Below are 56709 nucleotides of genomic sequence, written 5' to 3'. Positions count from 1 at the left end.
GCACCCCACGCCGACCCCTACGGCGACGACCTCCACCTCGCCCTCTACGTCCTGTACGAACTCCACTACCAGGGCTTCGCCGACGTCGACGACGAGCGCGAGTGGGACCCGGCCCTGCTGTCCCTGCGCCGCACGCTCGAACAGCGCTTCCTCCAGGCCCTGCGGACCGACGCCACCCCGCCCGGTGACGCCGGGGAGACGCTCGCCGCGCTGCTGACCGAACCCGCCGGATACGACGACACGAGCGTCAGCCACCACCTCCAGCGCGACGGGGAGCTGTGGCAACTGCGGGAGTACGCCGCCCTGCGCTCCCTGTACCACCTCAAGGAGGCCGACCCGCACGCCTGGGTCATCCCCCGGCTGCACGGCCGCGCCAAGGCCGCCATGGTGGCCGTGGAGTTCGACGAGTTCGGCGCCGGACGGACCGAGGACATCCACGCGCGGCTCTTCGCCGACCTCATGACCGACCTCGACCTGGACACCTCCTACGGGCACTACAACGACGCGGCGCCCGCCGAAGCCCTCGCCGTCGTCAACCTGATGTCCCTGTTCGGGCTCCACCGGGCCCTGCGCGGCGCGCTGGTCGGGCACTTCGCCGCCGTGGAGGTCACCTCATCGCCCGGCTCCCGGCGGCTGGCCGCCGCACTGCGGCGCGTCGGCGCGGGCCCCGCGGCCGAGCGGTTCTACGACGAACACGTGGAGGCCGACGCCGTGCACGAGCAGGTGGTGCGCCGTGACGTCGTCGGGGGCCTGCTCGCCGCCGAACCGGAGCTGGACGCCGATGTCGCGTTCGGCGCGCACGCCACCGGTTTCGTCGAGGACCGTCTGGCGGCCCGCATCCTGAGCGCCTGGCGGGCCGGGCGCAGCGCACTGCGCGTCCCCCTGCCGTTCCTGCCCCGGCCGCCCGGCAGCTGACCCGGTCGTTACGGCCGTAGCAACGTCTTGATCATTCCGTCCTCCTTGGCCTGGAACATCCGGTACGCCCTCGGCCCTTCTTCCAGCGGCATGTGGTGCGTGGCGAAGTCGTCCACGCCGAGGGGGTCGTCGTCGGTGAGCAGCGGCAGGATGTCGCCCACCCAGTGCTTGACGTTGGCCTGGCCCATGCGCAACTGGATCTGCTTGTCGAACATGGTCAGGAGCGGCAGGGGATCCGCGGCCCCGCCGTAGACGCCGCTGAGCGAGATGGTGCCGCCCCGGCGCACGATGTCGATCGCGGCGTAGAGGGCGTTGAGCCGGTCCACGCCGACCCGCTCCATCAGCTTCTCCGCGAGCGCGTCGGGCAGCAGGCCCACGCCCCACTGCGCGGCCTTGGCCACCGGCGCCCCGTGCGCCTCCATGCCCACCGCGTCGATCACGGCGTCCGTGCCCCGCCCCTGCGTCCGGTCCCGGACGGCGTCGCCGATGTCCTTACCGTGCCGCCGCAGGTCCAGGGCCTTGACCCCGTCGCGGTTCGCCCTGCTCAGCCGGTCCGGCACGAGGTCGACACCGATGACCAGGCTCGCGCCCCGGTGCAGCGCGATCCGGGCCGCCATGGCCCCGATCGGCCCGAGCCCCAGGACGGTCAGGGTGCCGCCGGGCGGGATGTTCGCGTACTCGACGGCCTGCCACGCGGTGGGCAGCACGTCGGAGAGGTAGACGTACCGGTCGTCGGGCGGGCCGTGCGGGACCTTGATCGGCAGCGTGTTGCCGAACGGGACCCGCAGGAACTCGGCCTGGCCGCCGGGGACCTGGCCGTACAGCTTGGTGTACCCGAACAGCGCGGCACCCGTCCCGCGCTCCTTGACCTGCGTCGTCTCGCACTGGGAGTGCAGCCCGATGCCACACATGTAGCAGTGCCCGCAGCTGACGTTGAAGGGCACGACGACGCGGTCACCGACCGCCAGCTCCGTCACGTCGGGGCCCACCTCCTCGACGATGCCCATCGGCTCGTGCCCCAGGATGTCCCCGGGGTCGAGGTAGGGCCCGAGGACCTCGTACAGATGCAGGTCGGAGCCGCAGATGCCGCTGGACGTCGTCCGTACGACGATGTCGGTCGGCTCCTTGATCGCGGGGTCGGGAACGGTGTCGACGCGCACGTCGCGCTTGCCGTGCCAGGTCAGTGCTCGCATCGCTATCTCCTGTCAGCGGCTCACGGTGTCGAGCCGCACGCCCCCGGGTCTCCCCGTGCGCGGCCGCCATGCGCGTGGCGGGCCGCGGATCACCGGTGGTTCGACGAGGGCTCTCCCGGCCGCCGCCCGTTCAGTGCGCTCAGCACCTTGTCGGGGGTCAGCGGCAGCTCGCGCAGGCGCACGCCCGTGGCGTGGTGCACCGCGTTGCCGACGGCGGCGGCGGTGCCCACGATGCCGATCTCGCCGACGCCCTTGCTGCCCATCGGGTTGAGGTGCGGGTCGTTCTCGTCGAGCCAATGCGCCTCGACATCGGGCACGTCGGCGTGCGCGGGCACGTGGTACGAGGCCAGGTCGGCCTCGGTGTAGTCCCCGAAGGCGGCGTCCATCGTGCTGTGCTCGGTCAGGGCCATGCCCAGGCCCATGACCATGCCGCCGACGAACTGGGAGCGGGCGGTGCGGGCGTTGAGGACCCGCCCCGCCGCGTACACGCCGAGCAGCCTGCGCACGCGGACCTCGCCCGTGACGGTGTCGACGCCCACCTCCGCGAAGTGCGCTCCGAACGCGTGGCGCGCGTACGGGCTGTCCGCGTCGGCCCGGCCCGCGGTGTCCGCGCCGGCGCTGAGGCCTTCCTCAGGCAGCGGCCCGGTGTGACCGGCGAGGCGGGCCGCCAGCTCGGCGCACGCCTCGTGCACGGCCCAGCCCCACGAGGCAGTCCCGGACGAGCCGCCCGCCAGCGGAGCGTCCGGCAGGTCGCTGCGGCCCACCTCCGTGCGGACCCGGTCCAGCGGCACGCCGAGGGCGTCGGCCGCCACCTGGGCGAGCACGGTACGGGCCCCGGTGCCGATGTCGGTCGCGTTGACCCGCACCACGAAGCTGCCGTCGGGCAGCGCCCGGGCCTGCGCGGTGGACGGCGACACGAGCACCGGATACGTGGCCGACGCCACGCCCGTACCGATCAGGAGCGGACCTTCGGCGCGGGAACCCGGCCGCGGATCGCGTGCGGACCAGTCGAACCGCCGGGCTCCCTCGCGCAGACAGTCGACGACATGCCTACTGCTGAACGGCTTCCCGCTGTCCGGCTCGCGCTCCGGCTCGTTCACGGCCCTCAACTCGACCGGATCCACGCCGAGTTCACCCGCCAGCTCGTCCATCGCGGACTCCAGGGCGTACATCCCCGGCGCCTCACCCGGTGCCCGCATCCACGAAGGGCTGGGAACGTCGAGACGTACCACGCGGTGGACCGTGAGGTGATGGGGCGCCCCGTACATCACGCGCGCGGGCACCGCCGCCTGCTCCACGAACTCCTTGATCCGCGAGGTGTGCGTGGTGATTTCGTGCGACAGGGAGGCCAGCCGTCCGTCGGCCGCCGCGCTCAGCCGCAGCCGGTGCACCGTGGGCGCCCGATGACCGACCACGGCGGCCAAGTGGCGGCGGGGCAGAGAGACCGTGACGGGGCGCCCCGTCACGCGGGCGGCCATCACGGCGAGCACCACGTCGGGCCGCGGGGTCCCCTTGGACCCGAAGCCGCCGCCGACGTGCTCGGCCACCACCGTGATGCGGTCCTTGGGCACCTCGAACAGCGCGCCGAGCGTGTCACGCACCGTCGTACCGCCCTGGCTTGAGCAGTACACCGTCAACTGCCCCCGGTCCCAGTGCGCCGTGCTGGCGTGCGGCTCCATGGGGTGGTTGTGCAGGGGCGGCACCCGGTACACCACATCCACGCGGGCCGCGGCGTCACCGCTCTCCGCGCGGCCGTGCGCACGCCGGCCGGGATGCCCGCCGTTGGCGTTCTCCGGCTCGTACGCCTCGGGGTGCTCCGCCGTCAGCGTGACGTCGTGGTCCTCGGCGGCGTACTCGACGCGCACGGCCGCGGCGGCGGCACGCGCCGTCTCCAAAGTGTCCGCCACGACGAGGGCGACGAACCAGCCCCGGTGCGGCACCTTCGGGTCCTGGAGGACGGCCAGGATCGGATCCTCGGCCTCGGCGATCCGCGGGGCGTTGTCGTGCGTCAGCACGGCGAGCACACCGGGCAGCTCCAGCGCGCCCTTGGCGTCGACGGCCACGACCCGGCCCCGGGCGACGGTGGCGGGCACGGGCCAGGCGTGCGCACGCCCTGGGAGGGGGTACTCGGCGGCGTAACGGGCGCCGCCGGTGACCTTGAGGTGCCCTTCGCGACGCTCGACGGAAGCGCCGAGGGCGGTGCCGGGGGCGGCCATGGAGTCCTCCTGTTCCTCCGGTGACATACGGGCCTTCAGTGACGTACGGGCTTTCGAGCGGGTCAGACCCCGGCGAGCCGGGTCAGGACGTCGACGGCGAGGTTGCGGGCCAGCGGCACCTTGTAGGCGTTGTCGCGCAGCGGCCGGGCCGCGGCCAGCTCCAGGTCGACGGCCCTGGCGAACGCGGCCGCCGTGGCGGGCCCGCCACGCAGTGCCCGCTCGGCCCGCTCCGCCCGCCAGGGCCGGTGGGCCAGCGCCCCGAAGGCGATCCCCACCTGGTCCACTTCACCCTCCCGCACGCGCAGCGCCACCGCCACGGACGCCAGAGCGAACGCGTACGAGGCCCGGTCGCGGGCCTTGCGGTAGGCCGACGGCAGCCCCGCCGTAGCGGCGGGCAGCAGCACGGACGTGACCAGCTCACCGGGGCGGATCACCGTGTCCTGCTCCGGCTGCTGCCCGGGCAGCCGATGGAACTCCGCCACCGGCACACCACGCACCCCGTCCCCGCCGCACAACTCGACCCGCGCGTCCAGAGCGGCGAGGGCCACCGCCATGTCCGAGGGGTGCGTCGCGACGCACTGCTCGCTGTGCCCCAGCACGGCGTGGTCCCGGTGCACACCGTCAAGGGCCCCGCACCCGCTGCCCGGCACCCTCTTGTTGCAGGGCTTGGACACGTCCTGGAAGTACGGGCACCGCGTCCGCTGCAACAGGTTGCCGCCCGTCGTCGCCGCGTTGCGCAACTGCCCCGAGGCCCCGGCGAGCAGCGCCTGCGACAGCGCGGGGTAGCGGTCGCGGACCAGCGGATGGGCCGCCAGGTCGCTGTTGCGCACGGCCGCGCCCACGCGCACCGAACCGTCGGCCAGTTCCTCCACCTCGTTCAGGGGCAGGCGGCTGACGTCGACCAGGACGGAGGGCTGCTCCACGCCCAGCTTCATCAGGTCGACCAGGTTGGTGCCGCCGCCGAGGTAGCGGGCTCCGGGGTGGGCCGCGAAGGCGCGCGTGGCTTCCTCGACGCTCGCCGCCCGTACGTAGTCGAAGGGCTTCACCGGACCACGTCCGCCACGGCCTCGACGATGCGGGGGTAGGCGCCGCAGCGGCACAGGTTGCCGCTCATCCGCTCGCGGATCTCCGCGGCGGTCAGCGCGACGGGCCGCCCCGGTGGCTCGGCGGCCGCGGTGACGTGGGAGGGGTGACCGGCCTCCGCCTCGGCCAGAGCGCCGACCGCCGAGCAGATCTGCCCCGGTGTGCAGTACCCGCACTGGAAGGCGTCACGGTCGAGGAAGGCCCGCTGCATCGGGTGCGGCTGCTCGTCCTCACCCACGAGCCCTTCGACGGTCGTCACCGCGCAGCCGTCCAGGGCCACCGCGAGGGAGAGGCAGCTGTTGACGCGACGCCCGTCGACCAGGACCGTGCAGGCGCCGCACTGGCCGTGATCGCAGCCCTTCTTGGCGCCGATGAGGTCCAGGTCCTCCCGCAGCACGTCCAGCAGCACCCGCCGGTGGTCGACGTCGAGCGTGTGCGCGACGCCGTTGACAACCAGGGTCGTAGGGGAGCGGGGGACCCCCGACGGCGCCCTGTCCGCGCTGCTCGTCGTGCCCCTGCCCGCCGCATTGTCGTGCTTGCCGCCGCTCATGGGGTGAGGACCTTCCGGTCGGATCGTCGTATCGTGCAGACCGCGTGCCCAAGCTGCCACACCTGACACGCCCCGGCACTCCGGGCGGCGCCAGGGGAGGGGCCGCCAGGCCGCGCCGACGGCGCCCGAGCGGTTGACCGCCGCCCTGTCCGACGAACTCTTCTCTAAAACGATCGTTCTATCCAGCGGGCTGATAGATGGTCGGCGGTGGGGCGTGAGGCGAGACGCGTCCTCGTGGGAAATGCGATCAAACAAGCGCGTTCGGTGAGATCGAGGTGAAGAGATCGGGGCGAATGAGAGATCGGCGTATGCCCCGGACCGGAACGCGGCGATTGTCGACTGCTGGACGCCTGAGCGATTCTGTCGGACCGACAGCGGCCCGGAGATTGAGCGGAATCCCGGCTCCACATCATCAGGATTGCCGCTAGCGGTCTCCGCATTCCTCTGAGATGATCCCCAAATGGATTGGGGGGTAGAGAAGTTGTATGCGGACGAACACGCCCGACGTCAGCGTGCCGAACTCGGCAAGCGCGCCGATCGGCCGGTGTGGGCGTCAGTGGATAACCGACCTTGAGAAGCCCGGTGGCCGGTAGTCCACCCCTCATCGGCGAACCCCTTTACGAAAGGCACAACCATGGCACAGCGCGTTGAAATCAAGCTGATTGACGACCTGGACGGCAAGACGGCCGACGAGACCGTGACGTTCGGCCTGGACGGCAAGGCGTACGAGATCGACCTCAGCACCAAGAACGCGGACAAGCTGCGCGGACTCCTCGAGCCGTACCTGAAAGGCGGGCGCAAGACCGGCGGCGGCCGCGGTGTGAAGCAGACCGTGAGCAAGGGCAAGGCCGGCGGCCAGGACACCGCCAAGATGCGCGCCTGGGCGAAGGAGAACGGCTTCGAGGTCAATGACCGCGGCCGCGTCCCGGCGAACATCCGCGAAGCCTATGAGAAGGCCGTCGCCTGACCTCACCGCTGGGAGAGCGCGGATGGGGAGGCCGCCGCGCACGGGGGAGCGGTCTCCCGCACCACGCGGCGGCCGCGCAACCCTCTCAAGGGCGCATCGGTTGGATGACCGATGTGCGCGGGAGGGCGGCACGGCCATAGTCCACAGGAGATCGTTCGCGGGCGCTCGCAGCGCGCCCGGTACTCGAAAGGACCCTCTGTGGACACGTATGCGGACCTGGTGTTTACCGGCGGCCAGGTGGTCACGGTCGATGCGGAGTTCTCCATCGCCTCGGCCCTGGCCGTGACCGGCGGGGTCATCAGCGCCGTCGGCGATCAGGACGCCGTCGCGCCGTTCATCGGACCCGACACCCGCGTCGTCGACCTGCGCGGGGCGACGCTGCTTCCCGGAATCAACGATTCCCATCTGCACGGCTGCGCCTTCGGCATGGCCACGCCGCCGCTCTCCCTCGACCTCGGCCACCCCGCCGTGTCGTCGCTCACGGACGTCGCCGAGTCGGTCCGCGAGGCCGTCGGGCGGACGCCCGACGGACAGTGGATCACAGGGCACGGCTGGGACCCCGGCTTCCTCGACGAATGCGTCGCCGACCCGGCGCGGACGCCCTCGCGGCACGACCTCGACGCCGTGAGCCCGGACCACCCCGTCGTCCTGTACTCCTTCTCCGGCCACGCCACCTGGGTCAACACCAAGGCCCTTGAGCTGATCGGGATCGACAAGGACACCGTCGCCCCGCCCGGCGGAGCCATCGTCACCGACGACGCGGGGGAGCCGACCGGGCTGCTCCACGAGGGCGCCCAGGCCCTGATCCAGAACGCGCTGCCGCCGCTCAGCCGCCAGGAGCGGGCCGAGGCGATCCGGTCCAACCTCGCCGCCCTCGCCGAGCTGGGCATCACCAGCTACACCGAACCGGGGCTCGGCCCCGGCGGCGACGGCATCATGCGCGGCGCGCTCGGTTCGCAGACCCTCGACGTCTACCGGCAACTCCTCGCCGACGGCGAACTGACCGCCCGCGTGGGCGTCCTGCTGCTGCCCACCGGCATGGCGAGCACCGCCGAGGAGTTCGCCCGCACCCTCACCGCCATCGGCGACCTCGGCGACGCCGACCCGCGCCGCCTCGCGATCCACGGCGTCAAGGTCTTCGCCGACGGCGTCGTCCCCAACAAGACGTCCTGGATGCACGAGCCGTACGTCGGCGGCGGCTGCGGCTCCCTGTGCGTCAGCGGCGCCGACGACACCGAGCGGACCGCCGAGATCGACGCCATCATCCGCCACGCCCACGTCGCAGGACACCAGCTGGGCATCCACGTCACCGGCGACCGGGCCTGCGACACCGTCGCGGACGCCTTCGCCGCGGCCATGGCCGAACACCCGCGGTCCGACGCCCGCCACTACATCATCCACGGCGACTTCCTCACCGCGCACAGCATGAAGGTCCTTGCCGCGCACGACTTCGGCGTCAACATGAACCCCACCATCAAGTGGACCGTCGCCGACATGGAGGAGGACTTCGTCGGCACCGAGCGGGCCGCGTACGCCTGGCCCTACCGCGACGCCATCGACGCGGGGGTGCGCGTGGCGAGCGGATCCGACGCCCCCGTCACGCACCCGGACTGGCGCCAGGGCGTCGCGACCATGGTGCTGCGCGAATCGAAGGCCGCGGGCCGCGTCAGCGGCCCCGAGCAGCGCATCGGCCTGGCCGAGGCGATCCGTACGTACACGATCAACGCGGCCTGGCAGGACTTCGCCGACGACTGGAAGGGCTCCCTGGAGCCGGGCAAGGCCGCCGACCTGTGCGTGCTCGACGGGGACCTGCTGGCCGCCGACCCCCACGACATCCCGGCGATGCCGGTCGTCCTCACCGTCGTGGACGGGCAGGTCGTGCACGACACCCTTCGCGTTTGACGTATTCCAGGCACATGATCATCCTTGGGGGATGGCAGCGCGGCGGAGCACGACGGACATCCTGGACGCGGCCGTCCACGTCCGTGAGGCCGCGCGGAGCGCCACGAGCGGCGCGAGCGGCCTCGGCCCGGTCCTGACGGCGCTGTCCGACGTGGTGGAGTACGACCACGCGTCCCTGGCGCGGTGGGATCCGCTGCTCCGGCGCCACACCACCCTGGCCGGGAGCTACCCGGACGACGCCACGGCCTACATCGAGAACCACCTCCACCGGGACCCGGTGTTCCCCGTGCTCCGCAGCCCGGAGCGGGGCGGCCTCTGGCTCAGGGACGTCCCCGGGCAGCTCCTGGCGGCGTCCCCCGGCTTCCAGGAGGTGCTGTCCCCCCTCGGCATCGAGGACGGGGTGGCCCAGTGCCTGTTCGCCGCCGACGGCCGGTACGTCGGCATGCTGAACGTCAGTACGCGCCGGCCGCGGCGCGCGCCCGACCCGGCGCGCGCCGTGGTCACCCTGCTCACCGAGTCCCTGGCCGCGGCCGTCGCCCCCCAGGCGGACCCGCCGCCCGAGAAGGCACCCGCGCCCGGTGAGCGGCCGGGGGGTCTCTCGCCCCGCGAACTCCAGGTGCTCGCCGAGCTGACCACGGGCCGCACCAACCGGGAGATCGCCGAACGGCTCTACGTCACGCCGCGCACCGTGGGCACCCACATCGAGCACATCCTGGCCAAGCTCGACCTCCCCAACCGCGCGGCCGCCGCGGCCCGCGCGGCGGCGTGGGGCATCGAGCCCTCGTCCTGAGCGGTGGGCCGGGCGGCGCGCGGATCACGTACTCCCGGAGTCAGGAAGCCGGTACGGGACCGCCGGGCCGGAAACGCTCAACGCCGACGATGTGCCGGACCTTGGTGGGGCGCACGATCACCGCGACCCGCTCCTCGCCGGGCATGAGCCACTCGAAGCGTTCGCTGCCCAGGTACTTGCGGGCCAGCCGGTCCATCATCGCGTGGGCCTGCTCGCCCTCGACGAAGCGGTCCACCACGCCGCTGATCTGGACGCGGTCGAAGGGGTCGGCGGCATCCGCGTGCGAGAGGTAGACGCGGGGGTCGCGGCGCAGGTTCTCTTCCTTGACCCTGCCCACCGAGGTGTTGAACATCAGCTCGCCCTCTCCTTCCAGGTCCACCCACATCGGGCTGACCTGCGGTGCTCCGTCGGCGAACACGGTGCCGACGTACCAGATGTTGGGGGCTTGCAGGCGGGCGCGCACGGAGTCGTCGAACGTCGCAGTCATCAGGGGAGGCTACCAACCATGATCGCCGGGGCGGCTCGCCGGGGCCCGCCAGCCGACAGGACCAGTGCTTCAACGGCAGCGTGGAGTGCGGCCCATCAAGTGGGAGCCCGACGCCGTCGAAGGACCCAAAGGCCTCAAGAGCTGTAGTGGGAAATCGGGCGGCCAGAGGCCTGTATCGCCGTCGGCCGATGGTTGCCCTTTCCACGGGAGTACGGCACAAAAGCCCGCCGCAACGCTCGTGCCCCGCTGATGCAACCGACGCATCCGTACCGTGGAGGGCACGCGGCACATTGACCGCCGGGACTCCACGGTGTTCGCTCGCCTCCGGTGCGCTTGGCCATGGCCCATCGCCGCGGGGGCCGACGACCGGGGCGCCCGGCGCGAGGGCGTGGCCTTCTCCGGCGACCGCTCATACGGACCGGGACGGAACTCGTACGGACCGGGACGGAAAAGGACGAGGGAAAAGCGCACACCGGATATCCCCCTGCCTGAGCACGCCCGGCCCCGCACCCGTAGCCCGCCGTCGACACAGGAGGAACCGGATGCCCGTTCATCAGCGCGTGACGGCCGCCAGCGCCGCGCTCACCGCTCTCTGCGCCTTCGCCGTGCTGTCCCCGCCGGGCGCCTCCGCCGCTCCCGTCGCCGCGCCGCACACCGAGCGGCTGAGCGTCGGCCCGACGGGCGCCCAGGGCAACGCGGCCTCCACCAACCCCGCCCTCAGCGCCGACGGCCGCTACGTCGCCTTCGTCTCGGCCTCCCGGAACCTGGTCGCGAACGACACCAACGGCACGCCCGACGCCTTCGTCCGCGACCTGCGCACGGGCAGGACGGAGCGCGTCAGCGTCAAGAGCGACGGGAAGCCGAGCCACGGCGTCGTACGGGACGTCTCGATCAGCCCCGACGGCCGGTACGTGGTCTTCACCTCCACCGCCGACGATCTCGTCCGCGGCGATCCCAACGACCTCGACGACGTCTTCCTGCACGACCGCCGCACCGGCAGGACCGAACGGATCAGCCCCACGGGCGCGACGTACGACGGGCTGCGCCGCCCGCTGACGTACGACCCCGCGGTGAGCGGCGACGGCCGCTACGTCGCGTACGCCTCGGGCGCCGAGGACCTCGTGGCGGGCGACGCCAACCAGCGGGACGACGTCTTCCTCCACGACCGCAAGAAGAAGACGACGGAGCTGGCACAGCTGGGGAACGACGGCAAGCACGGCGAAGGCGACGCGTTCGCCCCCGCCTTCGCGGACGACCAGGGCGGCCGGTACCTCGCCTTCACCTCCAACGCCTCCGGTCTGACCGACGTGGAGGACCACTCCTCCGCGACGGACATCTTCCTGCGCGACCGCGAGCGGCGCACCACGGAACTCATCACCGTCCCGCACGGCTACAACCGCAAGACCCCGTCCTGGGACGCCGCCCTCAGCGGCGACGCCCGCTACGTGGCGTTCACCTCGGCGTCCGGCGTGCTCCGCCCCGAGGGACCGGCGCCGACGAGTCAGCACAACGTCTTCCTGTACGACCGTGAGTCCCAGCGCATGCGCCTCGTCAGCGCCGCCCCGGACGGCACACCGGCCGACGGGAACAGCGGCGACGTCTCCCTGAGCCGCGACGGCCGCTACGCGGCGTTCACCTCCGCCGCCTCCAACCTCGACCCCGACCACGACGGCGACAGCAGCGCGGACGTCTTCCTGAAGGACATGCGGACCGGAGAAGTACGCATCGTCAGCGTCGACGGCGACCTGGGACACGAGGACACGAAGCCAGGGCCGCGCACCGGCGTCAGCGAGGACGGCGGCGCCGTGGTGTTCGACTCCCCGGCCGGAAACCTCGTCCCCGACGACACCAACAGCGCCGCCGACGTCTTCCTGCGCCACATGCGCTGACTGCACCACATGCGCTGAGCGAGCCGTATGCGCGGAGCGAGCCATATGCGCTGAAGGCGCCGCATGCGCTGGACGCGAGCGCATCCGCCGGAGCGGATTGCGTGATTGTCGTACTTATGAATCCTGGGTGTGCCCGGTCTTCGGGAACGCCGCTGACGGGTACGCATACTCGGGCCAGGGTCATATGCGACGGAGAGGCGACCACTTTCCCGGAGCCCGGGCCCGTGAACAGGGCCCGAGCCAAGCGCTCTTCAGGTGTTCCAGACGGAATCGAACCGAGGGGTCTCGTCTGTGTTTCGCTGCTGCGCTCGGCGGCTGACCGCCACCCTCTTTCTGGTCCTGGTGGCGGTCACGTGCACGTATTTCCTCGCCGCGCTGAGCCTGGACCCGCGATCCACCTACGTCGACCGCAACCCGCCGCCGCCCCCGGCGGAGATCGAGGCCGCGCTCAACGCCTACAACCTCAACCCCGAAACGCCCGTCCTCGCGCGGTTCGCGCGCTGGGCGCGGGGAGTCGCCCACGGAGACCTGGGCCGCACGGTGTCCGGCGCGCACGTGAGCCCGGAGTTCCTGCGCCGCGCCGCGACCAGCGTCCGGCTCGTGCTGGCCGCCACCCTGATCGGTTCGGTCGGCGGGATCCTGCTGGGCGCCTGGAGCGCCACCCTGCGAAAGCGCCGGGGCGACCGTGCCCTGACCCTGGCGTCCTTCGCCGTCCTCGCCACCCCGGTCTTCGTCATCGCGCTCGTCCTCCAGCTCGGGGCGAGGAGCGTCAACGACGCGGTGGGACACACCGTCTTCGAGTACACCGGTGAGTACGCGCCGGAGGCCACGGGCACGTGGGACAGGCTGATCAGCAGAGGCCAGCACCTCGTCCTGCCGGCCCTCACGCTGATCGTTCTCCAAGTCGCGCTGTTCAGCGTGTACCAGCGCAACACGATGCTCGACGTGCTGCACGAGGATTTCGTGCGCACCGCACGGGCCAAAGGCCTCTCCCGGCGCACGGCACTGCGCAGGCACGCGCTGCCGGTGGCGGTCCTGCCGCTGCTTCCGCTGCTGACGTACAACGCGGTGTTGATGTTCACCGGAGCCATCTTCGTCGAGAAGATCTTCGGGTGGCACGGCATGGGTGAATGGCTCGTCGACTCCGTCCTCGCCCAGGACGTCAACGCCGTGGCGGCGGTCGGGCTCTTCAGCGCCGCCCTGGTCCTCGTCGCGGGCCTGATCGCCGACGCCCTGCACCTCGCTCTCGACCCGAGGAGCAGGGTCCCGTGAGCGCGCTCCCCGACCCCGGCGCCCTGCTGACGACGGCCCAGGACGGCCGCCCCGGCCCCAGGAGCACGCATCGCCGCGGTGTGCGGGCCCTGAGGGCGGTGAGGCATCACCCGGCGGCACTCGCCGGGGCGGCGGTCCTCGCCACGCTCACCGTACTGGCGTACTGCGCGCCCTTGTTCCACCCCTGGAGCTACAGCGATCTCGATCCCCTGGCGCTGCGCCGGCCCCCGGGCGGCAGCCACCCGTTCGGCACGGACGGGGCGGGAGCGGACCTCTTCGCCCTGGTGCTGCGCGGCACACAGAGGTCCCTGGTCGTCGGCTTGCTCACCGCGATCCTGTGTACGACGCTCGCGGTCGTCATCGGGGCCGTCGCGGGCTATGCCGAGGGCCGGACGGACCGCGCGGCTCTCGGGTGCATCCATCTCTTCCTCGTGCTGCCCGGGTTCCTGTTGGTCGCCGCCCTTTCGCCGGTCATCGACGACACCACCTGGCTGCTGCTGGTGGTGTTCCTGGCGGCGTTCGGCTGGATGATCACCGGGCGGACGGTACGCACCAGCACGCGCGCGCTGAAGCGGCGCGACTTCGTGCGGGCGGCCCGATACCTCGGTGTGCCCGGCCGGACGGTGATCCGCCGGCATGTGATTCCCTCCCTGGCCTCCTACCTCATCATCGACGCGACGCTCCAGTTCGGGTCCGCCGTGGTCGCCGAGGCAGGCCTCGCCTATCTGGGCTTCGGCGTGCATCCCCCGGAGGTGTCGCTCGGCGCGCTCGTCGCCACGGGGACGCCGGACGCGATGGCGTATCCCTGGCTCTTCTGCTTCCCCGCGGGGTGTCTGCTGCTGTTGTGCCTGTCGTTGTTCCTGATCGGTGACGGCCTGCGGGACGCGCTCGACCCGCGCTCCGCGCCGACGCGCGACCCGCGCTCCGCGCCGACGCGCGACCCGCACGACGCGACGGAGCCCGCCGCGCCCGCCACCGACGCGTCACCCGGGGCGTACGTGACGGGCTCACGGGTGCCACCGGTCCTGGAGGTCCGGGATCTGCGGGTCTCCCTGCCGAGCCACGGCGGACCGGTGCACGTGGTGCGGGGGGTGTCCTTCCACGTACGCCCCGGAGAAGTGCTGGCCATCGTCGGTGAATCCGGAGCCGGGAAGTCGGTCACGGCGGCGGCCGTCCTCGGTCTCCTCCCGGAGCGGGCCGAGGTCCGCGGGTCCGTGCGACTGCGCGGGCAAGAACTCCTGACCCTCGACGAGGCCGGTCTCTGCCGCGTCCGCGGCAAAGAACTGTCCATCGTCTTCCAGGACTCGCTCTCCTCGCTGACCCCGGTGTACTCCGTCGGGCGCCAGATCATGGAGGCCTTGCGGGTGCATCAGCGGCTGTCCAAGGCGGCCGCGCGACGGCGGGCGGTCCAGCTCCTGGACCGGGTGGGCCTGCGCGACCCCGCCCGGCGGATCGACGCCTACCCGCACGAGCTGTCCGGCGGCATGCGTCAGCGCGTGGCCCTCGCGATGGCCGTCGCCAACGACCCCGCGGTCATCGTGGCCGACGAACCCACGACCGCGCTGGACACGACGGCCCAGGCCCAGATCCTGGACCTGATCGCGAAGGCCCGTACGACCACGGGAGCGGCCGTCGTGATCATCACGCACGACCTGGCGGTGGTCGCGGGCCTGGCCGACCGCATCCACGTCATGTACGCGGGCCGCTTCGTCGAGGAAGGCGCCGTGGACGAGGTCTACGAACGGCCTCGGATGCCGTACACGATCGGCCTGCTCGGCGCGGTGCCCCGCCTCGAGGCCGGCCGGCGCACCCTGACCCCGATCGAGGGACGACCGCCGGACCCGCTGCGCCTGCCCCAGGGCTGTCCCTTCGCGCCGCGCTGTCCGTGGGCCGTCGAGGCCTGTCACGAGGAGGAGCCCGTCCTGGAGATCCGGAACGGCGTCGGGCATCCGACCGCGTGCCTGCGCGGCGACGAGATCGGGCCGGCGCACGAGAGCGCACAACAGCGGGAAACGGACGGCTCGCAGACCCCGGGGGTGCCCGCGCAGCGGCCCGTGGTCCTGCGGATGGACGGGGTGGTGCACCACTACCCGGCCCGCCGGTCCACGCTGGGGTGGTCCAGGACGGACCGGGTACGGGCCGTGGACGGCGTCAGCCTGACCATCAGGGAAGGGGAGACCCTCGCCCTCGTCGGCGAATCGGGCAGCGGGAAGACCACGCTGCTGAGGCAGGTCGTGGAGCCCTCGCCGCACCGGCGGCACTCGGCCGGCACCGTGCGCGTGGCCGGGGAGGACGTCCGCCGCGCGACGCCCGGCCTGCGGCAACGGCTGAGCCGTCAGGTGCAGATGGTGTTCCAGGACCCCATCGCGTCCCTGGACCCGCGCATGACCGTCGAGGGCATCCTCACCGAGCCGCTGCTCGCGCACGGCTGGACGCGCGAGGCGAGCGCCCGCAGGGTCGCCCGCCTGCTCGACCTCGTCGGCCTCGGCGCGGAGCATCACGGCCGCTTCCCCGCACAGCTCTCGGGAGGCCAGGCCCAACGGGTCGGCATCGCGAGGGCGCTGGCCCTGCGGCCCAAGCTGCTGCTGCTCGACGAGCCCGTCTCGGCGCTCGACGTCTCCGCGCAGGCCACCGTGCTGAACCTGCTGCGCGAGCTGCGTGCGGAGCTGGGCCTCAGCTGCCTCCTGGTCACCCACGACCTGGCCGTCGCCGGGTACCTCGCGGACCGCGTCGCGGTCATGCACCTCGGGCGCGTCGTCGAGGCCGGGGCCATCGGCACGGTCCTCGCCCGGCCGTGCCATCCGTACACGCAGGTCCTGCTGTCGGCGGTGCCGCGGCCCGAGCCGAGTCTTGAGCGGGCCAGGGCCCGCCTTCCGCTGGTGGACGAGCCGCGGGAGCCGGTCGACCTCCGCGTCGGGTGCCGCTTCCGCCCGCGCTGCCCCCGCCATACGGACCTGTCGGCCGAGCAGCGGCGACGCTGCGAGACCGAGGACCCGATGCCGTCGGCCCAGGGAGGGGACCACACCGCGGCATGTCACTTCGCCGGCCCTCGCCAGGAACCCCCGTGAGGACCGCCCGGAGCAGCCCGCTCCAGCAACGGACCAGCCGGCCTGGAGGGGTGGAAATCGATAGTCACGCTCACAGGAGGCGGCCCTATGCGCCCTTCTCGTACGGTGGTCACGTCGCTGGTCGTGACCACCGCTTGCGCCTCACTCGTCAACGCCTGCTCGGCACACGAGGACAAGCCCGCGTCGGCAGGACCGGCCGCGAGCCAGGTCAACCCCGTCGACCGCGCCGACCTGAGGAAGGGAGGCGTGCTCGACTGGCCGGTGACCGTCATCCAGGAGAACCTCAACGTCCGCCATCTCGACGGCGGACACATGGACACACGCCGCATCGTCGAGTCGATGATGCCCGTCATCATGAAGAGCGACGACCGAGGCCGCGTGACACCGGATCCCGACTACCTCGTCTCCGCCCGGTCCCGCACGAAGGCCGGACGACAGCAAGTCACCTACCGCATCAACGACAAGGCGCGGTGGACCGACGGGTCCCCGATCACCTACCGGGACTTCGTGGCGAGCTGGCGGGCGCAGAACGGCAGGGACGCCGCCTTCCACGCGACCACGCACACCGGCTACGAGCTGATGGCCGAGGTGTCGAGGGGACCAGGCGGGGACCGGGAGGTCGTGGTCGACTTCGCCAAGCCCTTCGGGGAGTGGCGCTCGCTGTTCACCCCTCTGTATCCGGCATCTGTCATCCGTACGGCCAAGGGCTTCAACGACGGATTCAGGGGCGGGGCGAAGGTCACGGCGGGGCCGTTCAAGTTCGCGCGCCGTGACGAGAGCGCGAAGACACTGACCGTGGTGCGCGACGCCCAGTGGTGGGGGGACGCCCCTCTGCTGGACAGGATCGTGTTCCGCGCGCTCGACCCGAGCGCCCACGCCGGGGCCTTCGGCAACGGGGAAGTCGACTTCTTCGACGTCGGCGCGAGGGCCGCCGCGTACCGGTCCGCCCAGGCCACGCCCCACGCGCAGATCCTGAGGGCCGGATCGTCGAGGCATCACCAGTTGACGATGAACGGAGAAAGCCCGGTCCTGCGGGACGCCCGCGTCCGCAGAGCGCTGGCCCAGGCCATCGACCGCCGCAGGATCGCCCATGTCGCACTCCAGGGCGTCGAGTGGAAGGCCCGGCCGCTCGGCAACCACTTCCTCCTTCCCCAGCAGGACGGCTACCGGGACAACGCGGGCCGGGTCGGCACCTACGATCTCCCGGCCGCCCGCGCGGCACTCGACTCGGCGGGCTGGCGCCTCGACGGCAAGTTCCGGGAGAAGGGCGGACGGAAGCTCGAGCTGGACTACCTGGCCATGAGCGACGACGCCGAGACACAGAACGAAGGACGGGTCATCCAGGCCATGCTCCGTGAAGCGGGAGTCCGGCTGAAGCTCACGTTCGTCCCGGAGAACGTCCTCTTCGAGCGCTACGTCATCCCGGGAAACTTCGACCTCGTGACCGTCAGCTGGAACAGGAGGCCCTTCCCGGTATCGGTCAGCCGCAGTACCTACGTGAAGCCCAAAGGCAAGGACATCCAGTTGAACTTCTCGCGGACCGGGACGTCACGGATCGACGCACTGCTCGACGAGGCGGCGAGCGAGACGGACAAGCGGAAGGCCCTGGAGGTCGTCAACCGGGCCGACCGCTTGATCTGGCAGGAAGCGGCGGACATCCCCCTGTACCAGGAACCGGGCATCGTCGCGTCGAAGCGGACACTCGCCAACCTGGGAGCCCAGGGCTTCGCCTCCGTCACCTACCAGGACATCGGCTTCACCAAGTGAAAGGCGCGGCCCGTCAGTAGAGCCCTTCGAGGACGTCGCGGAACCGCGCGTGCACGACGTGCCGCGCGACCTTCATCGAGATGGTCAACTCGCCTTCCTCCAAGGACAGGTCACGCTCCAGCGTCAGGAACGCCTGGGCTCGAAAGTATTCCTGGAGCGACGCGTTCGCGCGGGTGAGCGTCCGTGCGAGTTCCCCCAGCAGCACCGGCTCCCGGACCAGTCGCGCGATGTCGGTGGGCAGGCTCCGGTCGGCCGCCCACCTCCGGGCGTATCGCTCATTGAGCGTCAGGAGGACCACGAGATGCGGTTTCCCCTCCCCGTAGGCGACCGCATGGGAGATCAGTGGATGCCTGCGCAACGCGCTCTCGACGGGATGCGGTGTCACCGCCACGCCGTGGGAGAGCTGGATCAGTTCCTTCTTGCGTCCGGTGAGCGTCAGATAGCCGTCCGCGTCGATGCTGCCGAGGTCCCCGGTGTGCAGCCAGCCGTCGCGCACCGTCCCGAATTCGTCCTCGTGGTAACCCCAGTAGCCACGGAACACGTTGGCCCCCCGGATCAGGATCTCCCCGTCGGGAGCCGTGGTGACCTCGACACCGGGCAGGGGCCTGCCCACCGTGCCCAGGCGGTAGTCCTCAGGGGTGTTGGTGGTGGCCGCCGCCGCTGTCTCCGTCATTCCGTAGCACTCGACGATGGGCACCCCGCAGCCCAGGAAGAAGGAGAGGACCTCCTGGGGCACCGGCGCGCCCGATACCGTCACCCTGCGCAGCGCGCCCCCGAAGTGCCCGCGGACCTTGGCGAACAGGGACGCCTCCGTCACGTCGAACCACTCCTTGAGGCGGGGCGGCAAGCTCTCCCCGCGGCTGAGGCGCTCACGCGCGTCCAGACCGGCCCGGGCCGCCTCCAGGACCAGGGACGCGTCCGCCTCGGTCCAGGAGGCGAGGATCGAGCTGTGGATCTGCTCCAGGGCCAGGGGGACGAGCGGCAGGATCTGGGGCCGGGCGGCGCGGATCTCGTCCACCAGGTCGTCGTCGGGGCCGCCGCGGCGGAAGGCGAGCGTGTACCGGGACCACCAGGCCAGGACCTGCATCAGCAGGGCGATGGTGTGCGGCCCGGTCACGACGAAGATCGTCCCGTTGGTGTGGTCCTCGGCCGCTTCGGGGCGGGGCGGCGGCTTCGGGTGCGCCCGCAGGACGCTGACGTAGTTGCCGTGGCTGAGGGCGCAGCCCTTCTTGGGGCCCGTGGTGCCCGAGGTGTAGATGATGGCCAGCAGGTCCTCCGCCCGCACCGCGTCCGCTCGCCGGGTCAGCTCCGCCGCGCCGACGCCGGCCCGTCCTCTGGCCCGCAGCTCGTCCAGGCCCAGCGTGTGCGCGGGGCGCCCCACCGGGTGCGGGGTCTTCGCCGGGACGTCCATCAGCACGGCGTGACGCAGCAGCGGCAGTCGGTGCCAGGCGGCCTCCACCTTCGCCAGCTGCGCCGCGTCCTCGCACACCACCACCCGGGCGCCGCAGTCACCGAGTACGTGGACGATCTCGTCGGGAACCGTCGAGGGGAGAAGGGACACCACGACGAGCCCCGACGCCGCGGCCGCCAGGAGCGTGGTGGTCCACTCCGGTCGCAGCCCGCTGAGCACCGCTACGCGATCGCCCGGCGCGAGCCCCAGCGCGAGCAGGCCACGTGCCGTGCCCTCGCTCAGGTCCCAGGCCTCGGCGTACGTCATGTGGTGCTGGTCGCCCGCGGGGCCGCGCCAGCGCAGCGCCGCCGCCGACGGCCACAGCTCCGCGTTCCGGCGTGCCAGGTGAGCCAGCGTCTCGCCGGGGTCGGCCGGATCCTCGCGGCCGCCGTCCTGGGCGATCTGCCCGTACGCGGGGGCCGGCGTGGTGCCGTCGACGTTCATACCGCTCCTTCGTCCAGGTCGGCGTGGAGCAGATAGCCCCGCTGCCGCAGCGTCGTGATGATCAGACCGAGGGGGGCGAGCCTGCGGCGCGTGCGCAGGATCCGGACGTCCAGGGCGTTGCGCCGGCCGATCTCGTCGTCGGGCCACACGCGTGCCGCGAGGGCTTCCCGGCTGACCAGCGCCCCGTAGGACTCGACGAGCGGTCGTGCGATCTCCGCCTCGCCCGCGGCCAGCGGCATGTGCCGTCCGGCGAAGCGCAGTACGTTCTCCATGTCGATCACCGGCTTGCGCAGCGAGGCCCTGGCCCGCAAGGTGTCGCAGCGCGCCCGCAGTTCTCTCTCGTCGACAGGCAGCCGTGCCCAGTCCTCCAGCGGATCCACGGTCGCCGGGGGCTGCTCCCCGGGGAGCACCAGGAGGAGCCGGGGCGCCTTGCGCAGGCGCAGCTCGTGGACCACGGCGGCCTGCTCCGGCCAGCGCAGCGTGGGGATGCCGCCCGTGGTGTGGTGGATGCTTCGGCGCCCTGTGGCGGCGGGAGGCGTGGTCTGCGCCCTGGGCCCGGGCGGGCCCGCCGGACGGCCGGGCCGAGGGGGGAGAGGGGGGAGCGGTGGGGGAGTGCCGATCATGTATGCGTCTTCCTGTGGCGCTGGGGACGTGTGCTCTGGGGAGGCCGATCCACCCGGCCGGCGTCCAGGGGAAGCCGGGCATCGCGGCGCCTGCGCGTCGCCGTCCTCGGCGACTTCAACTGGCCTCAGGAGCCGAGGCGGTCGAGCAGGAACCAGGTCCTGGTCCCCTGCGGCGTCCGGGCGCAGCCCCACGCGGAGGCCAACGCCTCCACGAGGAGCAGGCCGCGGCCGTTCTCCGCGAGCGCGTCCACGGGGGAGTCGGCGACCGCGGGGATGCCCTTGCGCCCCGCGTCATCGACGGTGACGACGAGCGATTCGCCCCCTTGCCGGATGCTCACCTCGACCGTCTCCTCGGCCTGGGGGCCCGCCTCCGCGTGCTGGACGGCATTGGACAGCAGCTCGCAGAACAGCAGTTCCACGGTGTCCACGTGCTCGCCCCACCCCCACTCGACCAGGGAGCGGCGCACCCGGTGACGGGCGCCGGGGACGGCACTGGCGGCAGCCGGCAGCCTGAGCCGCAGGGCACGGAAACCCGCCGCCCGAGGGGCTTCCCGGTCCGGCTGGGCGCACCGGACGTTTGCTTCCGGAGGGGCGGCCGGCGGTGGCTCCACGCCGTGCGGACGCCCGGCCTGCCCGTTCTCGGACCGGGTGCCCCGCACGGGCCTGGTCTCCAGTGCCACGATGCCGACGTTGTCGATGAGGGGAATCATCTCTGTCTCCTCGGTTCCGCTGTGCGGAGCTGTGAGGTCTCGCGCCTGTCGACACCCACAGGACCGCGCGGATAGATGCGCGTTCAATACGGGGCACCACCTATTGCGTGGTGGAACGCACGGAGGGGGGAACGTACGTAGGGGGGTGCGCCCCTGCGCCGGCCCGCCGGGTCGGCCGGGTGCTCGGGGCGCGACAATCCGCCCCCGCCAAGGCCTCGTGCGCCCCCGCCGACGGGTCGCGCTCACCGGGGCGAACTCTCTAAGCTGGACGTCTGACGGGAGTTCGGGTACGCCCCGTTCACACCTTGCAGAGGACGAGAACCGGTGACTCAGTCGGTGACTTCCGCGGACCTCTCCGGCATGCGGAGAGACGGCTTCACTCTGGTCGGCCGCCAGCGAGAGCTGGACGACCTCGTCGCCTCCCTGCGGAGCCTGCCGTCGGTCGTGATGGTCGAGGGAGAGTCCGGCTCCGGCAAATCACGCCTGGTGCGCGAGGCGGAAGTGCTGCTCACGGCCGATGGGACGCACGTGGCGACAGGCCTGTGCTACCCGCTGCGTGAGCCGTTCCCGTACGGCCCCGTCCTCCAGGCCGTCGGCATGGCGGCCGAGCACCTTCCGCCGGACTGCCTGTTGCCCCCCGAAGCCGCGACTCTGGCCACCTACCTGTCGGCTCTGGCCCCCCGTCTCGACGACTCGCGGCAGCCGAGCGCGGCGATGCCCGAGCGGCTCCGGCTCGTCCAGGGCATCCGAGCCGTCCTGCGGGCGGTCGAGCCCGTGGTGCTGGTCATCGAGGACATGCACTGGGCGGACGAGGCCACGCGCGAACTGCTGTTCCTCATCGCCCGGGAACCCCCCGGCGGCCTTGGCCTCGTCCTGACCTACCGCGCGGAGGACCTCCCGCCCACCGAGCCCGTCCTCGGCAACGCGTACCGCAGGCCGATCGGTGTCTCCGGCGGCGAGATCCGGCTCCAGCCGCTCAGCGCGCAAGAGGTCACGGCTCTGGCGTCGGACGTCGTGGGGCGTGTGGCGGGCCACGCCCTCGGGCGGGTCCTCCACCGGCGCAGCGCCGGGCTCCCCTTGGTGGTGGAGGAGGACCTTCTCACGCTCCTGGACCGCCGCAAGAGGAGCGCCCCCCAAGGGCTCGAACAGGAGGTGGAGCTGCTCGGCCGGTCGCCGGCGCCGCGCTCCTTGAGGGAAGCCGTCCACGAGCGCCTCGCCGAGCTGCCCGAGCCCGCCGCCCGCCTCGTGGAGGCGGCCGCGGTCCTCGCCGTCCCCGCCGGTCAGGACGTCCTGGCGGAGGTGGCGGGACTGGCGGCCCAGCAGTCCACGACCGCCCTCATCCAAGCCCTGCACCGATCGCTCCTGCACGAGTCGGAACCCGCCCAGTACGCCTTCCGCCACGTGCTCGCGCAACAAGCCGTGTACGGGGACCTCCCAGGGCCGAGACGCCTGGACCTGCACAAGCGGGCGCACACCGTGCTGCGGGCACAGCGGCGGCCCGCGCTGGTCCAGATCGCCCACCACAGCAGAGCGCTGGGGGACAAGCAGACGTGGCTGCGCGAGGCGGAGGCGGCGGCCCGCGAAGCCGTCACCGTGGGGGACGACGGCATCGCGTCCCAGCTCCTCCACGGAATCCTCGACGAGGAGGGAGTACGACCGGAAGTGCGGTCACGCGCCGCCCTCGCCCTCTCCGACATCGCGCACAAGTTCACGCGCTTCGCACACCATCTGGCCATCATGCGGCGGCTCGTGGACGACTCCACGCTCCCCGTCCAGACCCGCGGCCGAGTGCGGCTCACGCTCGCCCAGGTCCTCCTGAACCAGGCGGGCGACGTGACTTCCTCGTACCGAGAGCTGATGAAGGCGGTGGAGGAGCTGGCGCCGTGGCCCCCTCTCGCCGCGTCCGGCATGCTCAGCGCGGTCTTCTACGAGCGCACGCTGACACCCGCCGAGATCGATCTGTGGGTGGACCGCGCCGAAGAGGCCCTCCGGGGCTGCGTGGACGAGTTCCGCCTGGCCGAAGTCGACAAGGCGAAGTTGTTCCTGATGTCGAAGAGGGGCGACGCGAGCCTCTGGGAGCGGGTCGATGCCCTCCCGCGTCACTCCCCCCATCCCGAGACGCGAAGGCAGCAGCTCATCGCCCTGTACAACGTCGGAGCGCACGCGCTGAACCGAGGAGAGGACGCGCGTGCGGCCGAGGTGCTGCACGAGGTCGCGCGGCTGACGGCCGACGGCGTCAACCCCTCCCTGGAGTGCTTCGCCCGGACTCAGTTGTTGCGGTGCGACTGGTTGGCCGGGGCGTGGTCCGGCATCGAGGAGCGCTTCGACGAACTGAACGCCATGTGCCCCGACATGAACGTCGCACGGCGGGAACAGGCCCTCATCTGCGGCAGCATGGCGGTCTGCAAGGGGCAGTGGAGCACGGCCCTTGAGCACTTGGACTTCGCTCGACGTGCCGGTCGGCGCATCGGCGGGGCCATGTGCCTCGTGCATGCCGCGGCGGCGACCGCCGAACTCCATCTCGCCCGCGAGGAACCGGACAAGGCGTGGGAAGCGCTCGGTCCGGCGGTCCGGCTGCTCCGGTCCGCGGCCATTTGGTACCGGACCCTGGGCGCGGTCCAGGCCGCGGTCCGTGCCGGCCTGGCGACCGGCCACCGCACGGAAGCGCAGGACCTGGTGGACGAAGCGCTGGCGGCGCGGGGAAGCTACTTCGCGCCGGCGGCGGACGCCGAACTCCACGTCGCTCGTGGCCTGTTGGAGCAGGCCACCGACCCCGCCACCGCGGCCCAGCGGTTCCAGCAGGCCCGCGACCTGTGGCGAGCCATCGGCCGGCCCTACCCGGCGGCCCGGGCGGCCGAACTCCTCGCCGGGTGCCACGCCGGCCCGGAGGCCCGCCTTGACCCCGGCTCCCTCGACGAACCGCTGGACACCTACAGCAGGCTGGGAGCCACCGCTGACCTCGCCCGCTGTCGGCACGCCTTGCGGCAGGCGGGCGCGAAACGCCCTGCCACACCCGGGCGGCGTGGCTATGGGGAAGACCTCTCGCCCCGGGAGGCCGAGGTGGCCCGCCTGCTCGCCGAAGGCGCCAGCAATCGCGACATCGCGCAGGCGCTCTGCCTCTCGGTGCGCACGGTCGAGCACCATGTGGCCCGGACCCTGAAGAAGCTCCGGGTGGACCACCGCGCCGAGGTGTCCGGAGTCCTCGACGCGCAGGCCGGTGACAGCTCGTCTCGCTGAGCGTGGCGACGGCCCTCGCGGGCTGCGGGGGCGGTGGCGCGGACATGCGTCGGCCTCTGCCGGAGTGGTTCTCCGGCAGAGGCCGTGGTCCGAGCTGGTGTCGGCTATCCCCGGGCGCGGATCCGCTTGGCGTGCCACTCGCCGTTGACGTACGAGGCCTCCACCAGGGCGTAGACGCCGACGCGCATGGGGCCGTAGTACTCGGCGCCGTACCGGAGGCTGAAGCGCATCGTCCCCTTCGACGTGGCCAGTTCGAGGTAGTCGTCCTTGAAGGCGGTGATCTTGCCGAAGAACTGCGTGATCGCGGCCGGGGCGCGTACGACCTGCGTGGGCCGGTGGTCCGCGGGAGCCGCCTGCGCCGTCGACGCGAACGTCCCCACGGTGCCGATCAGCCCGATGACGACGGACGCCAGGGTGACCAAAAAGTTTCGGGACCTGCTCATATCGCACTCCTCGATGCCGGTGCCGGTTACCCCAAAAGGAAAAAAGAATGGGGGAGCCGGGCGGTGATCTGACACCCCGAACCATATCTGTGAGGCCTGCGGGGGAATGGGTTTGTTTCGCTCTTCTTGCGGCGGCCGGGCCGGGATTTATCGAGGCTTCTCGCCGTGCCACGAGAAACGCCCGGGAATCCGCTTCTGCGGATTCCCGGGCGAGTGGGCGACGGCGCCCTGACTACCAGGTGACGATCACCTTGGCGGTGTGGACACCGCCTTCGACGGTGGCCGTGACGCCGGCCTGGGCGCCGACCTTCAGGTGGCCGATCCAGTACGCGTCACCGGTGAGCAGCACGGTCACGACCGTCCCGCCCGTGGCGACCTTGACGTGGTCGTCCGCCACGGCCGTGAGCTTGCCCTGGAAGTGCACGTACTGACTCCGGGCCGAGGCGCCGGCTCGCGCGGAGGGCGCCGGCTCGGCCGCCTGCGCGGTACCCGCGACCGCGACGCCCACCGCGCCCACCAGGGCGGTGGAGCAGAGAATACGGGCGATATTACTGGAGACGTTGAACATGGATGTCCTTCTTTCCGAACGAATAGGGGCGGGGCGAGAGGGATTTCCCTTTCGGCCCTCGGTCAGGTTAATTGCTTTCCGGAGGGCGCGGAATTTCCTTTCCTTTTCCTTGCGGTCTCGCGGTACGTTCCCCCGCCCGCGAGGGAAAGCCGTCGGCTGAGCACACAGCACAGCAGGAGAACACCGATGGGAAGCACCATCGCGGCGCGCCAGGCGCTGACGAACGTCTGCTGGGAGACGGTGTCGATGTAGTCGGCGAAGGCGCCGGCCTCCCGCGGGGACAGGCCCGCGGGAGCCTGCGGCCGCGCGAGGCTATCGCCGGACGGACGCAGCAGGGAATCGGCGAAAGGACCGCGCAGCCGGGAGGGCAACCCCTCCCCGGCGGCCCTGGCGTGCGCCGGCAGTTCGGCGGAGAGACGCATGCGCAGGAGGGACCCGACGGCGACCCCGCCCAGGACGCCGCCGATCTGCCGTGCCGTGTTGAGCACCCCCGACGCGCCGGACGCCAGGGACGGAGGGACGCTCTGAAAGGCGATGGCCGTCACGGGGGCGAGGGTGCAGCCGATGCCCGCGTCGGCGATCAGCATCGGCGGGAGCAGCTGCCACGCGCTCATGCCCGGGCGGACACACACGACGATGAGGACAAGCCCCGCCGCGTAGACGAGGACACCGACGGTGAGCAGCCGGGCCGTGCGCGCGCCCTGGCTCCACCTGCCCACCACGACGGCGACGACACCGACGGCGAGAGCGGACGGGGCGGTGATCATCGCGGCGGCGAGTGGGTCGTTGCCCAGGATGTTCTGGAGGTAGAGCAACAGCGGCAGCGCGGTGCCGACCACCGCGAAGTGAACCCCCGCCCCGACGACCGCCACCCGCACGAAGGAGCCCTGGCGATACAGGGCTCGCGGCACCAAGGGCTCCCCACGCGCGCGCCGTTGCTGCGCGACGAGACACCCCAGCAGCGCAACGCCGGCGCCCACCCAGGCCCAGGAGACCACCGACGCCGTACCGCCGGGCCGGCCGTACTCCAACAGCCCGTAACAGAAGGCTGCCAGACCACCCGTCACCAAGAGCGTGCCCGCGACGTCCCAGCGGTGCGGGACCCGCGGGCGGTGATCCGGCACGACCACCACCGCGAGGACGAAGGCGACGCAACCGATCGGCACATGCGCCAGGAAGATCCACTCCCAGCCCCCAAGGGCGATCAGGACCCCGCCCGCCAGCGGCCCCGCCACGGCGGAAAGGCCGATCACGCCGCCCCAGACGCCGAACGCCGCGCCTTGCAGCCCGGGTGGGAACAGGACGGTGATGAACGCGCTGGTCTGAGGCGTCAGCAGCGCCGCACCCACGCCCTGGACCACGCGCAGGGCGATCAACTCCCGGATGTCGCCGCACAGGCCGCACCCGCCGGCCGCGACCGTGAAGACCGCGAGCCCTGCCAGGTACAGACGCTTGGGGCCGAAGCGGTCCCCGAGCCGCCCTCCGGTGATCAGCAGGGCCGCGTAGGTGAGGACGTAGGCGTTCACCACCCACAGCGCCTCACCGAGGCCGGCGTCGAACTCACCGATCATGACGGGGACGGCGGCGTTGACCATCGTCGTATCCATGACGATCGCGAAGAAGCCGGTGCACAGCACCGCGAGGATCGGCCACGGTCGGCGAGGGGGCGCAGGGGGCATGAGGGCGACGGCCCTTCCATGAGAGCGGTACTGCCGGGAAAGGGGCTAGCGGGCGGTGTAGCCGCCGTCGACGACGAGTTCGGCGCCCGTGACGTAGGAGGCCGCGGGCGACGCCAGGAAACCGACCGCGGCCGCGACCTCCTCCGGGCGGGCGGCGCGGCCCAGCGGTGTCGCGTCGATGGCCCGCCGCACGAACCGTGCCGGGGCGGCGCCGGTCATGGAGGTGGCGACCATGCCGGGGTAGACGGCGTTCACCCGGATCCCGCTGGGCGCGAGTTCGACGGCCGCGGCGGTCGTCATGGAGCGCACGGCGCCCTTGGCCGCGTGGTAGGCGAACGAGGCACCGGAGCCCACCAGTGCGTACACCGAGGCGATGTTGACGATCGCGCCACCGCCTGCGGAGCGCATGCACGGGGCGACGGCCTTCATGCCGAGGAACGTTCCGCGCTGGCAGACGCGGACCACGCGGGTCCACTCCTGCTCGCTCGTGGCCTCCAGCGGCTGATGCCCCAGCACCCCGGCGTTGTTGACCAGGACGGTCAGACGGCCGAAGCGGCGGCGGGCGAGGCGGGTCGCCCGGGCCCACGCCTCGGGCTCGGTGATGTCGAGCGCGCATCCCAGCGCGCGGCCGGGGCCGCCCGAGCCGTTGAGGACGGCCGCGGCCCGCTGGCAGGCCTCACCGTCCAGGTCGGTCACCAGCACTCCCATGCCGCGCGCGAGGAAGTGCTCGGTGACGCCCCGGCCGATACCGCCGAGGGCGCCCGTGACCAGGGCCACCTGGCTGCCCGCGGTCACCACGCGCCGGCCTCGGCGCCCGGCAGCCAGGCGAGTGCCGCTGCGTGCCCCCCGGCGTGCGTCAAGGAGACGCGGGGGCGGGGCAGGCCCTTGCCCCGCAGGAGGTGCCCGGGGGCGCCGCCGAGCCGGACCGTGGGTCCGGCGCCGGGCAGCCGGAGCACTTCGACCGCCCGGCAGAGCACGGGATCGGCCGGCAGGCCCAGGAGCGACGCGACGGCGATCTTCGCGGCTTTTCGCGCCGCGAGGTGCTCGTGCGCACGGTGGAAGCCGCGGCAGAAGGAGATCTCTTCGGCGGTGAGCCACTCGTGCCAGCACGCGGCGTCCGCGCCCGGAATCCGCGCCGGCTCGAGAAGGACGAGCGCGGATGCCGCCATCAGCGCACCGCCGTGTCGGCTGCGGCCACCGGGCCGGCGTACGGCGTAAGGACGAGGGAGGCGTACGTGCCACCCCAGTTGGCGGCCGTCACCAGACAGGCCCTGCCCGCGTCGGCGGACGCCTGGAGAAACGCGTTCACAGGCCCGGGCGCCGACGTCGCGGAGACGCCTGGGCTCCAGCCACTGCGGACGGTCTCGACGGCGCAGACCGCGGACATCAGCGGGGTGGTGCTGTGCACATGCCCGACGTACGGGCTGAGATTGCTCAGCCGCACCTGTCCGGGGTGCCACACCCGGGTCAGGGCGGCGACCTCGGCGGTGTCGATGGCGGCGGTGCCCCGCGCGTCCCCGTAGACGGTGCCGATGTCGTCCGCCGCCATCCCGGCGTGATCGAGGGCGCGGGTGAAGCTCTCGGCCCAGGACACACCCGAGGGGTCGTTCCCGGCGACGCGGTAGGCGTCGGAGGTCACCGCGTGGCCCTTGACCTCGGCGAGGATCGTCGCGCCGCGGCCCAGGGCGTGTTCGAGGGACTCCACGACCAGCGCGGCACCGCCCGCGCCGAGCACGGTGCCGCCGGTCGGCGCGGCGTAGGGCCGAAGGGTGTCGGCGGAGAGCAGGCCCAGGCGGTCGAAGCCCTGGTGGAGCAGCGGGGTCAGTTCGTCCGCGCCGACCGCGAGCATGGCGTCGGCCTCTCCCCGCCGTACGAGGTCGGCGGCGTAGGCCAGGCCGCTGAGGCCGGAGACGCAGCCCGTGGCCAGGGTGGAAAGGGGGCCCCGGATCTGGAGGGCGAGGCAGGCGTGACCGGCCGCCGCGTTCATCACCGAGTTGGGGAAGAGCCGGGGGTTGACCCGGTGCGGGCCCACGGTGCCGATGGTCTCGCTGAGCTGGGCGACCGTCTGCATGGGCCCGCTGAAGGTGCCGAAGACCATGCCGACGCGTTCGGCGTTCGCCTTCGTGATCCGCAGACCGGCGTCGCGCACGGCGAGACGGCTGGCGGCGAGGGTGAGCAGGCCGATCTGGTCGAGGCGCCGCGCGTAGGCCGGGTCCACGTGACGTCGGCATTCGGCGCTGTCGACCTCCGCGGCCCGGCGGGTGCGGGACAGGGACACATCGGTCAGGTGGGCGGCCCCGATGGCACTGGTGCCCACGCGCAGCGCGTCGAGGAAGGCCTGCCGGCCGCTGCCCAGCGCGGTGACGGGCCCCGCGCCGGTGATGACCACCCGGTGGTCGGGGCGGTCCGCGGGCGGCACCGGGCGCCGGCCCAGGACGAGGGAGCAGTTGTTGCCGCCGAAGGCGAAGGAGTTGGAGACGACGACGTCCAGGGCCTGCGGACGGGCGTGGTTGGCGACGACGTCGCGGGGGACGCCGTCCGGCTCCGCGACATTGACGGTGGGGGGCAGGACCCCGTCGCGCAGGGCCAGGACACAGGTGGCGGCCTCCATGGCGCCCGCGGCCCCGAGCATGTGCCCCACCTGGGACTTGGTGCTGCTCATGGGGACGGGGGGCGCGGGCGCGAAGAGGTCCGCCACCGCCTTGGTCTCGGCCTTGTCGTTGGTGGGGGTGCCCGTCCCGTGGCCGTTGACGTAGTCGACGTCCGCTGGTGTGAGCGAGGCCTGGGCGAGGCTGCGGCGCATGGCCCGGTAGGCGCCGTTGCCGGCCGGGTCGGGGGCCGTGGCGTGATAGGCGTCGCTGGTCGTGGCGTAGCCGAGGACGTAGCCGAGGGTAGGGGCACGGCGGTCCCGGGCGAGGGAGTCCGCCTCCAGGACGAGGAAGGCGGCCCCCTCGCCGAGACTCGTGCCGGTACTGCGCGAGTAGGGCGCGCAGGGTTCGGTGTCCAGGGCGTTGAGGCTGTCGAAGCCGGCGAGGGAGAGGATGTCGAGCACGTCGACACCACCGGCGATCATGACGTCCGCGCGGCCCTCCCGGATGGCGTCCACCGCGTACCCGATCGAGTTGGACCCGGCCGCGCAGGCGTTGGAGAGCACCACCTTGGGGCCGCGGAGCTGGAAGGCCACGCTGATCGCGTCCGCCGAGGTGTACAGCGGGTAGCTCGTCAGGCGGTGGCGCCTGCCCGCCGCGGGGCCGCCCTTGAGGATGTCCCAGTGGAACCGCTCCCCGTGCTCAAGGCCCCCGACGGAGGTGCCGACCGCCACACCCACGCGGTACGGGTCGTACGCGGTCAGGTTCAGGCGCGCGCTCGTGACGGCCTCCTGCACGGAGGCCAGCGCGAGGCGCGTCGCGCGGTCGGGCCGCATGCCGAGGTGCCGCACGCGCGCGGGCACGGACCGCACCTCGCCCGCGTAACGGCAGCTGAGGGTGGAGACGTCGAGGCGCTCGGTCTTGCCGATGCCGCCCGCGCCGCTCCGGACGGCCTGCCAGACCTGCTCGGCGCCCGTGCCGAGCGCGCAGCTGATGCCGATTCCGGTGACGGCGACACTCTCCGGGCGCCGGGTGCTGAGGCTCATGGTTCCTCCTGTTCGCTGCGTCGCGCCGCAGCCGCTGCCGTGTCGGGGAGCCGGATGCTGACGGGCTCAGTCGAGGGGGACGCCGAGGCTGGTCGCCGTCAGGAAGGGCGCGGAGACGGTGCGCACCACCGCGCCGGTCCCGCCCAGGCCGAACTCCTGGCCCGAGGCGGCCACGGCGTGGTCGACGGCGGCGGTGCCGATGAACCGGCCGAGCTGGGGGGACCACACGCAGTGCGTCACGAGGCCCACTTCGGCGTCCGCGACCGTGACGGGGGTGCCTCGGCCGGGCGCCGCGTCCAGGCCTCGTTCCGCGGTCCAGCACACCGGCGAGCGGTGCTCGTGCGGGTGCCTCTCGTCGAGGGCGGCGCGACCCACGTGGTCCTGGCCGGGGTCGAGCATCCACTGGAGGCCCACGTCGAAGGGGGTCACGGGGCCGCCGGTGTGCTCGTTCTCGTGGCTGGCGAAGCGGACCTCCATGCGGCAGACGTCGACCGCTGCCCTGCCGCACTCCACCGCGCCCTGCGCGACCAGCTCGGCGCGCAAGGACGCCGCGTGGCCGGAGGGGACGTAGAACTTGTAGCCGTACTCGCCGGTGACACCGGTCCGCGAGAGGGTCATCGGGCCGCCGGCCCACTCGACGCCGACGCAACTGCGGTAGGACAGCGAGGCGATGGGGAAGTCGAGATACGCCTGCGCGATTTTGAACGAGGAGGGGCCTTCGACGCCGAGCACCGTGAGCTGCGAGCTGACGTCCTCAAGCGTGACACCGGGGCGGCCGGCGGCGGTCGCCAGCAGCTGGGCGGTGGCGGCGGCGGCCTGGTCCGGCCAGATCTCCAGGAGGTACTCGGTGCCGTGGCAGTGGACGAGCACCTCGGCGACGATCGTGCCGTCCTCGCGGAGCAGCAGCGACGAGGTGCTCTGGCCTTCGAGGAGGAAGTCGACGTTGCGCGTCCCGACCTGCCCCAGGTAGGCCCCCGCCTCGGGGCCGGTGACGGTCAGCAGGCCCGCGCCGTCGTAGTCGACGAGGCCCACGCCCTGGCGCAGGGCCGTGTACTCCTCGTCGGTGGTGGTGCGGTGAGTGGACATGGTTCGTCTCCAAGGGTGGCTCGGTGGAAGCTGTCAGTACGCAGATGGGGCGGGGCGGGGCGAGGGGAGGTCGCCCCGGCGCCTCCGGGCCCCCGTTCCCGGTGACCTTGCGGTCTCAGGGGGCGAGTTCGCTGACGGCCAGACGCGCGGTCATCACCAGGTCACGGCCCACCGCCGCCTGGCCCGTGACCGAGATCAGGCCGCCCAGCCGGGGGCCGCTGCGCACGCGTACGGTCACCTGGTCGCCGGGGAGGACGGGCTTGAGGAACTTGGCCTGACGGATTTCGGCGAGGTAGCCGACCCGGTCGGCGACGTCCGCCACGAGGTCGCCCGTGGCCGAGCGCGCGGCGGCGCTGCCGTAGACGACCGCGGCGAGTTGGGCCACGCACTCGACCAGGAGGACGCCCGGGTAGAGCATGCGGCCGGGGAAGTGACCTGCCAGGACGGCGTCGGAGGCGGTGACGTTCTTGACGGCCTCCGCGCTGCTGCCGGGTTCGAGGGCCGTGACGCGGTCCAGCAGGAAGAAGGGGTGGCGGTGCGGCAGCAGCCGGGCGATGTCGTCGGCGCCGAGCACCGCTCCGCCGGGCGGCAGGGGGAGGGGGGCGGTCATGCGCGCGCGCCCTCGATGTGGTCGACAAGGCGGTTCAGCGACAACAGGCTGTGGGTGTCGTCGTCGGTGACGGTCACGCCGAAGGTGTCCTCCACGGCCATGGCCAGTTCGAGGGTGTCGATGGAGTCGAGTTCCAGGCCGCGGCCGAACAGCGGCTGGTCGTCTCCGATGGAGCGCGGGTCGACGTTCAGGGCGAGCCGTTCGACCAGCAAGGCCTTCACTTGTGCGCACAGCTCCTGCCGGGCGGCTGCCCGGCAGGTCGCCTCGTCGAGTGTCATCACCATGGTGTTCTCCCTGGGTGGAGGGCGGATGGAGGTCGTCGTGAGAAGGAGGGAAGTCGTCGCGAGACGGAAGGGAGCGCCCGCGAAGGGGAGGGGAGTGGCCGCGAGGCGGGTGGGCGGGGGCGTCGGCGCTAGCAGATGAGGCCGCCGTCGACGACGAGGGAGGACCCGGTCACGTAGGCGGCCGCGTCGCCGAGCAGGAACCGCACGGCGGACGCGACCTCCTGGGGCTGCCCGATGCGGCCGAGCGGGACGTGCCGCAGGCTGTCCGCGAGGCGCCCCGAAGGGACCTGCCGGGTCATCGATGTGTCGATGAAGCCGGGTACGACGCAGTTCACGCGGACGCCGTAGGGGCCGAGTTCCTTGGCGAGCGCCTGCGTCAGGGCCACACTCCCGGCCTTGGCCGCCGCGTAGTTGGCCTGGCCCACCGGGGGGCGTACGGCACTCGTCGAACTCACCGTGACGATGGACCCGGTGCGGCGTCGCGCCATGAGGCGGGCCGCGGCGCGCGTACACAGGAACGCGCCCGTGAGGTTGGTGTCGATGACCTTGCGCCACTTGGCCTCGCCCATCATGAGGGCGTAGCCGTCCTGGGTGATGCCGGCGTTGTTGACGAAGGCGTCGAGACGACCGTGGTCACTTCTGATGGAACGGAACATGTCCTCGACGGCGGCTCCGTCCGCGACGTCGGCCTGCACCAGCCGGGCCCCGGGGTCGATCGCCTGGACCTGGGCGAGGGCCTCACGGGCCTGGTCGGGCTTCCCGCGGTGATTCATGAGCACCGTGGCGCCGCCGCGGGCCAGTTCGAGGGCCACGGCCAGGCCGATGCCGCGGGTGGCTCCGGTGACCAGGGCGACGCGTCCTTGAAGATCGCTCACGTCACTGTTCCTTGTTCGAAGGATCCGAAGGGTTCGAAGGATCCGAAGGGTTCGAAGGGTTCGAAGGGGGATGCGACGCGGCGGAGACTCGCCGGGCCGGGTGGCTCGGGAGCGCGCCGCAGCGCCTCCGCGGTCGTCAGGTGCTGTGCCGTGCGGGCCATCTCGCGGGCGAGGCCGCGCAGCACGCGGCCGGGCCCCGCTTCCACATAGGTGTCCACGCCGCACGCGGCCAGGGAGCGCATGGCGTCACGCCAGCGCACCGGGGAGATGACTTGCGCCAGCAGGTCCTGGCGGTAGGCCTCGATGTCGGTGACGCGCAGACCGGTGGTGCTGGAGACGAAGGGGATGGCCGGTGGGGCGAGCGTGACCTCGGAAAGGTGCTCGGTGAGACGTCGGTGCGCGCTGTTCATCAGCGGCGAGTGGTACGCGCCACCGACGGGCAGCAGTCGGGCCCGCAGGGCTCCGGCGGCACGCGCGGCGGCGACGACGTCCTCGATCGCCGCGCGGCTTCCGGCCACCACGGTCTGGCGCGGCGAGTTCCAGTTGGCCACGACCGCGACCTCGTCGTCGACCGAGGCGGCGCGGCACAGCTTCCGCACCGCCTGCGGCGTGAGGCCGACGATCGCGGCCATGGCGCCCCGGCGCGTGCCGGCCGCCTCCGCCATCGCCCTGCCCCGATGGGAGACCAGGGAAAGGGCGGTGTCCTGATCGAGGCACCCGCACGCCACCAGCGCCGTGTACTCGCCCAAGCTGTGGCCGGCGACCACATCGGGCTCCCAGCCCTGGCCGCGCAGCTGCGCGAGGGCGGCGAGGGACCAGGTCAGCACGAGTACTTGGGCCACTTCGGGGTCGGCGAGCGCCGCGGCGTCGGCGCGCTTCATCAGGTCCCGCACCGGCAGCCCGGTGACGTCCTCGGCCCGGTCGGCCAGGGCGTCGGCAGCGGGCCCCCACCGCTCCATCTCGTAGCCCATGCCGGGGAATTGGCTTCCCTGTCCGGGAAAGACGAAGGCCACGGCCGGACTCATGGGCGGGGCCCCGCGTCCTGAGCCGCCGCCCACGCGAGAGCCATGCCGGACGCCAGGGGTGATGACGCCCCGACGACGTCGAGCCGCTCGGCCCGGGCCCAGTCGCCGAGGGGCCCGCTGAGCCGTACGTTCCAGGGCTGCTCGGTGAGGCCGCCGGTGGGGATCTCTACGTGGATGTCGGCGAGGCGCGCCTTCGCCGGAAGGCCTCCGGCCGCCTTGACGACGCTCTCCTTCACGCCGAAGAGGTGGCCGAGGATGTCCACGAAGGTGCGGTCCGCGGTGGCGAGTTCCCGTGCGGCGCGCCTTTCCTCCGGCGTGAAGTACCGCTGGGCCAGCCCTTCCCCGCAGCGCGCCAGGGCAAGCTCCCAGCGGCGCAGGTCCACCAGGTCCACGCCTGCGGAATGGAGAGGCGCCGGGGTGCTCCCGACTTCCTGAGGAATTCTCATGGACTGGTCTCCGCCCGTTCGGAAGGGAGGTGAGTTCGGAAAAGCGGCCGATTCGCTTACCTGAAAGAGGCCGGTCCGCCTACGGAAATAAGGCCGATCCACGTACAGAGAAGCAGCCGATCCGTGTACGGAAAGGGACCCCGTTTCTCCGGGAATTCAGCCGGACGGCAGGAAACTAAAGTCGGCAACAATCGCTTGTCAATGGAGGCGCAATATTCCCGTCAGGCCTCAGGGGTCCGGAGAGCAGCCGCTGAAAGATTCGCGCAATTGATGAAAGGCGGGAGAAACATTCGAGGGCCGCGGCCTCCTCCTGCGGTTGTCTGGTGACGGACGGCGCGGCGCCGACGGCCGCGGCGCGGCCCCGAGGGCGAGGAGCGCCATGGGGAGGGGTCGCGGAGAGGCGTCTCAGGCACGCGCCTCAGACCTCAGGCACGGCACCCCCGCAGGCGCGCCCCCCCGGCAGGTCCGCCCTGAGGCGCGCGCCGCAGAGAAGCCGCTCGGAGAGGATCGAGGAGACCATGCCACGTCTCGTGCAGTCGGCCACCAACATCATGCGTGACGTCAGCGTGGAGGCCACAGCTCGTGTCCGCTGGGGCGAGTGCGACCTTCAGGGGCACGCCTACTACGCCAGTTACATTCCCTGGTTCGACCTGGGGCGCGAGAAGTTCGCCCTGGACGTGGGCGCCGACTACCGCAAATACCAGATCGCGACCACCGATCTGCACGTCCGCTACCACCAGCCGGCCAAGTACCTCGACGAGCTGGTGATCAGGACATGGGCGGCAGCGCCCGGCACCCTCACCTATTACTACGAGATCTACCGGAAGCAAGGTGGTCGGCTCGTCGCCGAGGCACGCACCGTCCATGCGTTCGTCGACGCGGAGCGCGGTGTCCTGACCAAAATCCCCGACGACATGCATCACGCCTTCGTGGAATTCCTGGAGGCCCACCGAAGGCGGAAGAGGACCCCGCTCCCGAAGGAGGGGGCGGACGCGCTCCCTGCGTCCGGACAGGAAATCGCGATGGTTTCGCCCCGACAGTCTGGAGAGACGTCATGAAGGACGGTGCGCTGGACCGCCTGCGCGGACAGCTGCTCGGCGAGGTGGTGGGTCCACGGGACGCCGCTTACGACGACGTCCGCCGGGTCTACAACGCGATGATCGACAAGCGCCCCGCGGTCATCGCCCGGTGCCTGGGAACCGCGGACGTCGTCGCGGCGGTGCGCTTCGCCCGCGAGGAGGGGCTGCTGATCGCCGTGCGGGGCGGCGGACACAGCGTCGCCGGGCACGCGATGTGCGACGACGGGCTGGTCATCGACCTGTCCCTCATGCGGGGCGTGCACGTCGACCCCGTGCGCCGCACCGTGCGCGTGCAGGGCGGGGCACTCCTCGGGGACGTGGACCGGGAGACGCAGCTGCACGGCCTGGCCGTTCCGACGGGGCAGATGTCCGAGACAGGCATCGCCGGCCTGACCCTGAACGGCGGCGTGGGCATGATGCTCCACAAGTACGGGCTGACCTGCGACAACCTCCTGTCCGCCGACCTGGTCACCGTGGACGGCGGCCTGGTGACCGCCCGCGCCGACAGCCATGAGGAACTCTTCTGGGCGCTGCGCGGCGGCGGGGGCAACTTCGGCGTGGTCACGTCCTTCGAGTTCCAGGCACACCCGGTCGGGCCGATGATGCTGGCCGGCTTCCTCGCCCACCCTGTGGAACGCGCGGAGGAGGTCCTCGCGTTCCTGCGGGACTTCAGCGCCACGAGCCCCGCGCACCTCAGCGCCGACGCGCTGTTCATCCACGCCCCCGAGGCGGACTTCGTGCCCGAGGAGTTCCAGGGCGTGCCCATGGTGACCCTGTTCGTCCGCTACTTCGGCCCCATGGCGGACGCCTGGCAGACCGTGCAGCCCCTGCGGGACTTCGGCAGCCCGCTGTACGACAGCATCGGCCCGATGCCCCTGGTCGCGGTGCAGTCGATGCTCGACACCTTCACCCCGGCGGGCAACCAGCACTACTGGACCAGTGAGTTCCTGCCCGCCCTGGGCGCGGAGGAGATCGCGGCCGTCGCGGCCATCGGCGGCGATATGCCGTCGTCACTCACCACCATCAACGTCCACCCCTTCGACACGGCGGCCACGGACGTCCCCGCGGACGCCACCGCGTTCGCTCATCGCGAGGACAGCTGGCTGATCCATGTGATCTGTCAGTGGAAGGACCCCGCCGAATCGGACCGCTGCCGAGCCTGGGTCAAGAAGGCGAGTTCCCATCTCAAGGCCTTCGGCCACGGGAACACCTACCTCAACACCACGTCCGACGACGACGAGACCGACCGCGTCCGCGCCTTCTGGGACGACACCCGCCTCGCCCGTCTCGCCCGGGTCAAGGCGACGTACGACCCGGAGAACGTGCTGCGGTTCAACCACAACATCACCCCAGCACCCCGACGGGCCCCGCGGTGAACCGCTCCCGCCGTGTGCACGTGGTGATCGTCGGAGCTGGGATCAGCGGCCTCGGCCTGGGCATGGCCCTCAAGCGGGCGGGCCACCACGACTTCACGATCCTGGAGCGGGCCGACGACATCGGCGGGGTGTGGCGCGACAACACCTACCCCGGCGCCGCCTGCGACATCCCGGCCCCGCTGTACTCCTACTCGTTCGCGCCGTACGCCTGGTCGCAGCGCTACGCGGGCCAGCAGGAGATTCTCGGATATCTGCGCCGGTGCGCGGACGACCACCGGCTGCGCGGCCACCTGCGCCTGGGGACGGAGGTCCGCTCGGCCCACTTCGACGAGCACACGCGACGCTGGCGGCTGCACACCCGGGCCGGGGACATCCTGGAGGCGGACGTCCTGGTGCCGGCCTGCGGCCAGTTGAGCAGCCCCGCCGCGCCCCGGCTGCCCGGCACGGAGCGCTTCACGGGACGGATCGTCCACTCGGCGCGCTGGGACCACGGCCTCGACCTGGCCGACCGCAGAGTCGCGGTGATCGGGACCGGCGCGAGCGCCTTGCAGATCGTGCCCCAGGTGGCGCGGCAGGCCGCGCACCTGACGGTGTTCCAGCGCTCCGCCCCCTACGTGGTGCCCCGCTGGCAACGCGCCTACCGCCCCACGGCCGGGCTCCGCGGCAGGATCGGCGCGAAAGCGGCACGGCTCGGATGGTGGCTGTTCAACGAGCTGACCGTGCCCGGCCTGACCCGACGGTGGCGCACCCGTGGCTTCACCGCCTTCGGCTGCGCGGCCCAGCTGCGCAGACAGGTCCACGACCCCGCGACCCGCGAGCGCCTCACTCCCCAGGACGAAGTGGGGTGCAAGAGGATCGGGATCTCCAGCGATTACTACCCCGTCTTCAACGAACCCCACGTCGAGCTGGTCACCGACCCCGTCGCGGCCCTCACCGAGGACGCCGTCCGCACCGAGGACGGCAGCGAGCACCCGGCCGACGTCATCATCCAGGCCACCGGCTTCTCGGCCACGGACTTCCTCGCGTCGCTGCACGTCACCGGCCTCGAAGGGCGCGTCCTTGCCGACCACTGGCGGAGCGGCGCCAGAGCGTACCTCGGGATGACGGTGCCCGGCTTCCCCAACATGTTCGTCCTGTACGGTCCGCACACCAACGTCGGTGCCGGCTCGGTCGTCTACATGGTCGAGAGCCAGATCCGCTACGTCCTCGACGCCCTGCGCATCCTCGGCCGCGGCACGCGTCCGCTGCTCGACGTACGGGCGGACGCCGAGGACACCTTCACGGCGGAGATGCGTCACCGTCTGCGCACGACGGTCTGGGCGACCTGCCGCAACTGGTACCGCGGCGAGAACACCTTCGTCACCACCAACTGGCCGGGCCAGACAGCGGAGTACCGCCGCCGCACCCGCCGGGTGAACCTGGCCCACTACCGGCCCACCGGCCCCGCTGACCACCCCGGCGCACCGAGGGTGTGAACCGGCCCGCGGGACCCGGCCGACCACACCCCCGCCCCCTGATGCCACCGAACTCCCCGATGTCACCGTAGGAGCCCCCATGCCCTTGCACCCGCAAGCCGCGGCCTTCCTCGACCGGCTGGCCCACCTGCGCATGCCCCCGCTCGAATCGGTCGGCGTGCCCGCGGTCCGCGAGCTGATGGGCGGCCTGCGACAGGCCCAAGGGGAGGCCGAGCCGGTCGCGTCGATCACCGAGACCTGTGTACCGGGCCCGGCCGGAAAGCTGCCGGTGCGCGTCTACCGGCCTTCCGCGCGCCCCGGCCCCCGCCCCTTGATGGTGTTCTTCCACGGCGGCGGCTGGATCGCCGGCGACGTGGAGCTGGTGGACAAGCCACTGCGGAAGCTGGCCAACGCCACCGGCGCCGTCGTGGCCAGCGTGGAGTACCGCCGGGCCCCGGAGACCCAGTTCCCCGGGCCCGCCGAGGACGCGTACGCCGCGATCGGCGCCCTGGCCGCCCGGGCGGAGGAACTCGGCGCCGATCCCGCCCGCCTGGTGGTCGCGGGGGAGAGCGCGGGAGGCAACCTGGCGGCGGCGGCCTGCCTGATGTCCCGGGACCGCGGCGGCCCCGCCGTCGCCGGGCAGGTGCTGATCTGCCCCAGCCTCGCCCCCGCGGCGGACTCCCCCTTCGCCTCCTACCGCCGGTACGCGACGGGATACCTCAACACCCGTGCCGCCATGGCCCGCTTCTGGGACCTCTACCTGCCCTCTCCGGAGGACTCCGGCCATCCCTACGCCTCCCCGCTGCTCGCCGATGAGCACACGGGTCTGCCTCCCGCCCTCATCCTCGCCGCGGAGTACGACCCGCTGCGGGACGAAGCGGCGGCGTACGGCTACCACCTGCGGGTCAGCGGTGTTCCCAGCACCGTCCGACGCTACGACGGCTCCCTGCACGTCTTCTTCCTGATGTGCGAGTCGTCCGCCGCGGCCCAGGCGCGAACCGACATCACCACGTGGCTGCGCGACCGCTTCCCCGCCGAGGACGCGCCGCGAAGCCGTGCCAGCTGAGGAGCCCCACATGCCCGCATACGACCGCCTGTACATCAACGGCGCCTGGGTGCCGTCGCAGCACAGCGGCTCGCTCACCGTCATCGACCCCACCACGGAGGAACCGCTCACCGACGTGCCCGACGCCACCGCGCGGGACGTCGACGCCGCCGTGCGCGCGGCGCGCGCCGCCGCCGACGGGTGGGCGGCCACGGCGCTGGAGGAGCGCGCGGGCCACCTGCGTGCCATCGCCGCGGAACTCGCCCGCCGCGCCGAGCCCTTGGCCCACCTGATCACCCAGGACGTCGGAACCCCGCTGTCCTTCTCCCGGGCCGCGCAAGTCACCTTGCCCGTGGGCAGTTTCCGCCACGCCGCCCGTACGGCTCAGGAGTACCCCTTCGAGCGGAGGCAGGGCCCCTCGCGGATCCTCCGTGAGCCCTACGGAGTGGTCGCGGCCCTCACCCCGTGGAACTACCCGGTCCACCAGGCGGCCGTGAAGGTCGCCTACGCGCTGGCCGCGGGCAACACCGTCGTCCTCAAGCCCAGCGAGGTGGCGCCCCTGAGCGTCTGGGAGCTGGCCGATGTCATCGACTCCGTCGGACTGCCTCCCGGAGTGTTCAACCTGGTCAGCGGCAGCGGAGCACAGACGGGCGAAGCCCTGGCGGCGCACCCCGGCGTCGACGTGGTGTCCTTCACCGGCTCCACGCGCACCGGCCGCCGCGTCAGTGCCCTGGCCTCGCGGACCCTGAAGAAGGTGACCCTCGAACTCGGCGGCAAGAGCCCCGCGGTCATGCTGGCCGACGCCGATCCGACGCGTGTCGTCCCCGCCGTCGTGACGTCGGCGTTCCTCAACAACGGCCAGACCTGTTCCGCCCTCACCCGCCTGATCGTGCCGCGCTCCGTACTCGCCGACGTGGAGGAACTGGCCCGCCGCACCGCCGAGGGATGGGTGCCGGGAGACCCGGCGGACGAGCGGACCCGACTGGGGCCCCTGGCGTCCGCCGCGCAACTGCGGCGCGTACGACGCCACATCACCGACGCCCTGGCCGCCGGAGCCGAACTCGTCACCGGAGGGGAGGACCCACCCGCCGGAGTGAGCAAGGGATTCTTCGCGCGCCCCACCGTCCTGTCCCGGGTCTCCCCGCAGATGGCCCTCCACCACGACGAGGTGTTCGGTCCCGTCCTGGCCATCGAGGCCTACGACAGCGAGGACGAGGCCCTCACCCTCGCCAACGACACCGTGTACGGCCTGGCCGCGGCCGTGTGGTCGGCCGACGGGCACCGCGCCTTCACCCTGGCGCACAAGCTGCGGGCCGGCCAGGTGCAGGTCAACGGAGCGCCCTTCGACCCCAACGCCCCCTTCGGCGGCTACAAGCAGTCGGGAAACGGCCGCGAAGGCGGGACCGCGGGCCTGGAGGAGTTCCTGGAGACCAAGGCCGTACAGATCTGAGCCCCCGCCCCAGGGCCATCGCGACCGCCCTGGGCGAACCGCTCCGCGCCGACCGGCCCGGAACACCGTACGAGACCGGAACACCGTACGAGAAAGGCACCACCATGTACTACCGCAGCCTGTTCAAGTCCAAGGTCCACCGCGCGACCGTCACTCAGGCCGACCTGCACTACGTCGGATCCCTGACCCTCGACCGGGACCTGATGGACGCGGCCGACCTCCTGCCCGGAGAGAAGGTCGACATCGTCGACATCAACAACGGCAGCCGTCTGTCCACCTACCTCATCGAAGGGCCGCGCGGCTCCGGCGTCGTCGGCATCAACGGCGCGGCGGCCCGGCTGATCAGCCCCGGCGACCTCGTCATCATCATTTCCTACGCCCACGTCCCGGACGACGAAGCGGACCGCTTCGTCCCGAAGGTCGTCCACGTCGATCACGACAACAAGATCTCCTCCCTCGGCTCCGACCCGGCCGAGCCGCCTCCCGGCAGCGACACGGCCCGCGGTGACCACGTCTTCGTCGACTGACGGCCACACCGCCACCACCCGGTACGGGCCCCGGATCCACCGCCGAACGACGAAACAGGGAGACCTCATGTGCGGCATCGCAGGATGGGTCGCGTTCGACGCCGACCTCACCCACGAGGCAGGGACCGTCACCCGCATGACCCGGTCGCTGCGCACCAGGGGCCCCGACGCCTCGGGGACCTGGACCGGCCGGCACGCCGCCCTCGGACACCAGCGCCTGGCGATCATCGACCTCGACGGAGGCACGCAACCGATGACCGTGGCGACGCCCGACGGGCCCGTCGTCATGACCTACAGCGGCGAGGTCTACAACTTCGTCGCCCTGCGCCAGCACCTGCGCGAGCGCGGTCACCACTTCCGCACCGCCAGCGACACCGAGGTGGCCCTGCGCGCCTATCTGGAATGGGGGGACCGCCTCGTCGAACACCTGCGGGGCATGTACGCCTTCGCGATCTGGGACGGCCGCGCCGACCGTCTCCTCATGGTCCGCGACCGCCTCGGCGTCAAGCCCCTCTACTACTACCGCACGGCCGACGGGCTCCTGTTCGGCTCCGAGCCCAAGGCCGTGCTCGCGCATCCGGCCGCCGAGGCCGCCGTCGGCCACGACGGGCTGCGCGAGATCTTCCTCGGCGTGAAGACGCCGGGCGCGGCCGTCTGGCGCGGCATGAGGGAGCTGCGCCCGGCCTCCCTCCTGACGATCGACCGCCGTGGCCTACGCGAGAGCACGTACTGGAGCCTGACCGCGAGGCCCCACACAGAGGACGCGGACGAGACGGCCGCGCACGTCGGAGAACTGCTCAGGGGCTCGGTGCGGGAGCAACTCGTCGCGGACGTGCCCCGATGCCTGCTGCTGTCGGGAGGGCTCGACTCCAGCGCGCTCGCCGGTCTCGCGGCCGGGGCCCTGGGCGGGCACGGAGAGCGCCTGCGCACCTTCTCCGTGGACTTCCAGGGGCATTCCGAGCACTTCACACCCGACCACCACAACGTCAGCCCCGACGCGCCCCACGTCCACGAGGTCGTCAAGTACCTCGACACCGATCACTCCGACATCGTGCTGGACGCCGGAGACCTCGCGAGCCCCGACGTACGGCGTGCCGCCGTACGGGCCCGGGACCTGCCCGTGGGCCGCGGCGACATGGACCACTCCTTGATCCGGCTCTTCACCGCGATCCGGGAGCACTCCACGGTCGCGCTGTCGGGGGAGGGCGCCGACGAGATGTTCGGCGGCTATTGGTGGTTCCACGACACCGCCCTTCGGAAAAGCCCCGGCTTTCCCTGGCTGACCGCCGCACTCGGCCAGGCACGCCAGGAGCGCGCCTTCCTGCCCAAGGACCTGGCAACGGCCCTGGACCTGCCCGCGTACGCGGTACACCGGTACCGCGAAGCTCTTTCCGAGGTCCCGGCACTCGACGGCGAGAGCCCCGCCCAACGCCGTTCGCGCGAGCTGCTCCACCTCCACCTCACCCGCAGTCTCACCGGCATGCTGGAGCGCAAGGACCGGCTCAGCATGGCCGTGGGGCTCGAAGTGCGGGTGCCGTTCTGCGACCACCGCCTCGCGGAGTACGCCTTCAACGTCCCCTGGACCCTGCACGCGGCCCACGGCAGGGAGAAGAGCGTGCTGCGCGCCGCGGCACGCTCCGTGGTCCCCGAGAGCGTGCTCCTGCGCCGCAAGAGCCCCTACCCGATGACCCAGGACCGCCACTACGTGCCCGCGCTCCAGGCACAGGTGCGCGACGCCCTGGCCGACCCCGGCCACCAGGTCTTCGCCCTGTTCGACAGGGCGGCGGCGACCCGCGCCGCGCACGCCGGCCCCACCGACCACCCACGCCCCCAGGCACTGCGGGCCGCACTGGAGAAGTTCCTCGACCTCCATACGTGGATCGACCTCTACGCCCCCCGGTTGCTGCTCTGACCACCGAGGGACAGTCCGGACCGATTTACACTCTGCAAGTGGCTGAAAATGATCGCTTGCTGGTCCGGACTTGAACTCAGATGTTTGCCTACGGGGCCCGGGGGAGGGGCACCTGACGGTCCGCAGAAACGTTCGGCTCGAGAGTACGGACCGGGCCGCGCCTGGAATCGAGGGAGCGATCCCTATAACACACACCCCGCTCCAGAGGCCTCTTTCACGACGAAGGGTGCTAGGCGGAGCCTTCGGTTCCCAGTGCGTGCCACGGCCACACGATCTTGCGATTAGCATGACCATGCGCAGCCGTCGGAGGGCCGCGGCCCGAAGCGGGCTTCCTTCGCGACGGCACCGATGTGAGGGCGGGCCGACAGCCTGCATCCCCGTGCCGAGACCGAGGGGTCACGGAATGACTTTGTCCGCTGATGGGCGTCCGTCCGGCATAGCCGGCACTCCGCGAACGGCGTCCTCGCTGCCGCTGCTCCTGCTCGGGGCCGCCGCCGTGGCGGGAGCGGCGGCGGCGGGGCTCGCGCCGTCGGCCGCCCGCGGCTGGGTGGCCGCCGTGGCCGTGGTCGGCTGGCTGCTCCTGGCCGTCGTCGTCTGGACGGGTCGCGCGGGCGCGGCCCGGCTGCGGGCGCACGCGGCACAGCTGGAGAGTCAGCTGACCGGGGCCCAGACGCAGTTGGGCGCCCGCGGCGCCGAGGTGATCCACATGGCGCAGGTGACCCTGCCGACGGTCGCGCGGTCCCTGCGCGACGGCGCGGGCCCGCAGGACGCCCTGCACCAGACCCGGCCCCCCGCCGAACCGGCGTACCGCGAGCTGCTGAACGTCTGCGTGACCGTCCTCGCCGACGCGGAGCGGCGCGCCGCCGACGCGGCGGCGGCCCAGCACCACACGGCCGGTGACCTGACCCGGATGACCGACGACGTACGGCTGCTCGCCACCGAGACCCTCCCCGCCGTCGTCGGCGCGCTGCGCGGCGGTTCCTCGGTGGACCGCGTCCTCGCGAGCGTGACCTGGCCCGCCGACCCGACGCTGCGCGATCTGACCGAGGCCGCCGTGCGGGAACTCGCCCTGAGCGAGCGGCGCGCGGCAGCCGCCCAGGCGGCGAGCGCGAAGGCGCTGAGCCGGGTGCAGGCCAAGTCCGTGAGCATGCTCGCCGACCTGCGCGAGATGCAGGACCGGCACGGCGAGGACGTCTTCGGCGACCTGCTCAGGCTCGACCACAGCACCTCGCAGCTCGGCCTGATGACCGACCGGCTCGCCCTCCTGATGGGCGGCCGCTCCAGCCGCGCCTGGAACAAGCCGATCGTCATGGAGAGCATCCTGCGCGGCGCCGTCGGACGCATCGCCGCCTATCAGCGGGTACGACTGCACAGCTCCACCAAGGCGGCCGTGGTCGGCTTCGCCGCCGAAGGCGTCATGCACCTGCTGGCCGAACTGATGGACAACGCCGCGAACTTCTCGCCGCCCACCGACGAAGTCCACGTCTACGTGGAGGAGTCGCGCACCGGCGTCGTCGTCACGATCGAGGACAGCGGCCTCCGCATGTCCGACGCGGCACTGCGCCGCGCCAAGGAGTCGGTGTCCGGGCAGGCCGCCGACCTCGCGCTGCTCCAGGGCACCCGGCTCGGGCTCGCCGTCGTCGGCCGACTGGCCGTCAAGTACGGCGTCAGCGTGAACTTCCGCCCCTCCTCGCGCGGCGGCACCGGCGTCGTCATCCTGCTGCCCCCGCAACTCCTCGCCCAGCAGCCCCAGCCGGACAGCGCCCGCACGGCGTCGGCCCCTTCGATCGAGGCCCCCGTCACCGAGGCCCCGGCCCTCCCGGTACGCGGGCAGGCCGTCGAGCCGGAGGCCACCGAGGCGAGCCGTCCCGCGTCGCCGCCGTCGGCCCCCTCCTCGCCGGCCCTGGTGTGGCCGACGCCTCCGGCCGACGACCCCGCGGGCGGCCCCGAAGCGCTTGACGCCACGGAGGCCACCCCCGGCGGCCTGCCCGTGCGGCGCCCCGGCCGCACGATGGCCGCCGCGCACGCCGCGAACGAGCGGCGCACCGCCGATCGGCGTACCGATGAACGGCACTCCGGCGACCCGCTCGACGCCGGGCAGACCGGCACCGGCAGCGCCTCGCTGGAGGAACGGCACCGCGCCGGGCAGAGCATCGGGGACCGGTTCGGCGCGTTCCACCGCGCCCGCAGGGCCGCCGCCGACGACACGGGCGAAAACCCACAGCCGCCGCGGGCCGAGTAGCCGCCCGCGCCTCGCGGACCGGCCCGCCCTGTGGGACCGCAAGGACCGCTTCTCCACCCCCGCCCCGCACACCGAAAGGGAGGCACGGGCGTTCGCACCCCCCGGTGACGGCCCCGACACACGATGACGACCACCGACAACAGCCTGAACTGGCTCCTGGAGAGCCTGCTCGACGGTACCCCCGGCACCCGGCACGCCCTCGTCCTCTCCCGGGACGGCCTGAAGCTGTGCTGGAGCCCCGGCCTGACCCTGGACCAGGCGGACCAGCTCTCCGCGATCTGCTCCGGCATGCAGGCGCTCGCCCAGGGCGCGTCGATGGAGTTCGGGGACGGCACGGGCGGAGTGCGGCACTCCATGACGGAGTTCCACGGCGGCCTGCTGTTCGTCGTGGAGGCAGGTCAAGGCGCGCACCTGGCCGTGATAGCCGACGAGGACGCCGACCCCGGCGTGGTGGGCAACCAGATGTCCCAGCTCGTGGCGCAGATCGGCGACCACCTGAGCGCCGAGCCGCGCGGCCAGGGCCTCACGAACCCGGCGTCATGAGCCGGCGGCCCGTCGACGTGGGCGACCCGGACCGGCTGTACACCATCACCGGAGGGCGCAGCCGGTCCGACGGCGGCGCGTTCGACCTGGTGACGCTGATCGTGTCCGAGTGCGAGCCGTCCCCGGGACAGCAGTCGGAGCACGCGCGCATCCTCGAACTGTGCCGTCACCCGACGGCCGTCGTCGAGATCGCCGCCGAGCTTTCCCTGCCCGTCACGGTCGTCCGCATCCTGCTGGAGGACCTCCAGGACACCGGCCGCATCACTGCCCGACACCCGCGCGTGGCGGCGTCCGCCGCGCTGCCCGATTCCGCTCTTCTCACGGAGGTGCTCCATGGGCTCCGCAACCTCTGAGCTGCCGCCCGAGGCCCGGACACCGCTGCGCGACACGGCCGAGTCCGGCCTGAAGATCGTCGTGGTGGGCGGCTTCGGGGTCGGCAAGACGACCCTGGTCCGCTCGGTCAGCGAGATCCGCCCCCTCAACACCGAGGAGGTGATGACGCGGGCGGGGGAAGCCGTCGACCAGATGCCGACGGAGTCGGCCAAGACCACCACCACCGTGGCCTTCGACTTCGGCCGCATCAGCCTCAACGACCGGCTCGTGCTCTATCTGTTCGGCGCGCCCGGCCAGAAGCGCTTCTGGTTCCTGTGGGGCCGCCTCTTCTCCGGCACGCTCGGAGCGGTGGTGCTCGTCGACACCCGCAGGATGGACGACTCCTGGTACGCCATCGACCGGCTCGAACACCACGGCACGCCCTTCGTCGTCGCCGTGAACCGCTTCGACGGCCAGCACGCGTACCACTCCCTCGACGAGATCCGCACCGCCCTCGCGCTGCCCGCGCACGTCCCCCTCGTCGACTGCGACGCCCGGGTCCGCTCCTCCGGCAAGGACGTGCTCATCACCCTCGTCGACCACCTCCACCACCTGGCACGGGAACGGGAACTGACAGCATGACCGAAGCCACCGGACCGGCGGCGCCCGGCACCCCGCCGCCCGGCTGCCCCGCCCACAGTGACGCGGTGCCCCTCAGCGGCCTGGAGTACCAGCAGACGCCCTTCGAGCTGTACCGCGACCTGCGCGGCCGGTACGGCTCGGTCGCCCCCGTCCTCCTCGACGGTGACGTGCCCGCCTGGCTGGTGCTCGGCTACTCCGAGGTCAGTTACGTCACCGCGCACGACGACCTGTTCGCACGCGACTCGCGGCGCTGGAACCAGTGGGACCGGATCCCCGCCGACTGGCCGCTGATGCCCTTCGTCGGCTACCAGCCGTCCGTCCTGTTCACCGAGGGCGCGGAGCACCGGCAGCGCGCCGGTGTGATCACCGAAGCCCTTGAGGGCGTCGACCAGTTCGAGCTGGGCCGCGAGTGCGTACACATCGCCGACCAGCTCATCGCCTCCTTCTCCGGGCGCGGCGCCGCCGAGCTGATGAGCGCCTACACCCATCCGCTCGCCATGCGCGCCGCCGTGCACATGGTCGGCATGCCGCCGGGCACCGCCGACACCGAGGGCCTCGTCGAGGACCTGCGCATGTCGCTCGACACCGCCGAGGGCGACGACCCGGTCGCCGCGTACGGGCGGGTCGGCGAGCGCGTGCACCGGCTGGTCGAGGAGCGGCGCGAGCGGCCCGCGGCCGACGTCACCTCGCGGATGCTGGAGCACCCCGCCGGGCTCACCGACGAGGAGGTCGTCCAGGACCTGATCTCGGTGATCGCCGCCGCCCAGCAGCCCACCGCCAACTGGATCTGCAACACCCTGCGGCTGCTCCTGACCGACGAGCGGTTCGCCCTGAACGTCTCCGGCGGCCGCCTCAGCGTCGGCCAGGCCCTCAACGAGGTGCTCTGGCTCGACACCCCCACGCAGAATTTCATCGGCCGCTGGGCGGTACGCGACACCCAGCTGGGCGGCCGTCAGATCCGCGCGGGCGACTGCCTGGTCCTCGGCCTCGCCGCGGCCAACTCCGACCCGCAGCTGTGGCCCGGCGTCCACGTCGGCTCCGAGAACTCCGCGCACCTGTCCTTCAGCAACGGTGAGCACCGCTGCCCCTACCCGGCCCCGCTGCTCGCCGACGTCATCGCCCGCACGGCCGTCGAGACGCTCCTGGAGCGCCTGCCGGACCTGGTCCTCGGCGTCGACCCCGCGGCGCTCACCTGGCGTCCGTCGGTGTGGATGCGCGGACTGACGGCCCTGCCCGTGCAGTTCACGCCGGTGGCCCAGTAGCGTCGGCGTTCCGCCCGCCGGGGCGGAACGCCGGTACGCCTGCCGCTCAGCGCGCCACCGGGGTGAAGACCACCGGCAGCGCCCGCGGCCCCCGGGTGAAGACGCCGTGCTCCTCGGGCGTGAAGCCGTCCGCGAAGCGCAGGTCGGGCAGGGCGTCGAGGAGGTCGTTGACGCCGGTCTCGACCTCCGCGCGGGCCAGCAGCGCGCCCACGCAGAAGTGCCGGCCGAGGGCGAAGGCGAGGTGGTCGGCCGCCGCGGAGAACGCGGTCGTGGTGGTGAGGTCGTCACGGAAGAGGTCGAAGCGGTCCGGGTCGCGGTAGCGAGCGCCGTCGCGGTTGGCCGAGCCGATCAGGCAGGTGACCGTGGCCCCTGCCGGGACGGTGCCGCCGGCGAGCCGCACCTCCGCCGCGGTCTGCCGCATGATCATGTGGACCGGCGGGGAGTGGCGGAGGGTCTCGGCGAACGCCCGGTCGATCAGGGACCGGTCGGCGCGCACCGCGGCGAGCTGTTCAGGATGCGCGAGCAGGTTCGCGAAGATGCTCGCGATCGCCTTGTCCGTCGTCTCGCCGCCCGCCGCGAGCAGCAGGCTGCAGAACGCCTTGATGTCCTCGTCGCTCATGCGCACCCCGTCGACCTCCGCGGCGCACAGCCGGGACAGCAGGTCGTCGCCCGGCTCCTCGCGGCGCCGCTGGATGATGGGCAGCATGTACTCGGCGAACTCCACGCGGGTGCGCTCTCCCGCGGCCGTGACCTCGGGGTCGCCCGCGAGGTTGCCGAGGAAGGCGATCACGTTCGTGTACCAGCCGTGGAACCGCGCGTGGTCCGCCTTGTCCAGGCCGAGCATGTCCGCGATCACGTTGACGGGGAAGCGGGTCGCGTACTCCGCCACGAGATCCGCCGAACCCCGGTCCCGGAAGGCGTCCACGAGGTCACGGGAGTTGCGGCGGATCACCGGCAGGAAGGTGTCCTGGAGTTCGCTGCCCCGGAAGGCCGGGGCGACGAGCGCCCGGCGCACCGCGTGCTCGCGCCCGCTGAGCTGGAGGATGGTGCGGCCGTGCACGGGCTCCAGCTGCCAGTCGTAGTTGTCGGTGGTGAACACCGACTCCTTGTCCTTGAAGACACGTGCCACGTCCTCGTAGCGCGAGACGACATAGCTCTTGGTGGGCTCGTGCCACAGGAGCGGGGCGTGCTCCCGCAGCGCGCGGTAGACGGGGTAGGGGTCGGCGGCGAACTCGGCCGAGAGGATGTCCGGTATGGACTGAGCAGTGGACACGGGGCTCCTTAGGGGAACAACTGCGTGGCGGGGCCACCCTATTGATCAAGAAAAGGAACCGACAGGGTGCGCGGGCCGGGAATTCCCGGGAACCGGGGCCAGGCCGGGCTCAGCTCAGTGCCCGGTCGAGACCTTGTGCACGGCCGTGTCGTCGGGGTCCAGCCGCCGCCCGTCCGCGGACAGCACCTCCAGCGCCCGCAGACGCTGTCCCTGCCGGCGGTCGACGAGCTGTGAGTGCGGCTCGCCCGGGGCGAAGAAGTTCTGCTCGCCCCACTGCCGCAGCGCCACGATCACGGGGAACAGCGCCTTCCCCTTCGGCGTCAGTACGTACTCCCGATAGGCGCTGCCGTCCGACGCGGGGACGGATTCGAGGATGCCGCCGGCGACCAGGGCGCGCAGTCGCGCGGTGAGGATGTTCTTGGCGACGCCGAGGCCGCGCTGGAACTCCCCGAAGCGGCGGCTCCCGTCGAAGGCGTCCCGCACGATCAGCAGGGACCACCAGTCGCCGATCGCGTCCACGGACCGGGCGACGGGACATTCGCTGTCGTCGAAGCGCGTCCTGCTCACCATGGCGTCCCTCGCTCTCACCCGGCCCCGCGCCCTCCGCAGGCTGGTTGCAACATGCTACCAAAAGGCTTACTGTCGCCGTCATCATTGGTGGCAAGATGAAACCAGATTGCGGAGGGGTAGCCATGCCCGGAAACGGTGAGGCCGTGACGTGCGGGGCCGAGGCGCGGAGCGGGGCGGCCGCGGACGCTTCCGCCGGCACAGAGTCCACAGGGTGCGTGGGGGAGGGGCGCGCGTCCGTCCTGACCCGTGGCGTCGTCATCCTGTTCGCCGTCGCCTGCGGCGCCTCGGTGGCCAATGTCTACTTCTCCCAGCCGCTCCTGGTGACCATGGGCCACGACCTCGCCATGAGCCCGGCACTCGTCGGCAGCGTGGTCACCCTCACGCACGTGGGGTACGGCCTCGGCCTGTTCTTCCTCGTACCGCTGGGCGACATGGTGGACCGCCGAAGGCTCGTCGTGGCCCAGCTGCTCTTCCTTGTGGCGGCGTTGACCGTGGTCGCCTTCGCCCCCACGGCGGCGGTGCTGCTCGCGGGCATGGCCGCGACCGGGCTGCTCGCCGTCGTCACGCAGACGCTCGTGGCCTTCGCGGCCTCCCTGGCGCCCGCCGCCCGGCGCGGCCGGGTCGTCGGCCTGGTCACCAGCGGCGTCGTCACCGGCATCCTGCTCGCCCGCACCGCCTCCGGCCTCATCGCCGACCTCGCGGGCTGGCGCGCCGTCTATCTCGCGTCGGCGACGCTCGCCGCCCTGCTCGCCCTCGTCCTGTACGGCGTCCTGCCGCGCCCCGGCGCCGCCACGCCGACCACCCTGCGCTACGGACAGCTCCTGCGCTCCACGGTCACGCTGTTCGCACGGGAGCCGCTGTTGCGCCTGCGTGCCGCGTTCTGCCTGCTGATCTTCGGTTCCTTCAGTACCCTGTGGAGCAGCGTCGCGCTGCCGCTCAGTGAAGCCCCCTACTCCCTGTCCCACAGCGAGATCGGGTCGTTCGGCCTCATCGGAGTCGTCGGCGCCCTGGCCGCGACCGTGGCGGGCCGCCTGAACGACCGTGGCCACTCCCACCGGACCACCGGCATCGCCCTGGCCCTGCTCGCGGCCTCGTGGCTGCCCCTGGCCTTCACCCGCAGCTCGCTGTGGGCCCTGGCCGTCGGGGTGATCCTCCTCGATCTCGCGGTACAGGCCGTCCACGTCACCAACCAGACCCTGATCTACGCACTGCACCCGGACGCGGGCAGCCGGTTGATCGGCGGCTACATGGTCTTCTACTCGATAGGCAGCGCCACGGGCGCCATCGCCGCGACGTCCCTCTACGAGGCGGCCGGCTGGGGCGCCGTCTGCGCCCTGGGCGCCGCGTTCAGTTTCGCCGGGCTCGTCCTGTGGGCATGCACTCGGGACAGCGCGGCGGAGGCACGTCGGCCGGCGGGCACCTGACGAAGGCCACCGTCACCTCATGCCCGCCTGCCCGTGCCTGCTGAGCCGACGCCCGGCGCGGCCGGTCGCCCGAGTCGTAGAGTCCCGACCACACGACCCTGGGAGGGATTTCGGTGAGCCAGCCGCAGAACGACGCCCTGCTCATGCTCAGGCGCCGGGACACCGTCCTCCTGGCCAGGCGGTACCACACCGGATACGCCGACGGCCTGCTCAACCTCCCCTCCGGCAAGGTCGAAGCGGGCGAGGACCCCTGCGAGGCGCTCGTGCGGGAGGCCCGTGAAGAGATCGGTCTCCATCTCGACCCGGGGGCGGTGCGGCTCGCGCACGTCATGTTCTTCCGCAGTCCCGAGCGCCGCGACCGCGTCGGCTGGTTCTTCACCGTCGACGGTGACGTCACCGGTACGCCCCTCAACGCCGAACCCCACAAGTGCAGCGAACTCGTGTGGGCCCCCGTCGACCCGCTCCCCGCGGACACCGTCCGGTACAGCGCGCTCGGCATCCAGCACTGCCTCAAGGGCCGGCCGCACTCCCTCCACACGGACGACTGGCGAGAGACGACCTGGTAGGACGACCGCTGCCGGCTCCGCTGAGGCGCACCGACGCGCCTCAGCGGGGCGGTTCAGCGGTTCAGCGGGTGCATCTGATCGCGGCGTTGGCACCGTAGTAGCCGGGGGCGAGCCGGTAGGAGTCGGCGTAGAGGAGCACGCACTGCTCATGGAGGTAGCCAGTGATCAGCGCGCTCCGACGGGCCGAGTTCTCGGCCTCCCGCTTCGCTTCCTTGGGGCTGTTCTCGTACGCGGAGCCCGTGAACGTCTGCGTCTCCTGGGCGCTGACACCGGCGTGCGCGACGGTCGGCGTGAGCGCGGCGAGGCCCGCGAGAACCATGGCGGCCCCGCCCCGGACGAGCATCGAGGTCATGTCGTCATCTCCTGGTGTCGGTGGAAGAAAGCAGTGCTTCAGCGCCGGCAGAACAAGCTGGCGACCGCGGCGTACACACCACCGCCGACCGACCTGACGTCGGTGCCGCGGACATGGCACTGACTTGCCTGCCAGCCGGCGGACCGGGCGACCGTGTAGGCCATCCGGACCGCGCCGTCCACGGCCTGGGACGGCGACGTGCCGCTCCCGTTGCCGGTGAACGTCCTCACCTCGGGCGCGGCGAGGCCATGGCCGAGGCCCGGCGCGGCCTCGGCTCCGGCCGGGGCCGCCTGAGCGGACGTGATGCCTCCGACGAGGCACGCCGAAGCGGCGAGGGCCACGGCGGCGCATCGCAGACGACATGCGGACGAGCGGGCCACAGGGACTCCTTGACAACTGCTTCGACGGTCACGGGTTCGGTTGGTGCACACGCCAGGAGCCCTCCGGTTCGACGCGGCGATCGACCGAGGCCCGCCGGTACCGCGTGGCGGCGCCGACCGGGTCCCCCCTGTGCGTGAGCCAGTCTCGCCACCGCCCCACCCGCCGCTCAAAGCCCTTCGAGGCACATCGAAATCGGACATTCCCCGGCCCGGCGGGAGAGGACTTCGGCCAGATGAAGGGCGCGGGCGCCCCAGTCGACTCCCCACCGGTTAGCGTGATCGCGCGGCTCGGCCGACGACGGCCGGACCGACCGCCGCCGGGCGCACGCCTTGCCCCGCCGAGCGCCAGGAGACACGACGGTGCTGCGCCTCCACTTCACCGCCGATGACCTCTCCCGGGTACGCGTCGCGGACGCCCCCGACCCCCTCGCCGAGACCGTCCTGAGCCTGCCGCTGCTCCAGGCCGAGCGGCCCGGCCGGCCGGCAGCCGCGGCCCTGTCCGGCTGGCGCGAGCGCACCCGGCGCGCCCTGCGACCCGAGATGGGGCTCCTGTTCGAGCTGGCCCCCGCGGGCGTCGGCGAGTACGTCCCCGAGGTGTTCACGCACGCCGTCACCCCGACCCTGGGGGACAGCCTCGACCACACCTGGTCCCTGCCGGGCGGTCAGTGGGCCGCCGACTGGCGGGCCACCCGGCTGCTGCGCCCCCGCGTACCCCGCTGGATCCACGACCTGCACCACGGGGACCGCACCTGGGCGGCGCTCGTCCGCCGGGAACTGCGCTCCTACCACGACCTGGCGGTGGCGCCCTACTGGTCCCAGCTCCTCGCGTCCGCCCACACCGACCGCACCCGACGGGCCCTGACCGCCGTCGACGCGGGCGTCGAAGGGCTGCTCGGCACCCTGCACCCCGAGATCACCTGGGACCGGGGCGTCCTGACCGTGCCCTGCGACGTGGACACGGACCTCGACCTGCGCGGCCGTGGACTGCTGCTCGTCCCGACCTTCTTCTGTCCGAGGCCGCTCGTACTGATCGACAACGCCGAGCCCGAGCGGCCCTTCGTCCTGCGCTACCCGCTCGCCCGTTCCCTCCTCGACTGCGCCTCCGTGGTGACGTGCGGGACCGATGCCGCCGCCGACGGCCTGAGCGCCCTCCTCGGCGCCACCCGGGCCCGGACCCTCCAGGCGCTGCGGAGCCCGGTCGGCACCGTCGAACTGGCCCGCCGCGTCGGAACCTCCGCCGCGACGGCCAGCCACCACGCCTCGGCCCTGCGGGCCGCGGGGCTGCTCACCACCCGCAGGGAGGGGCCGGGCGTCCGCCACGCCCTGACCCCGCTCGGACGCGCACTCCTCGACGCGACTCCGCCGCCGACCGGCGGCACTCCCTAGCGGCCCCCGCCTCCTCTGCGGGCGTGCAGCACATGGCCGTCCAGCGGCAGCGGCCGGTGCCCGGCCAAGGTGAGGCCCGCGTCGGCCAGGAGCCGGGCGTAGTGCTCGGCGGTGCGCTCACGGCCACCGACGTTGCACCGCATGTGGAGGTCCCAGGCGGTGGCCAGGGAAGGGGAGTTGTCGGTGGGCAGCAGGCGTTCCACGATGAGCAGGTCGGCACCCGCGGGCATGGCACGGGCACAGTGGCGCAGGATCTCCCGGCACCGCTCGTCGTCCCAGTCGTGCAGCACGCGGCAGAGGAGGTAGACGTCCGCCCCCGCCGGTACGTCCGCGAAGTCCCCGGCCACATAAGTGCACCGGGCGGCACCGAGGCGACGCCGGGCCGCCGCGACGACGTGCGGGCGTTCGAGCAGGACGGCGCTGAGCCCCGGGTGGGCGGCGAGGATACGGCTGAGCAGTTCTCCGTTGCCGCCGGCGATGTCGACCACCGTGGCTCCGTCCGGCCTGCGCGCCGCGCCGGCGAGTACCGGGTGGGCGGGAAGCGGCTCGAACATGCGCCGGTTCGCGGCCATGGACTGGTCGAAGAGTTCGGCGAGTTGGGGATCCTCGGCGAAGTGGTCGAAGTGATGGGCGCCGAAGAGGTGCTCGAAGGCGACCTGCCCGGTGCGCACCGTGTGCGCGAGCGCGGCGAAGGACTGGTAGAACGGACCGCCGTACAACAGGGCCAGGGGCCGCATCGAGTCCGAACTCTCCGCGCGCAGCAGCGCGCCGACGGCGGTGAGCCGGAAGGCGCCCGGCGTCTCCTCGGTGACGGCACCGAGCGTGGCGAGATAGCGCAGGAGCGCCGCCAGGGTGTCCGGGTCGGCCCCCACCTTGCTCGCCAGTGCCTCGACGGCCAGCGCACGATCGGTGTCCAGGGCGTCGGGCACCCGCAACTGGGCGGCGGCTGTCAGCGCTTGCGTCGTCCAGGCTCCGGTCAGCAGGCGCAGCAGGACCTCGGCCGGCTGCCGGCGGCGGTACTCGGCGAGGTGGGCGGCCAGTTGGTGGCGGTGGTCTCCCGGGGCGTACAGCTCGATGCGCCGGTAGCGGGTCCGGGACGCGGTGGGCGCGGCGAAGTAGAACACCGTGCCGTTCTCGTGCGGGTTGTAACCGCCGCCGTCCGGGAGCGCCCCGTGGAAGGCGAAGGACGAGCACAGACCCCGCAGCACCAGCGGGTCCGGGGCCCGCACCTCGAAGGCGACGTGCGCCTCGTCGTGCCGGGCGAGTTCGAGCGCCGCGATCTCCTCCAGGCCCGAGCCCGGCGGCACCGTCAGGGCGAACACCTCGACCGTACGACGCTGCCCGTCACGGCCGAGCACCACCGGGCGGAGGATGCGGACATCGAGGTCGTCGGCGGCGCGGCGGTGGCGCAGCGCCAGGCGCTGCCGCACCACCACGCTCGGCTGGGGCGGCGCCTGGGCGACCAGGCCGCAGTCGGCCAACATGGCCTCCAGCGCCCGCGCGTGGGCGGGGAAGACGAGCAGGGCGGCGTGCGCGAAGCGACACCGCTCCACCAGCGCGCGCAGTTCCGGGCCGTCGAGCCCGGGCAGCAGGAGCGGCAGGAGGGACTCGCTGTCCTGCTCGGTGACAAAGTCGACCGTCGCGCGCAGGCGCGACGTGTCGTCCGACAACGCCGTGATCAACGGGGCGTCCTCATTCCAG

Annotated in this window: 49 protein-coding genes (1 of these 49 cut by a window edge); 24 read left to right on the top strand and 25 right to left on the bottom strand. The window is 72.3% G+C overall.

Translation table 11 applies throughout. The annotated features are described in order from the left end of the window. On the top strand, positions 1–915 hold the 3' portion of the coding sequence (locus tag AC07GB_RS14235; protein ID WP_478845372.1) for an iron-containing redox enzyme family protein. 174 nt of this gene lie to the left of the window's left edge; 915 of the gene's 1089 nt are visible here — the last part of the coding sequence; its start codon lies off the left edge, out of view; its stop codon occupies positions 913–915. 8 nt (positions 916–923) lie between these two features. On the opposite strand, the gene AC07GB_RS14230 is transcribed toward AC07GB_RS14235, so the two are convergent. The 4 genes from AC07GB_RS14230 to AC07GB_RS14215 form a co-directional block, all read right to left on the bottom strand. Beyond that, positions 924–2108 carry a zinc-dependent alcohol dehydrogenase gene (locus tag AC07GB_RS14230; protein ID WP_478845038.1) on the bottom strand — a complete coding sequence of 395 codons (1185 nt, stop codon included), beginning with the start codon at positions 2106–2108 and terminating at the stop codon, positions 924–926. An 89-nt stretch (positions 2109–2197) separates the two neighbouring features. After that, positions 2198–4324, bottom strand: coding sequence for a xanthine dehydrogenase family protein molybdopterin-binding subunit (locus AC07GB_RS14225; RefSeq protein ID WP_478845371.1), 2127 nt, complete (start codon positions 4322–4324; stop codon positions 2198–2200). 62 nt (positions 4325–4386) lie between these two features. Beyond that, a complete protein-coding gene (locus tag AC07GB_RS14220; RefSeq protein ID WP_478845036.1) occupies positions 4387–5370 on the bottom strand; it encodes an FAD binding domain-containing protein in 984 nt (327 codons plus the stop codon). After that, positions 5367–5957: a 2Fe-2S iron-sulfur cluster-binding protein gene (locus tag AC07GB_RS14215; protein ID WP_478845034.1), complete on the bottom strand. Its 591-nt coding sequence runs from the start codon at positions 5955–5957 to the stop codon at positions 5367–5369. The genes AC07GB_RS14220 and AC07GB_RS14215 overlap by 4 nt, the downstream gene beginning before the upstream one ends. Before the next feature lie 634 nt (positions 5958–6591). Between AC07GB_RS14215 and AC07GB_RS14210 the strand changes: the two genes are divergently transcribed. The 3 genes from AC07GB_RS14210 to AC07GB_RS14200 all read left to right on the top strand — a co-directional run bounded on the left by AC07GB_RS14210 (position 6592) and on the right by AC07GB_RS14200 (position 9616). Further along, the gene (locus tag AC07GB_RS14210) at positions 6592–6924 is read left to right on the top strand and encodes a histone-like nucleoid-structuring protein Lsr2 (RefSeq protein ID WP_478845032.1); all 333 of its coding nucleotides are present in this window, start codon (positions 6592–6594) and stop codon (positions 6922–6924) included. A gap of 198 nt (positions 6925–7122) precedes the next feature. Next, positions 7123–8826: an amidohydrolase gene (locus tag AC07GB_RS14205; protein ID WP_478845030.1), complete on the top strand. Its 1704-nt coding sequence runs from the start codon at positions 7123–7125 to the stop codon at positions 8824–8826. A gap of 31 nt (positions 8827–8857) precedes the next feature. Beyond that, positions 8858–9616: a helix-turn-helix transcriptional regulator gene (locus tag AC07GB_RS14200; protein ID WP_478845028.1), complete on the top strand. Its 759-nt coding sequence runs from the start codon at positions 8858–8860 to the stop codon at positions 9614–9616. A gap of 40 nt (positions 9617–9656) precedes the next feature. Here AC07GB_RS14200 and AC07GB_RS14195 read toward each other — a convergent pair whose 3' ends face one another. After that, on the bottom strand, positions 9657–10103 hold the full coding sequence (locus tag AC07GB_RS14195; protein ID WP_478845026.1) for a TIGR03618 family F420-dependent PPOX class oxidoreductase: 447 nt from the start codon (positions 10101–10103) through the stop codon (positions 9657–9659). Positions 10104–10645: 542 nt separating this feature from the next. Here AC07GB_RS14195 and AC07GB_RS14190 point away from each other — a divergent pair. The 4 genes from AC07GB_RS14190 (at position 10646) to AC07GB_RS14175 (ending at position 18099) form a co-directional block, all read left to right on the top strand. Beyond that, positions 10646–11992 (top strand): TolB family protein, encoded by a 1347-nt coding sequence (locus AC07GB_RS14190; RefSeq protein WP_478845024.1) that lies wholly within the window; start codon positions 10646–10648, stop codon positions 11990–11992. A 342-nt stretch (positions 11993–12334) separates the two neighbouring features. After that, complete coding sequence (locus tag AC07GB_RS14185; protein ID WP_478845022.1) at positions 12335–13264, top strand: ABC transporter permease; 930 nt, start codon at positions 12335–12337, stop codon at positions 13262–13264. Further along, positions 13261–16332 carry a dipeptide ABC transporter ATP-binding protein gene (locus tag AC07GB_RS14180; protein WP_478845020.1) on the top strand — a complete coding sequence of 1024 codons (3072 nt, stop codon included), beginning with the start codon at positions 13261–13263 and terminating at the stop codon, positions 16330–16332. Before AC07GB_RS14185 ends, AC07GB_RS14180 begins: the two co-directional genes overlap by 4 nt. Before the next feature lie 87 nt (positions 16333–16419). Beyond that, positions 16420–18099: an ABC transporter family substrate-binding protein gene (locus AC07GB_RS14175; RefSeq protein ID WP_478845018.1), complete on the top strand. Its 1680-nt coding sequence runs from the start codon at positions 16420–16422 to the stop codon at positions 18097–18099. A 13-nt stretch (positions 18100–18112) separates the two neighbouring features. On the opposite strand, the gene AC07GB_RS14170 is transcribed toward AC07GB_RS14175, so the two are convergent. From AC07GB_RS14170 to AC07GB_RS14160, 3 genes are all read right to left on the bottom strand, one after another. Beyond that, positions 18113–19993 carry an AMP-dependent synthetase/ligase gene (locus tag AC07GB_RS14170; protein ID WP_478845016.1) on the bottom strand — a complete coding sequence of 627 codons (1881 nt, stop codon included), beginning with the start codon at positions 19991–19993 and terminating at the stop codon, positions 18113–18115. Beyond that, positions 19990–20616: a winged helix-turn-helix domain-containing protein gene (locus AC07GB_RS14165; RefSeq protein WP_478845014.1), complete on the bottom strand. Its 627-nt coding sequence runs from the start codon at positions 20614–20616 to the stop codon at positions 19990–19992. Before AC07GB_RS14165 ends, AC07GB_RS14170 begins: the two co-directional genes overlap by 4 nt. 125 nt (positions 20617–20741) lie before the next feature. Further along, a complete protein-coding gene (locus tag AC07GB_RS14160; RefSeq protein WP_478845012.1) occupies positions 20742–21326 on the bottom strand; it encodes an ATP-binding protein in 585 nt (194 codons plus the stop codon). 336 nt (positions 21327–21662) lie between these two features. Here AC07GB_RS14160 and AC07GB_RS14155 point away from each other — a divergent pair, with 336 nt between their 5' ends. After that, positions 21663–24563: a helix-turn-helix transcriptional regulator gene (locus tag AC07GB_RS14155; RefSeq protein WP_478845010.1), complete on the top strand. Its 2901-nt coding sequence runs from the start codon at positions 21663–21665 to the stop codon at positions 24561–24563. Positions 24564–24667: 104 nt separating this feature from the next. On the opposite strand, the gene AC07GB_RS14150 is transcribed toward AC07GB_RS14155, so the two are convergent. From AC07GB_RS14150 to AC07GB_RS14095, 12 genes are all read right to left on the bottom strand, one after another. Further along, entirely contained in the window at positions 24668–25006 is a 339-nt protein-coding gene (locus AC07GB_RS14150) for a hypothetical protein (protein ID WP_478845008.1), read from the bottom strand. Positions 25007–25238: 232 nt separating this feature from the next. Next, complete coding sequence (locus tag AC07GB_RS14145; RefSeq protein WP_478845006.1) at positions 25239–25574, bottom strand: hypothetical protein; 336 nt, start codon at positions 25572–25574, stop codon at positions 25239–25241. A gap of 62 nt (positions 25575–25636) precedes the next feature. After that, positions 25637–27253: an MFS transporter gene (locus AC07GB_RS14140; RefSeq protein WP_478845004.1), complete on the bottom strand. Its 1617-nt coding sequence runs from the start codon at positions 27251–27253 to the stop codon at positions 25637–25639. Between the two features lie 45 nt (positions 27254–27298). Continuing rightward, positions 27299–28048 carry an SDR family NAD(P)-dependent oxidoreductase gene (locus tag AC07GB_RS14135; RefSeq protein ID WP_478845002.1) on the bottom strand — a complete coding sequence of 250 codons (750 nt, stop codon included), beginning with the start codon at positions 28046–28048 and terminating at the stop codon, positions 27299–27301. Then, positions 28045–28422, bottom strand: coding sequence for a holo-ACP synthase (locus AC07GB_RS14130; RefSeq protein ID WP_478845000.1), 378 nt, complete (start codon positions 28420–28422; stop codon positions 28045–28047). Before AC07GB_RS14130 ends, AC07GB_RS14135 begins: the two co-directional genes overlap by 4 nt. Next, on the bottom strand, positions 28422–30887 hold the full coding sequence (locus AC07GB_RS14125) for a beta-ketoacyl-[acyl-carrier-protein] synthase family protein (RefSeq protein WP_478844998.1): 2466 nt from the start codon (positions 30885–30887) through the stop codon (positions 28422–28424). The genes AC07GB_RS14130 and AC07GB_RS14125 overlap by 1 nt, the downstream gene beginning before the upstream one ends. Positions 30888–30953: 66 nt before the next feature. Next, positions 30954–31973 (bottom strand): glycine cleavage T C-terminal barrel domain-containing protein, encoded by a 1020-nt coding sequence (locus tag AC07GB_RS14120; protein WP_478844996.1) that lies wholly within the window; start codon positions 31971–31973, stop codon positions 30954–30956. 115 nt (positions 31974–32088) lie between these two features. Next, positions 32089–32583 (bottom strand): 3-hydroxyacyl-ACP dehydratase FabZ, encoded by a 495-nt coding sequence (gene fabZ, locus AC07GB_RS14115; protein ID WP_478844994.1) that lies wholly within the window; start codon positions 32581–32583, stop codon positions 32089–32091. Further along, a complete protein-coding gene (locus AC07GB_RS14110; RefSeq protein ID WP_478844992.1) occupies positions 32580–32867 on the bottom strand; it encodes an acyl carrier protein in 288 nt (95 codons plus the stop codon). The genes fabZ and AC07GB_RS14110 overlap by 4 nt, the downstream gene beginning before the upstream one ends. Before the next feature lie 128 nt (positions 32868–32995). Then, positions 32996–33742 carry an SDR family NAD(P)-dependent oxidoreductase gene (locus AC07GB_RS14105; RefSeq protein ID WP_478844990.1) on the bottom strand — a complete coding sequence of 249 codons (747 nt, stop codon included), beginning with the start codon at positions 33740–33742 and terminating at the stop codon, positions 32996–32998. Then, complete coding sequence (locus AC07GB_RS14100) at positions 33739–34767, bottom strand: ACP S-malonyltransferase (protein WP_478844988.1); 1029 nt, start codon at positions 34765–34767, stop codon at positions 33739–33741. The genes AC07GB_RS14105 and AC07GB_RS14100 overlap by 4 nt, the downstream gene beginning before the upstream one ends. Then, complete coding sequence (locus tag AC07GB_RS14095; RefSeq protein WP_478844986.1) at positions 34764–35159, bottom strand: 4'-phosphopantetheinyl transferase superfamily protein; 396 nt, start codon at positions 35157–35159, stop codon at positions 34764–34766. The genes AC07GB_RS14100 and AC07GB_RS14095 overlap by 4 nt, the downstream gene beginning before the upstream one ends. Before the next feature lie 572 nt (positions 35160–35731). On the opposite strand from AC07GB_RS14095, the gene AC07GB_RS14090 reads away from it, so the two are divergent. The 12 genes from AC07GB_RS14090 to AC07GB_RS14035 all read left to right on the top strand — a co-directional run bounded on the left by AC07GB_RS14090 (position 35732) and on the right by AC07GB_RS14035 (position 49057). After that, a complete protein-coding gene (locus AC07GB_RS14090; RefSeq protein WP_478844984.1) occupies positions 35732–36271 on the top strand; it encodes an acyl-CoA thioesterase in 540 nt (179 codons plus the stop codon). Beyond that, positions 36268–37668, top strand: coding sequence for an FAD-binding oxidoreductase (locus AC07GB_RS14085; RefSeq protein WP_478844982.1), 1401 nt, complete (start codon positions 36268–36270; stop codon positions 37666–37668). The genes AC07GB_RS14090 and AC07GB_RS14085 overlap by 4 nt, the downstream gene beginning before the upstream one ends. Continuing rightward, positions 37665–39143, top strand: coding sequence for a flavin-containing monooxygenase (locus AC07GB_RS14080; RefSeq protein WP_478844980.1), 1479 nt, complete (start codon positions 37665–37667; stop codon positions 39141–39143). The genes AC07GB_RS14085 and AC07GB_RS14080 overlap by 4 nt, the downstream gene beginning before the upstream one ends. A 79-nt stretch (positions 39144–39222) precedes the next feature. Beyond that, the gene (locus AC07GB_RS14075; protein WP_478844978.1) at positions 39223–40188 is read left to right on the top strand and encodes an alpha/beta hydrolase; all 966 of its coding nucleotides are present in this window, start codon (positions 39223–39225) and stop codon (positions 40186–40188) included. A 10-nt stretch (positions 40189–40198) separates the two neighbouring features. Continuing rightward, entirely contained in the window at positions 40199–41617 is a 1419-nt protein-coding gene (locus AC07GB_RS14070) for an aldehyde dehydrogenase family protein (protein ID WP_478844976.1), read from the top strand. A 104-nt stretch (positions 41618–41721) separates the two neighbouring features. Then, positions 41722–42144, top strand: coding sequence for an aspartate 1-decarboxylase (gene panD, locus AC07GB_RS14065; protein ID WP_478844974.1), 423 nt, complete (start codon positions 41722–41724; stop codon positions 42142–42144). A gap of 67 nt (positions 42145–42211) precedes the next feature. Beyond that, positions 42212–44056 carry an asparagine synthase (glutamine-hydrolyzing) gene (asnB, locus tag AC07GB_RS14060; protein WP_478844972.1) on the top strand — a complete coding sequence of 615 codons (1845 nt, stop codon included), beginning with the start codon at positions 42212–42214 and terminating at the stop codon, positions 44054–44056. A gap of 403 nt (positions 44057–44459) precedes the next feature. Next, entirely contained in the window at positions 44460–46298 is a 1839-nt protein-coding gene (locus AC07GB_RS14055; protein ID WP_478844970.1) for a sensor histidine kinase, read from the top strand. Between the two features lie 123 nt (positions 46299–46421). Then, positions 46422–46841: a roadblock/LC7 domain-containing protein gene (locus tag AC07GB_RS14050; RefSeq protein ID WP_138957469.1), complete on the top strand. Its 420-nt coding sequence runs from the start codon at positions 46422–46424 to the stop codon at positions 46839–46841. After that, positions 46838–47194, top strand: coding sequence for a DUF742 domain-containing protein (locus AC07GB_RS14045; RefSeq protein WP_478844968.1), 357 nt, complete (start codon positions 46838–46840; stop codon positions 47192–47194). The genes AC07GB_RS14050 and AC07GB_RS14045 overlap by 4 nt, the downstream gene beginning before the upstream one ends. Continuing rightward, on the top strand, positions 47175–47795 hold the full coding sequence (locus tag AC07GB_RS14040; RefSeq protein WP_478844966.1) for a GTP-binding protein: 621 nt from the start codon (positions 47175–47177) through the stop codon (positions 47793–47795). Before AC07GB_RS14045 ends, AC07GB_RS14040 begins: the two co-directional genes overlap by 20 nt. Continuing rightward, on the top strand, positions 47792–49057 hold the full coding sequence (locus AC07GB_RS14035) for a cytochrome P450 (RefSeq protein ID WP_478844964.1): 1266 nt from the start codon (positions 47792–47794) through the stop codon (positions 49055–49057). The genes AC07GB_RS14040 and AC07GB_RS14035 overlap by 4 nt, the downstream gene beginning before the upstream one ends. 46 nt (positions 49058–49103) lie before the next feature. On the opposite strand, the gene AC07GB_RS14030 is transcribed toward AC07GB_RS14035, so the two are convergent. Together AC07GB_RS14030 and AC07GB_RS14025 are read right to left on the bottom strand one after the other, a co-directional pair. Continuing rightward, entirely contained in the window at positions 49104–50330 is a 1227-nt protein-coding gene (locus AC07GB_RS14030) for a cytochrome P450 (protein ID WP_478844961.1), read from the bottom strand. Positions 50331–50444: 114 nt separating this feature from the next. After that, entirely contained in the window at positions 50445–50900 is a 456-nt protein-coding gene (locus tag AC07GB_RS14025; RefSeq protein ID WP_478844959.1) for a winged helix-turn-helix transcriptional regulator, read from the bottom strand. Positions 50901–51022: 122 nt separating this feature from the next. Here AC07GB_RS14025 and AC07GB_RS14020 point away from each other — a divergent pair, with 122 nt between their 5' ends. Then, positions 51023–52324 carry an MFS transporter gene (locus tag AC07GB_RS14020; RefSeq protein ID WP_478844957.1) on the top strand — a complete coding sequence of 434 codons (1302 nt, stop codon included), beginning with the start codon at positions 51023–51025 and terminating at the stop codon, positions 52322–52324. A 113-nt stretch (positions 52325–52437) separates the two neighbouring features. Further along, positions 52438–52890, top strand: coding sequence for an NUDIX domain-containing protein (locus AC07GB_RS14015; RefSeq protein ID WP_478844955.1), 453 nt, complete (start codon positions 52438–52440; stop codon positions 52888–52890). A gap of 61 nt (positions 52891–52951) precedes the next feature. Here the strand turns inward: AC07GB_RS14015 and AC07GB_RS14010 are convergent, their stop codons facing one another. Further along, positions 52952–53242 carry a hypothetical protein gene (locus AC07GB_RS14010; RefSeq protein WP_478844953.1) on the bottom strand — a complete coding sequence of 97 codons (291 nt, stop codon included), beginning with the start codon at positions 53240–53242 and terminating at the stop codon, positions 52952–52954. 38 nt (positions 53243–53280) lie between these two features. Further along, on the bottom strand, positions 53281–53583 hold the full coding sequence (locus AC07GB_RS14005) for a hypothetical protein (protein WP_478844951.1): 303 nt from the start codon (positions 53581–53583) through the stop codon (positions 53281–53283). Between the two features lie 399 nt (positions 53584–53982). Here AC07GB_RS14005 and AC07GB_RS14000 point away from each other — a divergent pair, with 399 nt between their 5' ends. Further along, positions 53983–55008 (top strand): transcriptional regulator, encoded by a 1026-nt coding sequence (locus AC07GB_RS14000; RefSeq protein ID WP_478844949.1) that lies wholly within the window; start codon positions 53983–53985, stop codon positions 55006–55008. Here the strand turns inward: AC07GB_RS14000 and AC07GB_RS13995 are convergent. Continuing rightward, on the bottom strand, positions 55005–56690 hold the full coding sequence (locus AC07GB_RS13995; RefSeq protein ID WP_478844947.1) for a methyltransferase: 1686 nt from the start codon (positions 56688–56690) through the stop codon (positions 55005–55007). The two genes, AC07GB_RS14000 and AC07GB_RS13995, sit on opposite strands and share 4 nt — an antisense overlap. Positions 56691–56709: the final 19 nt, after the last annotated feature.

Source organism: Streptomyces sp. NPDC045778, from assembly GCF_056431945.1.
The sequence above is the reverse complement of the archived record's forward strand: the minus strand, read 5'-3'. Positions and strand labels throughout refer to the sequence as shown.

Excerpts from the sequence above, each read along its gene's own strand:
- AC07GB_RS14045 (WP_478844968.1), top strand. The coding sequence starts at position 46,838 with ATGAGCCGGCGGCCCGTCGACGTGGGCGACCCGGACCGGCTGTACACC.
- AC07GB_RS14010 (WP_478844953.1), bottom strand. The coding sequence starts at position 53,242 with ATGACCTCGATGCTCGTCCGGGGCGGGGCCGCCATGGTTCTCGCGGGC.
- AC07GB_RS14150 (WP_478845008.1), bottom strand. The coding sequence starts at position 25,006 with ATGAGCAGGTCCCGAAACTTTTTGGTCACCCTGGCGTCCGTCGTCATC.
- AC07GB_RS14225 (WP_478845371.1), bottom strand. The coding sequence starts at position 4,324 with ATGGCCGCCCCCGGCACCGCCCTCGGCGCTTCCGTCGAGCGTCGCGAA.
- panD (WP_478844974.1), top strand. The coding sequence starts at position 41,722 with ATGTACTACCGCAGCCTGTTCAAGTCCAAGGTCCACCGCGCGACCGTC.
- AC07GB_RS14110 (WP_478844992.1), bottom strand. The coding sequence starts at position 32,867 with ATGGTGATGACACTCGACGAGGCGACCTGCCGGGCAGCCGCCCGGCAG.
- AC07GB_RS14035 (WP_478844964.1), top strand. The coding sequence starts at position 47,792 with ATGACCGAAGCCACCGGACCGGCGGCGCCCGGCACCCCGCCGCCCGGC.
- AC07GB_RS14040 (WP_478844966.1), top strand. The coding sequence starts at position 47,175 with ATGGGCTCCGCAACCTCTGAGCTGCCGCCCGAGGCCCGGACACCGCTG.
- AC07GB_RS14210 (WP_478845032.1), top strand. The coding sequence starts at position 6,592 with ATGGCACAGCGCGTTGAAATCAAGCTGATTGACGACCTGGACGGCAAG.
- AC07GB_RS14025 (WP_478844959.1), bottom strand. The coding sequence starts at position 50,900 with ATGGTGAGCAGGACGCGCTTCGACGACAGCGAATGTCCCGTCGCCCGG.
- AC07GB_RS14200 (WP_478845028.1), top strand. The coding sequence starts at position 8,858 with ATGGCAGCGCGGCGGAGCACGACGGACATCCTGGACGCGGCCGTCCAC.
- AC07GB_RS14055 (WP_478844970.1), top strand. The coding sequence starts at position 44,460 with ATGACTTTGTCCGCTGATGGGCGTCCGTCCGGCATAGCCGGCACTCCG.
- AC07GB_RS14175 (WP_478845018.1), top strand. The coding sequence starts at position 16,420 with ATGCGCCCTTCTCGTACGGTGGTCACGTCGCTGGTCGTGACCACCGCT.
- AC07GB_RS14195 (WP_478845026.1), bottom strand. The coding sequence starts at position 10,103 with ATGACTGCGACGTTCGACGACTCCGTGCGCGCCCGCCTGCAAGCCCCC.
- AC07GB_RS14130 (WP_478845000.1), bottom strand. The coding sequence starts at position 28,422 with ATGGCGGCATCCGCGCTCGTCCTTCTCGAGCCGGCGCGGATTCCGGGC.
- asnB (WP_478844972.1), top strand. The coding sequence starts at position 42,212 with ATGTGCGGCATCGCAGGATGGGTCGCGTTCGACGCCGACCTCACCCAC.
- fabZ (WP_478844994.1), bottom strand. The coding sequence starts at position 32,583 with ATGACCGCCCCCCTCCCCCTGCCGCCCGGCGGAGCGGTGCTCGGCGCC.
- AC07GB_RS14230 (WP_478845038.1), bottom strand. The coding sequence starts at position 2,108 with ATGCGAGCACTGACCTGGCACGGCAAGCGCGACGTGCGCGTCGACACC.
- AC07GB_RS14120 (WP_478844996.1), bottom strand. The coding sequence starts at position 31,973 with ATGTCCACTCACCGCACCACCACCGACGAGGAGTACACGGCCCTGCGC.
- AC07GB_RS14090 (WP_478844984.1), top strand. The coding sequence starts at position 35,732 with ATGCCACGTCTCGTGCAGTCGGCCACCAACATCATGCGTGACGTCAGC.
- AC07GB_RS14070 (WP_478844976.1), top strand. The coding sequence starts at position 40,199 with ATGCCCGCATACGACCGCCTGTACATCAACGGCGCCTGGGTGCCGTCG.
- AC07GB_RS14160 (WP_478845012.1), bottom strand. The coding sequence starts at position 21,326 with ATGATTCCCCTCATCGACAACGTCGGCATCGTGGCACTGGAGACCAGG.
- AC07GB_RS14140 (WP_478845004.1), bottom strand. The coding sequence starts at position 27,253 with ATGCCCCCTGCGCCCCCTCGCCGACCGTGGCCGATCCTCGCGGTGCTG.
- AC07GB_RS14020 (WP_478844957.1), top strand. The coding sequence starts at position 51,023 with ATGCCCGGAAACGGTGAGGCCGTGACGTGCGGGGCCGAGGCGCGGAGC.
- AC07GB_RS14075 (WP_478844978.1), top strand. The coding sequence starts at position 39,223 with ATGCCCTTGCACCCGCAAGCCGCGGCCTTCCTCGACCGGCTGGCCCAC.
- AC07GB_RS14165 (WP_478845014.1), bottom strand. The coding sequence starts at position 20,616 with ATGATCGGCACTCCCCCACCGCTCCCCCCTCTCCCCCCTCGGCCCGGC.
- AC07GB_RS14050 (WP_138957469.1), top strand. The coding sequence starts at position 46,422 with ATGACGACCACCGACAACAGCCTGAACTGGCTCCTGGAGAGCCTGCTC.
- AC07GB_RS14145 (WP_478845006.1), bottom strand. The coding sequence starts at position 25,574 with ATGTTCAACGTCTCCAGTAATATCGCCCGTATTCTCTGCTCCACCGCC.
- AC07GB_RS14215 (WP_478845034.1), bottom strand. The coding sequence starts at position 5,957 with ATGAGCGGCGGCAAGCACGACAATGCGGCGGGCAGGGGCACGACGAGC.
- AC07GB_RS14100 (WP_478844988.1), bottom strand. The coding sequence starts at position 34,767 with ATGAGTCCGGCCGTGGCCTTCGTCTTTCCCGGACAGGGAAGCCAATTC.
- AC07GB_RS14170 (WP_478845016.1), bottom strand. The coding sequence starts at position 19,993 with ATGAACGTCGACGGCACCACGCCGGCCCCCGCGTACGGGCAGATCGCC.
- AC07GB_RS14190 (WP_478845024.1), top strand. The coding sequence starts at position 10,646 with ATGCCCGTTCATCAGCGCGTGACGGCCGCCAGCGCCGCGCTCACCGCT.
- AC07GB_RS14125 (WP_478844998.1), bottom strand. The coding sequence starts at position 30,887 with ATGAGCCTCAGCACCCGGCGCCCGGAGAGTGTCGCCGTCACCGGAATC.
- AC07GB_RS14085 (WP_478844982.1), top strand. The coding sequence starts at position 36,268 with ATGAAGGACGGTGCGCTGGACCGCCTGCGCGGACAGCTGCTCGGCGAG.